The organism is uncultured Bradyrhizobium sp. (assembly GCF_936943645.1).
GTDB lineage: Bacteria > Pseudomonadota > Alphaproteobacteria > Rhizobiales > Xanthobacteraceae > Bradyrhizobium.
Genome location: NZ_CAKZJO010000062.1, coordinates 1 through 54,474, shown reverse-complemented (window position 1 = coordinate 54,474; position 54,474 = coordinate 1). Strand labels below are relative to the sequence as shown.

Below are 54,474 nucleotides of genomic sequence, written 5' to 3'. Positions count from 1 at the left end.
CGGCCACGAGAAACAGCGCCGCACGACGCAATGCAATCACTGACGACATTCTACGAGAGCATTCCCTGGAAAACTCAACCCAAACTGAGTCGAGCCAGATTTTTGCCCCTTTATCGCCGGCTTGTCACCCGTGGAACCCGGGAATTTCATGGCTGCAATGCTGACATTTTGTGCTTGACGTGGCGCGGGAGTCACAGCGCCGCGCTGGCCGGCTGCTACACTTCGCCTTCCGAGCGCCTCACTCGGGGCGACGCCAAGAAGACGAAGTGGAAACGCCCGATGCTGCTGCCCCTGTCCGACGTGCCGCGCTGGTACGCTGAACGCAAACCGCGAGGTACCGTCGCCATCCGTCATGGGCAGGACATGCTGACATGGGAGGAGCTCGAGCGCGGCGCCAACCGGCGCGCGCGGGCGTTCATGGCCAAGGGCGTCAAGCCGGGCGACTTCGTTGCGATCGGCTTGCCCAATGGCAACGCGTTCTTCGAGACCTCCTTCGCGGTGTGGAAATGCGGGGCGACGCCGACCTCGCTGTCCTGGCGGCTGCCGCGGGGTGAGGCCGCCGCGGTGCTCGACATCCTCAAGCCCGCGCTGGTGGTCGGCGGCGAGGCCGACTGGAACGCGCCGAACCGTCTGCCCGCCGACTTCGTGCCGCAAGGTTTTTCGGACGAGCCGCTCAACCTGCCGGTCGCGCGCTACTGGAAGGCGATGACCTCAGGCGGCTCGACCGGGCGGCCAAAGGTGATCCTCGATCATCAGCCGGCGGTGACCGATACCGTCGCGGCGCCGCCGCTCAGCATTCCCTTCGGCGTCTCGCTGCTCAATCCCGGCCCGCTCTATCACAATGCGCCGTTCATCGTGTCGCATTACGCGCTGTTCACCGGGGGCCAGCTCACCGGCCTCGTCAAGTTCGACGCCGAGGAGACGCTGCGCCAGATCGAGCGCGAGCGGGTGCAATGGGTCAATTTCGTGCCGACCATGATGCACCGGATCTGGGCGCTGCCGGAGCATGTGCGCAAAGCCTATGATTTGTCGAGCCTGCAGACCGTGTTTCATATGGCCGCGCCGATGCCGCCCTGGCTGAAGGAGAACTGGATCGCCTGGCTCGGGCCGGAGCGAATCTGGGAGCTTTATGGCGGCACCGAACGGCAGGGCTCCTGCATCATCTCGGGCACGGAATGGCTGACGCACAAGGGCTCGGTCGGCAAGATCGGCGAGATGGCGCGCTTACGCATCATCGGCGAGGACGGCAAGGACGTCGCGCCGGGCGAGACCGGCGAAATCTATTTCCTGAACAATGACGGCAAGGACGCCACCTATCATTATCTTGGCGCCGAGCCGAAGCGCCGCGGCGACGGCTGGGAATCGCTCGGCGATATCGGCAGGCTGGATGCGGAGGGCTATCTCTATCTCGGCGACCGGCTGGCCGACATGGTGCTGCGCGGCGGCGCCAACATCTATCCGGCCGAGGTCGAGGCGGCCGTCTCCGAGGCGCCCGGCGTGCGCTCCTGTGTCGTGGTTGGATTGCCCGATCCGGAATTGGGCCAGCGCGTGCACGCCATCATCGAGCCGGAGGCAGATATGGATGGCCAGGCCATCGCCGACGGCATGGCCGACTTTCTGAAGGATCGGCTCAGCCGCTACAAGCACCCTGAAAGCTTCGAGATCGTCAGCGCCCCGCCGCGCGACGATTCGGGCAAGGTTCGCAGAACGCTGTTGCGCGACGAGCGCGCAGCATGGATGAAGGAAGGGCGCGCCTTCCGGATCATGCCGGCGAAGGCGCGGGCGCACGCCGATTAATCGACGGAAGGATTTTTGGACATGACGATCACCATCGCAGCGAACAGCGTGCCGAAGCCGCCGGCCGGGATCATCGAGGGCTTTCGCGGTGCGCCGACCTCGGTCATATCAGATAACCTCGCCCGGTTGCCGGGCGCGGTGGGGCTGCGGCCTTATCATCGCGGTGCCAAGCTGGTCGGGACGGCTTTCACCGTGCGTACCCGCCCCGGCGACAATCTCGCCATCCACCGCGCGCTGGAGCTGGTCGGGCCCGGCGACGTCATCGTGGTCGACGGCGGCGGCGACGAGACCCGCGCGCTGGTCGGCGAGATCATGAAGAATATCGCGCAATGGCGCAAAGCCGAAGGCTACGTCATCGACGGCGCGATCCGCGATGTCGCATCTTTCGCCGCCGACGATTTTCCCTGCTACGCCCGCGCGGTGATCCATCGCGGCCCCTACAAGAACGGTCCCGGCGAGATCAACGTGCCTGTCTCCATCGGCGGCAGCGTGATCTCCCCCGGCGACATCGTCGTCGGCGACGAGGATGGCGTGGTGTCGTTTCCTGCCGCGGGCGCCGCCGCGCTGCTGGAAGCCGTGCGCGCCCAGGTCGCGCGCGAGGAGGAGACCATGAAGGCGATCCGCGAGGGCCGCTACCAGGGCTCCTACGGCAAGTCCTGATCAAGGAAGAATGCAGGGGAGGACGGCATGAGCCAGAAGGACGAGTTTCACAACATCGATAATCCCGCCGACGGCCTGTTCCGCGAGCTCGCGGCCGGCGTGACCACGCGAATCTTCTCCGGCGAGCAGGCGATGCTGTCGGTGGTGACGCTGGCCCCGCATGCGCAAGGCACGCTGCATCATCACCCCGAGGAGCAATGGGGCGTCCTGCTCGACGGCTCCGCCATCCGCGTCCAGGGCGACGAGGAGATCGCCGTGAAGAAGGGTGACTTCTGGCGCACGCCCGGCAATGTGCCGCACACCATGCGCGCCGGTCCCGACGGCGCCCGGGTGCTGGACATCTTCAGTCCGCCTCGGCCAGAATACAAGAAAGCGGGGTCCGGTTTCGGGACGACGTAACAAGCGCCAAAGAGCAAAAAGCCGGGCGCGGACAAAAAGGGAGGGGACCATGACAATCACACGACGCACGCTGCTGGCCGCGCCGGCCGTTCTCGCGCTGACGCCGGCGATGGCGCAAGCGAGCAAGATCACGCTGGTCGTGCCGTTTCCGCCGGGCGGATCGACCGATGCGATGGCGCGGCTGCTGCAGGCCAGCCTGCAGACGAAACTCAACCGCATCGTCGTGGTCGAGAACAAGTCCGGCGCGGCCGGCGCGCTCGGGGCGGCACAGGTTGCCAAGAGCCCCGCGGACGGCACCTCGTTCCTGGTCACCTTCGATTCCCACGCCGTGATTCCGTCGATCCTCGACAAACCGCCGGTGGACGTCGAGCGCGAGCTGATGCCGGTGCTGCTGGTCGGCACCGCGCCTTACGTGATCGCGGCCGGCGCCGGCCGTCCCTACAAGAGTTTTGCCGATGTGGTCGCGGCCTGCAAGGCAACGCCGGGTGCGGTGAAATATGCCTCGGTCGGCATCGGCACGCTCGGCCATCTCGCCATGACCGTGCTCGGCAGCAAGGCCGGCGTCGAGATCATGCACGTGCCCTATCGCGGCGGCGGGCCGGCCATGAACGACGTGCTCGGCGGCCATGTCGATCTGATCGCGGGATCGGCGGCGCTGGTCGCCGCCCAGCTCGGCACCAACATGCTGCATCCGGTCCTGCAGCTCGGCCGCGAGCGGCTGCCGGCCTTGCCTGACACGCAGACCGCAATCGAGGCGGGCTTTCCCGATTTCGAGACGCTGGCCTGGTGGGGCATCTTCGCGCCCACCGGGACGCCGCCCGACGTCGTCGCGGCCTTCGCGGCGGCGTCCAAGGAGATCCTGAGCGAGCCAGCGACTGCGACCCAGCTGAAGGAGACGCAGCACATGACGCTGCTGCTCCAGGACGGCGCCGCCTTCAAGACCTTCTTCGACAAGCAGGTCGCCACTTGGGGCAAGGTGGTGAAGGACAACAATATCAGGGCGTAGGATCGGCTGTGGTCCTTGCGCATTGGGCGAGACGAGGGCTTCCTGTCCCGCCGCCGCTTTGATATGTACACCCAGGTAACCCACCAGACCGGCGGGTTCCGCGGTCCCGTAGCTCAGCCGGATAGAGCGACGGTTTCCTAAACCGTAGGTCGGAAGTTCGAGTCTTCCCGGGATCGCCAGCCTCGCATGAGCCATCGGCTCTGCTCCACGCGGTTTCCGGTGTACGAACTGCCCGCGTGACCGGCACCAAGCCGTGTCCGATCATCGGTCCTACGCTCTCCACACTTCGGATGCGGGGCCGAGCGCCTTTGCCCCGCCCGCATCCGTGCAGTCGATCAGAAGCGCGCGTCGATATCGACGACGTCGATCAGCTTGTGGTTGACGAACTCCTTGAGCCCGAGCCCGAGCAGCTCGCGGCCATAGCCTGATCGCTTGATGCCGCCGAAGGGCAGGTCCGCTTCCACCTTGGTCGGGTGGTTGACGAACACCATGCCGGTCGAGATTTTTCGCGCGACTTCCGCGCCGTGCTTGAGGTCCGACGTGAACACCGAGCCGCCGAGGCCGAAGGGAGAGTCGTTTGCGATGCGCACCGCGTCGGCCTCGTCCTTGGCACGGAACAGCATGGAGACCGGGCCGAAGAATTCCCAATAGCGGGCCGGATTGTCCTCGTTCACCTCGGTCAGAATGGTCGGCTGCACGAATGCGCCCTGGTTCGGCACCGACGGGCCGACCTCCTCGGCCTTCGCGCCCTGCTTGACGGCCTGCTGGATCCTCTCCCTGATCTCGTCGGCGGCGTGTTGCGACGACAGCGGCGCCAGCGTCGTCTCGGAATCGAAGGGGTCGCCGGCCTTCAGCGCGGCGACACCCTTGCGATAGCGCGCCAGGAATTCGTCGTACACGGCGTCCACGATGATCATGCGCTTGGAGGAGACGCAGACCTGGCCGCCGTTCCAGTGCCGGCCGAACACGGCCCATTTGACGGTCTTTTCCAGATCGGCATCGGCGAGGACGACGAACGCGTCGGCACCGCCGAGCTCCATCGTCGATTTCTTCAGCGCCTTGCCGGCCTGGGCGGCGACGATCGCGCCGGCGTCCTCGGAGCCGGTGAGCGCGACACCATGGACCCTGGGATCGTTGATGATCATCTCGACCTGGGAGCGGGTGGCGTAGAGCTTGGTGAAGCACCCTTCGGGCAGGCCGGCCTCGCGCATGATGCGTTCGAAGGCTGCCGCGCTTTGCGGCACGTTCGAGGCGTGCTTCAGCAGCACGGTGTTTCCGGCGGATAGCTGGGGCGCGATGATGCGCGCAATCTGGTAATAGGGAAAGTTCCAGGGCTCGATGGCGAGGATCACGCCAAGCGGATCGTGGACGATCATCGCCTCACCCTCCGCCGGGTCTGCAACAGGCAGCTTCTCCGGCCGCAGCAGCTGCTCGGCGTTCTTGACGTAGTATTCGAAGATGCGCGCGCAGAGCTCGACCTCTGCCTTGGCCTCGGCCAACAGCTTGCCCATTTCCAGAGTCAGAAGCTTCGCATAGGTATCGCAGTCTCGCCGCAGGATGTCTGCCGCCTTTTGAAGGATCGCAGTGCGAGCCGAGATCGGTACTTCGCGCCAAGCGCGAAAGGCTGCGTCTGCGCGATCGATGGCGGCACTCACCTCTTGATCGGTCGCGCTGGGAAATGTCTTCAGAGTTTCGCCGGTATACGGATTGATTGTGGCGTAGCTCATGTCCGTGATCCTTTCAGGCGGGGAAATTGTTGGAAAGCCAGATCGCTGTCGGCTTGCCGGTCGATCGGATCATAGGATCGAGCCCGGCCCGGACATTGACATGAGTCATACGGTGTTTATCGATGCGCAGTGGGATACCTCCCTGTCTTGCCGGCTGACCCTGCCTGCGTTCGGCCGCCACATCCGGAGACGATGATGCCTTTCGACCTGATCCTGCGCGGCGGCCGCGTCATCGACCCCTCGCAGAAGCTCGATGCCGTGACCGATGTCGCCTTTGCCAGCGGCAAGGTCGCGGCGATCGGCACCGGGCTCAAGGCCGATCCGGGCACTGAGGTGCGCGATGTCTCGCAGTTCATCGTCACGCCGGGGCTGATCGACCTGCACACCCACGTCTATTGGGGCGGCACCTCGCTCGGCATCGACGCCGAGGAATTCTGCCGTCTCTCCGGCGTCACCACGGCGGTCGACACCGGGAGCGCCGGCCCCGGCAATTTCGCCGGCTTCCGCAAGCACGTGATCGAGCCGAGCCAGGTCCGCATCCTCGCTTATCTGCACGTCTCGCATGCCGGCATCTTCGGCTTCTCGCACCGGATCATGGTCGGCGAGAGCGAGGAGCTGCGATTGATGAATCCGATCGAGGCGGCCAAGGTCGCCGATGCCAACCGCGATCTCATCGTCGGCATCAAGGTGCGCGTCGGCCTGCATTCCTCGGGCACGTCGGGGGCCGTGCCGCTCGACATCGCGCTTCAGGTTGCCGACGAGGTCGGCATGCCCCTGATGGCGCATATCGACCATCCGCCGCCGAGCTATGAGGAGGTGCTGGCGCGCCTGCGTCCCGGCGACGTGCTCACCCACGCCTTCCGTCCCTTCCCCAACACGCCGGCAACGGCGCAAGGCACGGTGAAGAAGGCGGTGCTGGATGCGCGCGAGCGCGGCGTGTTGTTCGACATCGGCCACGGCAAGGGCTCGTTCGCGTTCAAGACCGCGCGCGCGATGCTCGCCAACGGCTTTTATCCCGACACCATCTCCTCCGACATCCATCAGCTCTGCATCGACGGCCCGGCCTTCGACCAGGTCACGACCATGTCGAAGTTTTTGTGCATGGGCATGGAGCTGTCCGACGTGATCGCGGCCTCGACGGTGAATGCCGCGATGGCGCTGCGCCGCCCCGAACTCGGCAGCCTCAAGCCCGGCAGCGTCGGCGACGCCACGCTGATTACGGTGAAGCAGGGCCAGTTCGACTATGAGGACGTGGTCGGCGAGCACCTGATCGGTAACAGCAAGATCGTGTCGGAAGGCGTCGTCATCGGCGGCCGCTGGTGGCATCCGAACTGACGATCACGAGCCCTGCTCGCGGTAGAATTGCAGCAATCGCGCGCCGTCCGGCGACAGCCAGTCGGGCGCCCCGGTGATGTAGCCCTCGACGCGTCCGCTCGTTCCGACGAGATAGGTGATGGGCATGCCGACGATCGAGAACATCTCGGTGGAGGCCTGCGCCGCCGCACCATAGGCGTCGACATAGCAGGCGAGGTGTTGCACCGGGAGGCCGCCGAGAAAAGTGCGGACTTTGCGCAGATCTTTCGTGTCGGTGCAGATCGCGACGATGTCGAGCCGGTCGGGCCGCGAGCCAGCAAGGCTTGCGAGCATCGGCAGATCGAGCTTGCAGGCCGCGCACCAGGTCGCCCAGAAGTTCACCAGCGTGATGCGGCCCGGCTTCGCCGTCACGACGGTGTCACGACCGCTCACGTCCTGAAGCCTGAGCTGCGGCATCGGCGCGTGCGGCCGTACCAGTGTGAACTGGCTGCGGCCGGCCTCGAACACCGGTGGCCAGCTATCCTGGGCGCGGGCCGCGCGCAGGACAGTGAGATAAGCCGGCGCGGCGATCAGGAGCGATCGCCGCGACAACGTGCGAGGCTTCTCACGCATGAATATAGGCCCAGCCTTTCAGTTGCAGATCGACGACGCGTCCGATGCCGAACGGAACGAGGATCGCGCCTGATATCAGCGGAATTGAGACCTGCTCCTTGGCTTCCGCGATCGCCTTGGATGAAGCGCACATGCTGTAGCTGAGGTTGGGCAGCGACTGCCGCAGCGTCGCGAGCGGTTCGACCAGCGGCGTCTTGTCCGCGCGGAAGACGTCGATGCCCTTGCCGTTGGCGACGACCTCGATCAGCAGTTTCGCGCCCTTGTCGGCAAAGTGTCTGGCAAGATTGGCCGAATAGCTGACCGCGTGGCCCATGACATAGGGCTCGTTGCTGTCGACCAGGATCACGACGCCGTCGACGAGGCGATCCTCCTTGGCAGCGGCGGTGCCGCCGGCCGTGAGGATCGCGGTGCCGGCGAGCAGTCCCCTGCGGGACCATCCATTGGCAGAGATCACAGCCGCTGCCGGTCAGAGCTGACGCGGCGCGATCGGCGCCTTGTTGTTGCGTCCCCATAGCACGAACAGGCTGAGCGCCAGCAGGACGATGTTGAGCGGCGTCACCGCGGCTTCGCCGCGCGAGAGGTGGAAGACGAGTGCGATCACCTGCAGCACCGCGCAGCCGAGCGCGGCGAGCACGGTGAGCCGCGGCAGGATCCGCGTCAGGGCGGGCAGGAGGATGCCGAGCCCACCGGCGAGGTCGACCAACGCGATGGAGCGCACGAAGGTCTCGGAATACTGGCCGGCCCAGGGCATCATCGCGGCTAGCTGGGGAATCGGGGTGGTCAGCTTCACGAACCCTGCCGAGATGAACACGAAGGCGAGGGCGATTTGGGCGGCCCAGAGGCCGATACGAAGGGCGCGGCCGGGGGTGGCGGTCTCGAAGGTGGTGCTGGACATGGTGGGGTCTCCGGAATGTGAGGGTTGCCACCATTTGATAGTTTCTCCATTTTTGATCATTATCCTGTTCAGGATTAGTTTATTTCCTGGATGTTGATGATCGCATGGATTCCCTGGTTAGCATGAGGGTGTTTTGCCTGGTCGCCGAGCTGAAAAGCTTTGCGACGGCGGCGCAGCGCCTGCGCATCTCGCCGGCCATGGCGAGCAAGCATGTGATGCAGCTCGAGAAGCGGCTCGGCACGCGGCTGCTCAACCGGACCAGCCGGCGCGTCAGCCTGAGCGAAAGCGGCGCGCTCTATTTCGAGCAGGCGCGGCAGATGCTGGATTCGCTCGACGAGGTCGAGGCCGCCGTCAGCAATGCGACCGTCGTTCCGCACGGAACGCTGCGCCTGACCGCGCCGGTTTGGATGGCGAACACGATTTTCGCGGGCGTGCTCGCGGACTACCAAGCCCGCTATCCCGAGGTGCGCCTCGACATCGATCTCAGCGGCCGCCTCGTCAACCTGGTCGAGGAGGGTTTTGATCTCGCCCTGCGCGCGACCGGCACGCCCGACGAGGCGCTGATCGCGCGTCCCATCACCAGCGTTCCGTTCTACATGGTGGCCGCTCCGGCCTTCCTCAAACGCGCGGGACGTCCGGCGACCTTCGCCGATCTCGCCGGCCAGCCGCTGCTGCACTACGCGCTCTATCCGGGCGAGAGCTTCTCCTTCGCGGGCGAGCACGGCCCCGAGACCGTCAAGCTCAACCCGGTGCTGCGCAGCGGCAACGAAACGCTGCTGCACATGGCCGCGCTGGAAGGCATGGGCCTCGCCTTCCTGCCGAAATGGCTGGTCACCGAAGACATCGCGGCCGGACGGCTCGAGCACGTCATGCCCGAGCACATCGTCTTTGCCGGAAAGCTGTTCGCGGTCTACCCGAGCCGCAAATATCTCTCCGCGAAGGTCAGGACCTTCATCGACTTCATCGCCGCCGACAAGCGTATGAAGTAGGTTGCGCGAACGGGCTTGTGGCACCGCCGTTGCCGCGGTCTCCGCTGTCGTCCCTGCGAACGCAGGAATGGGTCCCGGATCGGCGCTCCGCTTGTCCGGGACGACGAGTTGGGATTGCCGCGAAAGCGTGCGTACCTCTCTCCTACAGCGACCGCGAGATCAACAGCTTCATGATCTCGTTGGTGCCGCCATAGATCTTCTGGATGCGGGAATCGATGAAGATGCGCGAGATCGGGTATTCCTGCATGTAGCCATAGCCGCCGAACAGCTGGAGGCATTCGTCCGCGGTCTCGACCTGCTTCTCCGAGCACCAGTATTTCGCCATCGACGCGGTGACCGTGTCGAGGTCTTTCGCGACCAGCCGCTCGATGCACCAGTCGACGAAGACGCGCGCGATCATCGCCTCGGTCTTGCGCTCGGCGAGGGTGAAGGCCGTGTTCTGGAAATCCATCAGCGGTTTGCCGAACGCCTTGCGCTCCTTGGTGTAATCGACCGTGAGCTTGACCGCCCGCTCCATCGCGGCGACGGCGCCGACCGCGAGCGCAAGCCGCTCCTGCGGCAATTGCTGCATTAGCTGGACAAAACCTTGGCCTTCTTCCTTGCCGAGCAAATTCTCCGGCGGCACGGTCACGTTGTCGAAGAACAGCTCCGACGTGTCGGAGGCGTGCAGGCCGATCTTGTCGAGGTTGCGCCCGCGCTTGTAGCCGTCGGCACCTTCGGTCTCGACCACGATCAGCGAAATGCCCTTGGCGCCGGCTTCGCCGGTGCGCGCGACCACGATGACGAGATCGGCGGCCTGGCCGTTGGTGATGAAGGTCTTCTGGCCGTTGATGACGTAGGAATTGCCCTGCTTCTTCGCGGTGGTCTTGACGGCCTGAAGATCCGAGCCGGTCCCGGGCTCGGTCATGGCGATGGCGCCGACCATCTCGCCGGAAGCCATCTTCGGCAGCCAGCGCTTCTTCTGCTCCTCCGAGCCGTAGTTGAGGATGTAGTGCGCGACGATGGCGCTGTGCACGGAGACGCCGGTGGTCAGCTCCGGCACGGTGCTTTCGAGATCGTCGAGCACGGCGGCGTCATAGGCGAAGGTGGCACCCAGGCCGCCATATTCTTCCGGCACGCTCGCCAGCAGCGCGCCCATCTCGCCGAGGCCGCGCCAGGCAAAGCGGTCGACCATCTTCTGCTCGCGCCATTTCTCGGCGTGCGGCGCCAGGTCCTTGGCGAGATATTTCCGGAACTGGTCGCGGAAGACGTCGAGCTCTTCGGTCATCCAGGAGGAGCGGTAGGACATGGTCACCTCGGTTGGTACGGCCTAGGCTTGGTAGGCCAGCGGGCCGCGGCAATTATTGTGTTTTCAGGCTGCGCCGGTGACGCTACCAAGGCGGCCGGAAACGCGTCTGTTTGGGATGGCTGATCTTGGCTGTGAAAACCAAAGAGCTCAAGCTCGACATCGAGCGCATCGGCACGGTCTCGGCGATCCTGACGCAGCCTGACAAGGTACGCGCCTGCTACGTTCTGGCGCATGGTGCCGGCGCCGACATGCGGCATGCGTTCATGCAGAAGGTCGCCGACGGTCTTGCGGCGCGCGGCATTGCCACGTTCCGCTTCAATTTCCCCTACATGGAAGAGAAGAAGGGACGTCCCGACCAGCCGGCCGTTGCGCACGCCGCCATCCGTGCAGCTGTCGCGGAAGCGGCGCGGCTCTGTCCCGGGGTGACATTGATCGCGGGCGGCAAATCCTTCGGCGGACGCATGACCTCGCAGGCGCAAGCGAAGGCACCGCTGCATGGCGTCAAGGGGCTCGCCTTCCTCGGCTTCCCCCTTCATGCCGCCAAGAAGCCGTCGTCCGAGCGCGCCGAACACCTCGCCGGCATTGGGATCCCCATGCTGTTCCTGCAGGGCACGCGCGACGAGCTTGCCGATCTCGGCCATCTCGAGCCCGTCATCGCATCGCTCGGGACCAAGGCGAAGCTGCATGAGGTCGCAGGCGGTGATCACTCCTTTGCGGTCTTGAAAAAATCCGGCCGGACCAATGACGAGGCGCTCGCCGAAGTGCTCGACGCGCTCGCGGCCTGGATCGACAGTCTCGCCTGAAGCTCACGCCGCGTAGAGCCCCTTGTCGCGCGCCTTCTGGATCGCCAGCGCGGCGATCAGGTCGAGCGTCGGTGTCGACAGTCCGGCGGTGCGCGCGAAAGCGGCGGGGGCCTTCACCAGCACGTCGATCTCCATGGCGCGGCCGAGCTCGTAATCCTGCAGCAGCGACGGCTTGTGGTTGGGGGCAGGGCCGCTGCGCGTGACGCGCTTGACCTCGGGAATGAAGTGCTGGGCGATGTCGTTGGCCTCGTTCAGCATGCGCGGGATCACGTCGGCAAAGGCCGGGTCGTCGCGCACGCCGCGCGCGGTCTGGCCGGTGAGCAGGCACAGCACCGACAGCGACATGTTGGTCAGCAGCTTTGACCAGATCGCCTCGCGAATCTCGGCCACGGGCGGCGATTCCAGCCGGGCGTCGTTGAACACGTTGCGCAGCTTGGTGATGCGCTCGCAATTGCGGTCGTCGCATTCGCCGATCAGGAGACGGTTGCGGTCCGGGGTGAGGTTCTGCACCACGCCGGGCGCGGTGACCTCGTTGGAGGAGAAGATGACACCGCCGATGATGCGTTCCTTCGGGATGCAGGCGCGCAGGCGGCCGCCGGGGTCGAGGAAGGATATGTCCGGCGGCGTCGGATGCCGCGGCGGCAGACCGATGCCGTACCACCAGGGAATGCCGTTCTGCGCGAATACGATGACGGTGTCGTCCTGCAGCAGCGGCTTGATGCTGGACACCAGCCCGGTCAGCGCGGTCGCCTTCAGCGTCGAGATCACCACGTCCTGCGGGCCGAGCTGGGCCGGATCGCCCGAGGCGTTCACCTTGGCGGACACCTCGGAATCGCCGACGCGCAGCTTGAGGCCGCCCGCGCGCGCCGCCTCCAGATGCGCACCCCGCATCACGCAGGACACGTCATGGCCGGCCCGCGCCAGCCGTACCGCGATGTGGCTGCCGACGGCGCCCGCGCCGAAAATGCAGATGCGCATGATGATTCCGTCCTGTCCCTGGGTGCCATCGGGGCGGCAGCATGACACAAGCCGCCATGCGATGGGCGCGGCCGCCCCACGCTGGAAAGATATGGATCAGGATGCATCGCCTCGGCCATAGTGCGTGCCAAGCAATTGACCGGAGGATCGCCGATGACTGCCAGCCCTGTCCTGTGGACCCTCGATGAGCGCGGGGTTGCGACCGTCACGTTGAACCGGCCGGAGGTCAACAATGCCTATGATGGCGCGTTGATATCAGGCGTGCTCGCGGCCATGGACGATCTGGGCAAGAAGCCGAACCTGCGTGTCGTCGTGCTCAGGGGCAACGGCAAGCACTTCCAGGCCGGCGCCGACCTCAAATGGATCAACAGCGTCCGGCCGCAATCGGCGGAGGCCAACGAAGCTGCCTCGCGCGCGACCTTCGAGGCGGTGCAGCGGCTCAACACGCTGCCGATCCCGACCGTGGCGTTGGTGCAGGGCGGTTGCTTCGGCGGCGGCACCGGCGTCATCGCGGCCTGCGATGTCGTGATCGCCGCGGACAACGCGCTGTTCTCCATCACCGAGGTGCGCTGGGGCCTGACGGCGGCCATCATCATCCCGCAGCTCTGCGACGCCATCGGTATCAGGCAGGTCCGCCGCTATGCCCTCACCGGCGAACGCTTTGGCGCCGAGGACGCCCGCCGCATCGGCCTCGTCCACGACGTGGTGCCGCTGGCTGAGCTCGAAGCCGCCGGCGCCAAGGTGGTCGAGCAACTGCTCGCCAACGGGCCGGGGGCGATGGCCGAAACCAAGAAGCTCGCGCTGGAAAGCTCGTTCGGCGGCATGGCCGTGGACGATGCGGCGTACACCCGCCTCGTTCAGTTGCACTCGCTCAAGCGCCAGAGCGCGGAAGCGGCGGAGGGATTGGCGTCGTTTGCGGAGAAGCGGGCCGCGAGGTGGGGTGCGAAAAATTAAGGCTCAGCAGCCGCGGCAGATGTTGTTGATGCTGCGGTAGACGGCGTCGTCGTCCTGCCGCATCTGGCGGAGCGTCTCGAGCGTATTGCTCTCGCTGGTCGGCACGGCAGGCTTGCGCTTGGCCGCGAGTTCTTCCTCCTGCCGCTTGTAGCAGGCCTCGCGATCGGGCTTGGCCTGGATGAAGCGGCAGTTCTGCTCGACGGCTGCGGCGGGAGTGGCCGAGATTGCGAGAGCGATCAGGGCAGGCAGGGCGAGTTTCGCGACGGTCGAATTCATGGCGGCCCTTCTGTCAGGTCCGCTGTTCAAGCGCAACTGCAACTTCCAACAAGGGTGCGTAGCCCGGATGCGCGACATGGCTCACAGCGACGGCGCCAGTGACGTTTTCAGCAGTGTCAACAGCGCCTGCACCGCCGCCGCATTGCGCCGCCGCTCGGGAATCGCGGCCTTCACCCACAATTCCGGAATCGGAAAGTCGCGCAGCACCGGCTTCAGCGTGCCTTCCTTCAATGCGTCTGCCACGAGATAATGCGAGAGCAGCGCGATGCCGTTGCCGGCGATGGCGCTGCGCGCCAGCACATGTCCCTCGTTGGAGGAGAGCAGCGGGCTGACCTGGATGCTGATGCGCCCGCGCGGTCCGTCGAACACCCATTCCGGTCCGGTCGGCAGGAAGCTGAGGCAGCGATGCTCGACGAGGTCGCGCGGATGTTTTGGCGTGCCGTGCTTCTTCAAATAGGCCGGCGAGGCGCAGAGCAGCCGCTTCAGCGCGCACAAGGGCTCGTCGACCACGCCGCCGAAGGAATGCGGGAAGGCGCCGATGGCGATGTCGAACCCTTCGGTGACGGGATCGACGGGACGGTCGATCAGCACGATGTCGAGCTTGAGCTTCGGGTTCTGGGTCTGGAACGCGCTGAAGGCATCCGCAAGCCGCGCCACGGTGAGCGAGGTCGGCGCCTTGATGCGCAGGTGATCGACGAGGTCGTGGCCCTTCTCGCCCATCCGCGAGAGCAGGTCGGTGGCGTCGGTCACGACGCCGCGCGCGCGATGCACGTAGCGTTGGCCGGCTTCGGTGAGACGCAATTGCCGGGTCGAGCGGTGAAACAGCGGCGTGCCGATCCGCGCCTCCAGCTGCGTGACGCGTTTTGCGACCACCGAGGTCGAGACGTTGAGTTTTCGCGCAGCGGCAGAGAAGCCGGCGGCATCCGCCGTGGCGAGAAAGGCCTGCAGGTTCACGAGGATGTCCATTTTCGCCTTTCTCGATTCGCGAAAGCTGATCGTGTATTTTGGTGGATTGTACCCCCTCTCGCGTTAATTCATAGTCGAGCCCAAGCAAGAAATTTGGGAAGGAACGCGCCATGCGGGCCATGACGATCGACGAACCGGCACGACAAGTGCCGCTCTATGGCGAGTATGAAGTCGTCGTGCTCGGCGGCGGCCCCGCCGGCATCGTGGCTGCGGCCTCGAGTGCGCGAGCGGGGCGGAAGACGCTGCTGATCGAGCGCTACGGCTTCCTTGGCGGCATGGGCACCGCCGCCGGCGTCACCAATTTCTGCGGTCTGCATGGCAACGTCCATGGCGAGCACCGGCGGCTGGTGCAGGGCATGGCGTCCGAGCTGCTGGCGCGGATCGATCATCTGAACGGCCTCAACACGCCGCATCTGATCCTCGGCAAGGTGTTCGCCCAGGCTTATGACACCGCGGCCTACAAGATCGCGGCCGATCAGCTGCTCGCCAGCCACAACGTGCACATCCTCTTCCACGCCCTCGGCGCCGGCGTGGTGATGGGCGACGACAGTCGCATCGACGCGCTGCTGGTCGAGACCAAGGCGGGCCGGCAGGCGGTGCGGTCGGAGATCTTCATCGACTGCTCCGGCGACGGCGATCTCGCCGTCTGGGCCGGCGCGCCGTTCGAGATCGGCGACGAACACGGCCATCCGCTCTATCCTTCCATGATGCTCCGCCTCAACGGCATCGATCCCGACAAGGCCGGCGATGCCTGGCGGACCATTCCGCAACTGATGGAGAAAGCCGCGGCCGCCGGCACGCACAGCTTCCCGCGCAAGAGCGCGATCGTGCGGCCGCAGAAGTCCGGCATCGAATGGCGGGTGAACTTTACGCAAGTCGCGCGCGAGGACGGCCATGCCATCAACGGCGTCGAGCCTGACGATCTCACCCGCGGCGAGATCGAGGGCCGCAAGCAGGCGCTCGCGGCGTACGAGTTCTTGCGCAGCACTGTGCCCGGGTTCGAGAAGTCCTACATCGTCGATCTGCCTCCGCAGCTCGGCATCCGCGAGACCCGCCGCATCACGGGCAGCTATCAGCTGAGCGGCGAGGACGTGCTCGGCTGCGCCTCTTTCGAGGACTCCATCGGCGTCAATGGCTGGCCGATCGAGGCCCATGTTCCCGGCGACGTCGTCTTCACCTTCCCGCCGATCCCGGAATCCCGCGGCTACAACGAGCTGCCTTACCGGATGCTGGTGCCCGAAGGCGTCGACAATCTCCTGGTCGCCGGCCGCTGTGCCTCGATGACCCATGAGGGCCAGTCGGCGGCACGGGTTTCCGGTGCCTGTTTCGTGATGGGCGAGGCCGCCGGTTCCGCCGCGGCTCTGGCGTTATCGGGTAACCGCATTCCACGCGAAATCCCGGTTGAAAAATTGCAGGAAACGTTGAAACAACAGGGCGCCTTCATCGGCCGGGACCAGATGGTGCCCGAAGGCCTGTAACGCACTGCAAGACAACGACGGCGGAGGAAACGGGATGATCGGGATAATGCGGCTCGCGCTTGCGGGCCTGGTGGCGATCACGGCGATGGGCACGGCGCGGGCCGAGGACGCGCTGAAGGCCAGGATCGGCGTGCTGCGGCTATCCTCCTCCGCGCCGGTCTTCATCGCGCAGGACAAGGGCTATTTCCGCGAGGCCGGCCTCGATGTCGAGCTGAAGTTCTTCGACGCCGCGCAGCCGATCGCGGTCGCCACCACCTCGGGCGACGTCGATTTCGGCATCACCGCCTTCACTGCCGGTCTCTATAATCTCGCCGGCAAGGGCACGTTGAAGGTGATCGGCGGCATGAGCCGCGAGAAGGCCGGCTATCCCCTGATCGGCTATTTCGCCAGCAACAACGCCTATGCGGCCGGATTGAAAACGCCGAAGGATCTTGCCGGCAAGCGCGTGGCGATGACGCAGGTCGGATCGAGCTTTCACTATTCGCTCGGCCTGCTCGCCGACAAATACGGCTTCAAGCTCGCGGACGTGAAGATCGTGCCGCTGCAATCGCTGTCGAACGCGGCCGCCGCGCTGAAGGGCGAGACCGTCGATGCGGCGCTGCTTCCCATCTCCACCGCGCGAAAGCTGATGGATGAGGGCGGCGCGAAGTTCCTGGGCTGGGTCGGCGACGAGACGCCGTGGCAGTTGGGCGCAGTGTTCGCTTCGCCGAAGACACTGACCAACAAGGCCCTGGTAACCAAGCTGCTCGGCGCGCTTGCCAAGGCCGATCGCGAATATCACGACGTCATTCTCGCCGCGATGAAAGACGGCAAGGCCCCAATCAACGACAAGACCAGGCCGCTCCTGGAGATCATCGCTAAATACACCAACCTTCCGGTCGAGCAGGTGGTCGGCAACTGCGCCTATATCGATCCCGACGGCAAGCTCGACGTGAAGAACGTCGACAACCAGATCAAATGGCTGCAGGAGCAGGGCTTTGCCGACAAGGGCTTTGACGCGGAAGCGATCATCGCCAAGGATTACGTGAAGGCGGATTGATGTTGACGATGCAGACTCTGGCGATGGGCGATCTGCCACCCTCCCCTGGAGGGGGAGGGTCGATCGCACCGACGATGCGCAGCATCGTCCGGAGCGAGCGGGGTGGGGTGAGCCACGGCGGCAGTCCCTCCATCGTTTGCAACCACTCGCGGAAACTTCGAGAGCGGACATCATCAGTGCTGTTGCGGATGGACCGTCACCCCACCCCGGTTCGCATTTCGCTTCGCTACATGCGAACCGACCCTCCCCCTCCAGGGGAGGGTGAAGAGAGTGGGCTCGCTCCATGGACCTGATCGCCAACCACATCTCCCATCGCTTCGGCGATCTCGCCGTGCTCGACGACGTCTCCTTCACCGTCGGTGCCGGCGAGGTGGTGGCGATTGTCGGTCCTTCCGGCTGCGGCAAGAGCACGCTGCTCTCCATCCTCGGCGGGCTGCTGCAGCCGACCTCCGGCGCGCCCGAGCTGCGCGGCGCGCCGCCGGCGGACAGTCTCAATCCGCTCACCTTCGTGTTCCAGGATTTTGCCCTGCTGCCCTGGGCGACGGTGGAGGAGAATGTCGAATTCCCGCTGCTGCACACCCCGCTCTCGGCCGCTCAGCGCCGCGCGCTGGCTGAGGATGCCCTGAGCCGCACCGGCCTGACCGATTTTCGCGCGACCTACCCCAAGCAGCTCTCCGGCGGCATGCGCCAGCGCGTCGGCATTTCGCGCGCGCTTGCCGTGAAGCCCGCCATTCTCCTGATGGACGAGCCGCTCTCGGCGCTGGATTCGCAGACGCGCGAATTGCTCATGGAAGATTTCGTTCGGCTGCTCGCCGATGGCGGCATGGGCGCGGTCTATGTCACGCACAATCTCGAAGAGGCCGCGCGGCTCGCCGACCGCATCGTCGTGCTGTCGCGGCGGCCGGGGCGCATCCGCGAGGTCGTGACCGTGCCGATGACGCGCGCGGCACGCGGCGAGGCTGCGGCGCGCGAAAAGCTGCTCGCGCTGCAGAACCAGATCTGGTCCCTGATCCGCAATGAAGCCATCGATGCCGAGCGCGAGGTCCAGCATGCTTGATCGTGCGGCAACGGAGGCGGCGGCGAAGAGCGAGGCGACGCGGCGCGTCCGCTTCCGCGGCGCCGGCTTCGTACCGGCATCGAGCCGTTACGGCGGCTGGATCGCGCTCGCTCTGGTGATCGCGGTATGGCAGGCGGCGGGCAGCGCTGGTCTCGTCAATGCGCTGTTTCTGCCGACGCCCGCTGCCATCGTTCGCGCGATCTATCAGCTCGCGGTCTCCGGCGCGCTCTGGCAGCATCTCTCGGCCTCGCTGCTGCGCATCGGCGTCGGCTGGCTGCTCGGGACTGGGGCCGGCGTCGTCGTCGGCTTCGCCATCGGCCTGTCGCGGCTGGCCCGCAGCGTCGGCATCACCTTCATCTCGGCGCTGTTCCCGATCCCGAAGATCGCGCTGCTGCCGCTCTTGATCCTCTGGCTCGGCATCGGCGAAGAGCCGAAGATCGCGACCATTGCACTCGGCGTGTTCTTCTCGACCGCGATCTCGGTCTATAGCGGTGTCGATGCGGTGCCGCGCAATCTCATTCGCATGGCGCAGAGCTTCAACGTTCCCTTCGCCACCATCGTGCGCAAGGTGATCTGGCCCGGCGCGCTGCCCGCGATCCTCGCGGGCTTCCGCATCACGGCCTCGGTGGCGCTGCTGCTCGTCGTCAGCGCCGAGATGATCGGCGCGCAATACGGCATCGGCGCCTTCGTGCTGCAGGCCGGCAATCTCATGCAGACGGATCAACTGCTCGCGGGTGTGGTGATCCTGTCGGTGTTTGGGCTCGTGGTCGGCAAGGTGATCGGCTGGCTGGAGACGCGGTTGCTGCACTGGCGGTAGCGGCAATTTCGACCGTCGTCCCGGGCAAGCGCAAGCGCAGACCCGGGACCCATAACCACAGGCAAGCGTGATTAAGGGCGTCGGAGTTATCTGCTTAGGGTCACAACTATTTCCTGTGGCTATGGGTCCCGGATCTACGCGCGCTCAGGGCGCGCTTGTCCGGGACGACAGCGGAGTAGACGGAGCCGTCCTCACGCGTTGCCGCGATCTTCCCTGAACAGATCGAGCTTCTGCTGCACCGGACGGTCCGAGAAGCTGAACAGCACGGCGTCCTCGTCGGCCTCGTGCGTCACCCATTGCCAGCTCGGCACCACGAACAGATCGCGCGGGCCCCATTCGAACACGGCATCGCCGATGCGGCTGCGGCCACGGCCCTCGATCGGGCAGAACACGGTGGCATCGGTCGACCGATAGCGCGCGGTCTTGAAGCCCTTGGGCAGCAGCTGGATGAATGTGCCGATGGTCGGCATCGCGAAATCGCCGGTCTCGGGATTGCTGAACTTCAGCTTGAGGCCGTGGCAGGCATCCCATTCCTGGCTCGTCCTGGCCTTCTCCAGCGCCTCGCGGGTGTAGGCATAGGGATAGCTGAAGATCGGCGATGTCTTCGAGGCGCGTTTCACGTCGACCGGCAAGAGATTGTGGCCGTAGCGCGCAAAGCTGTCGCCCGCGGGCTTCGTGATTTTCTGCTGGTCCTCTTTCGAGCCTTCAGCGAAAGAGCAGTCGAAGAACTGCACCAGCGGAATATCGAGGCCGTCGAGCCAGAACATCGGCTGATCGGTCTCGTTGGAATGATCGTGCCAGGTCATTGACGGCGTGATGATGAAATCGCCCGGCTCCATCGCGGTGCGCTCGCCGTCCACGGCGGTGTGCGCGCCCTTGCCTTCGAGCACGAAGCGCAGGGCCGACTGGCTGTGCCGGTGCGCGGGCGCGACGTCGCCGGGCACCACCATCTGCACGCCGGCATAGAGCGAGGTGGTGATCTTGGACTGGCCGCGCAGGCCGGGGTTCTCCAGCACCAGCACGCGCCGCTCGGCTTCCTTGGCGGTGATGAGCTTGCCGGCCTCCGTCATGTAGTCGCGGATGACATCGAATTTCCAGAGGTGAGGCCGGCAGGCGCTCTTCGGTTCCGGCGTGATCAGATCGCTCATCACCGTCCACAGCGCGGTGAGGTTCTCGCCGTCGATCTTCTTGTAGAAGGCCTCGCGTTCCGGCGTCTTGGTCACGGCTTCCATGGCGGCGCTCCCGTTCGTTTTGTTGATTGACAGTATACTGACGATCTAGGTAGCGTCAATGCGAGGGATAACGTACAAGACGGTCATTCCAGGGCGCCCCACTTGGCGCGAGCCCGGAATGACAGAAGCATAGGGGAGGTTCCAATGAAGCTGCACGGCTATTTCCGCTCCAGCGCTGCCTACCGCGTGCGGATCGCGCTGAACCTGAAGGGCCTCAAGGCCGCGCATCTGCCGCATCATTTGCGCAAGGGCGAGCAATGCGCGCCCAGCTATCTCGCCATCAACCCGCAGGGCCTCGTGCCGGCGCTGGAGGACGATGCGGGGGCGGTGCTGACCCAATCGGTTGCCATCGTCGAATGGCTCGACGAGACGCACCCCAATCCGCCGCTGCTGCCGAAGGATCCGCTGCGCCGCGCCAAGGTGCGGGCTTTCGCGCTCGCGATCGCCTGCGACACCCATCCGGTGCAGAATTTGAAAGTGCTGGCGCGCTTGCGCGAGCTCGGCCTGCCCGAGGAGAAGGTCCAGGACTGGGCGGCCTGGGTCAACCGCGAGGGGCTGTCGGCCTGCGAGACGCTGATCAAGGGCGAGAAGGGCCCGTTCTGCTTCGGCGACGCGCCGACCTTGGCGGATCTCTGTCTCGTGCCGCAGCTCGCCAACGCGCGCCGCTTCGGCGTCGATGTCTCGGCCTATCCACGCCTGCTCCAGGCGGAAGCGGCGGCAAAGGCGCTGCCGGCCTTCGCAGATGCCGCACCGGAAAAGCAGCCCGATGCCGAGTAAGCCGCCCGCTCCGATCACGATCGACGCGGTCTACGCGGCGCCGGGCTATCTGTTCCGGCGCATGCAGCAGATCGCGGTCTCGATCTTCATGGAGGAGTGCAGGGCGTTCGACCTGACCCCGGTGCAATATGCGGCGCTGATCGCGATCCACACCCATCCCGGCATCGACGCCACGCGGCTGTCGGCGGTGATCGCCTTCGACCGCTCCACGCTCGGCAGCGTGATCGAGCGGCTCCAGGCCAAGGATTATATCGAGCGCAAGCCGGCGCCCGAGGACAAGCGGATCAAGCTGCTCTATCTGACCAAATCGGGCACCGCGATCCTGCGCGAGATCATCCCGGCCGTCGAGCGCGCCCAGGCGCGCATGCTGGAGCCGCTGAAGCCGGCCGATCGCAAGACGCTGATGGGGCTGATGTCGCAGCTCGTCGACCTCAACAACGAAGCCTCGCGCGTGCCGCTGCGGGCAGAGGATGCGCTGGAGCATCTGGGGAAGGCGGGATGAGGGCGAGGAGTGTTGTGTGCGCCACCCTCCGCTGTCGTCCCGGACAAGCGTAAGCGCAGATCCGGGACCCATACGCCGCAGCAGGAGTTTGGCGGGGACTCGGAGTTACCAGTTAACGCCACAACCACTCCCTGTGGCTATGGATCCCCGCGTTCGCGGGGATGACACCGAGATGGTGGCGGCAGTGTGCGTCCCTTACCGCTGTTTGCGTCACATCCTCAGCAGCGCCTGCCGGTCAATCTTCCCAGTCCCCGTCTTCGGCAGCTCGTCGGTGAAGATCACCTCGCGCGGATATTTGTAGGGCAGCAGCTTGCCCTTGACGTAATCCTGCAATCGCCGCGTCGCGTCGCCCTGGTTGACCGCGCGGTTGTTCATCACCACCACGGCCTTCAGCGTCATGCGGCGGTCCGGCAGCTCGGCGGCGAATACCGCGCATTCGCGGATGTCGGGGTGGTCGGCGAGGCACAGCTCGACCTCGAGCGGATAGACCCACTGTCCGGAGATCTTGATGAGATCGTCGGCGCGGCCCCGGAAGAAGTGGAAGCCGTCGGCATCGCGCACGAACCGGTCGCCGGTGTAGATCCAGCCGCCCTCGCGAATGGTCTCGGCGGATTTGTCCGGCCGGTTCCAGTACAGCGGCGTGTTGGAATCGCCGCGCACCCACAAGATGCCTTCTTCGTTGTCGGCGACGTCGCGGCCGTTCTTGTCGCGCAACGCGACCTCGTAGCCGGGCACGCGCATTCCCGCGGCGCCGAGCTTCTTTTGCTCGGGCCGGTTGGAGAGATAGATGTGCAGCACCTCGGTCGAGCCGAGGCCCTCGACGATCTCAAGGCTAGTCAGCGTCTTCCAACCGTTGAAGACTTCGGCCGAAAGCACCTCGGCCGCGGAGAGCGCCATGCGCAAGGACGAGAAATCTGCTTTCTCGGCGCCCTCGGCCTTGGTCAGCGAGGTGTAGAGCGTCGGCAGGCCGAAGAAGACCGTCGGCCTGTACTGCGCGATCGCCGCAAAGATCGCGGCGGGTTTCGGCTGGCCCGGCAGCAGCAGTGTCACTGCCCCCGCCGAGAACGGGAAGGTGACGGAATTGCCGAAGCCGTAGGCGAAAAAGATCTTCGGCACGGAGAAGCAGATGTCGTCAGGCGTCAGCTTCAGGATGTCCTTGGCGAAAGCGAGGTCGCTATAGGCCATGTCGTGCTGGAGATGCACGATGCCCTTGGGCCGGCCGGTCGACCCCGACGAATACATCCAGAACGCCATCTCGTTGCGATTTGTGTCCGCTTCCGCCAGTTGGGCGGGAAACTGCGCAAGCCAGCCTGCTGCCGCGAGCGCCTTCGGTGCGGCGTGATCGCCCGCCGGTCCGTTGGCGATGATCAGCGTATGCAGCTTCGTATCCTTGCAGGCCTGCGCATTGAAGCGCGCGCAGAACTCGGCGTCCGCCACCGCAACGGTGGCGCCGGAATCTGCGAGATAGAACTGCAGGAGATCCGGCGGCGTCAGCGTGTTGATCAGGAGGGGCACGAAGCCGGCGCGCACCGCGCCGAAGAAGGCAGCCGGGTAGGCCGGCGTGTCGTCGAGAAACAGCAGCACGCGGTCGCCGCGCGTCAGGCCGAGCGAAGCAAGACCGTTGCCCCAGCGGCAGGCCTCGCCGCAGAGCTCGGCGTAGGTTCGCGTGCCCGCCGGGCCGATCAGCGCGGGCTTGTCGCCGCTTCCCTTGCCGAGATTGTCAAACAACACCCGGCTGGCGTTGTAGATGTCAGGAACGGCAAAGCCGATCTCGCGCGCCCCCTCGCTGTCGGCGGGCACCTGGTCGCGTATCTCGTTGCTCATGCCTCATCCCCACCGTTCTTGGCGGCCTCGTAACGCGCCATGAAGCCCGGCGACATGTGGCGCAGGCGTGCATCGTCGATACGGCCGGAGCGGGTGATGTAGCTGTAGGCGAAGTCCATCAGGCCTTGCTGCATGTGCTGGGCGAAATGCTCGTACCAGAAGGCACTGGTGCGGGCCGCGTTGACGAGCTTCTGCACCACCGGCTTTCGCGCGGCCTGGTAGCGGTGCAATGCCGTGGTCAGGTGCGCATCCGATTCCAGCGCCTTGACCAGCGCGATGGCGTCCTCGATGGCAAGCCGCGTGCCCGAGCCGATCGAGAAATGCGCCGAATGCAGGGCATCGCCGATCAGTACCATGTTCTTGAATGACCAATGCTCGTTCCAGACCCAGGGGAAATTGCGCCAGACCGATTTGTTGGAGACGAGGCAATGACCGCCGAGCGTGTCCGCGAACACCTCCTCGCAGACGCCCTTGGACTGCTCCAAGTCCTTGTAGGCGAAGCCATAGGCCTGCCAGGTCGCGTGATCGCATTCGACCAGGAAGGTGCTCATCGTCGGCGAGTAGCGGTAGTGATGCGCGTTGAAAGCCCCGCGGTCGGTCTTCACGAAGGTCTGCGACAGCGTGTCGAAGCGCTTCGAGGTGCCGTACCAGACGAACTTGTTGGAGGAGTAGGACAGCGACGTCCCGAAATCGCCCTCATAGGCGCGGCGCACCAGCGAGTTCAGGCCGTCCGCGGCGACGATCAGATCGTGGCCATTGAGCTGGTCGATCGCGTGGATCTGCGTGTCGAAGCGCGGCGTGACGCCGACGTCGAGCGCGCGCTGCTGCAGGAACCTCAACAGCTCGAGCCGCCCGATGGAGGAGAAGCCGACGCCGTCGATGGCGACGCTGTCGCCGCCGAGGTTCAGCGTGATGTTCTCCCAGCTCTCCATATGCGGCGCGATCGCGTCGACCGTCTCGGGGTCGTCGGCGCGCAGGAATTCCAGCGCCTGGTCGGAGAACACGACACCAAAGCCCCAGGTCGCGTCGGCCGGGTTCTGTTCGAACAGGTCGACTTGATCCTCGGGGTGACGCTTCTTCCACAGATAGGCGAAATAGAGCCCACCGGGCCCTCCGCCAATCACGGCGATCCGCAACGCCTGCCTCCCTAATTGACAGTATACTTACTATCTAGGGGTAGACTAATGTGCTCCGACGTCCCGCGCCAGCAGAATTATCGGCTAAGCGAGGACGCGCCGCAGCTCATCTTCGGACGCACGTCTTGCGCGCCCCCGAAGCCGTCAGGCCCGAATCATAGCCAAACCGTGCCGGCTTGGCTATTCGCGTGTCAGACGCAGCGCTTCACATAGACGCCGTTCACCAGCACCCTGGTGCAACGGACGACCGGAACCGGCTTGCGGACCACGACGGCCGCGTTCGGCCCGGCGCAACCGGCGCGATAGACGCCGCGGGCGCACACCACCGCATTGGCATCGGTGGCCTCGAAGGTCATGGTTGCGCCGAAAGCGAGGAGCGCAGAAGCAACGAGCAGCAATGATCGCATGTTGTCCTCCCGGTCTTGTCGTGATCGAAATCGGATCAGCAAAGGATTTGTCGCTGCAAGCGTGCGAAAATTCATGCTCGCGCGCTGCCAAATATCGATGCGCGCGTTGCGCGGCGGAGCTATCGCACCGTGAACGCCGCCAGCACGTCCCGGCACGCCGGCGACAGCGATGCCGCGTTATTCGCAAGGCACTGCATGATGCGGCCGGCGCCAACCTCGACGCCGGCACAGATCGTGCGGATGTCCGCGCCGCAGGCCGATCGTGCCACGAACAGCTCTTCGCGCGGTCGCATCGGACGCAGCACGAGCACGGTGGGCGCTGCGGCAGGGGCGGCTGCCGCGCCTGCAGACGGGGCTGCGGCGGCTGCCGCGCCGCCACCGGTTGCTGCGCTGACGGCGCTTCCGCAGGCCGGCGAGACCTTGGCCTTGTTCTTCTCCAGGCATTCCAGCGCAGGCGCGCCGCCTGGCGGCACGCTGGCGCAAACCTTGGGATAATCGCCCCGGCACGCGCTCTTGATTGCGGCAAGTTGCGCGCTGCTTGGCTGCTTGGGCGCAGCAGCTTTCGGGGCCGCTGCGGCGGCGGCCGGCTTCGCAGCGGGGGCTGACTCAGCCTTGGGCGCGGCCGCTGCCGGCTCAGTCTTGGGAGCTGCTTCCCTGGGCGCCGCTTCGGTCTTCGGCGCGGCGGGAGCGGCTTCGGTCTTCGGCGCCGCTGGAGGCGCGATCGCGCGAACCGCGGTCTGGCATCCCGACGAGAGGCTCGACATGTTCTTCTGCAGGCACTGGAACGCCTCCGTGCCTCCGGGCGTCACGCTGGAGCAGTGCGCCATGAAGTCCGAGCGGCATGCGGACCGGATGGCGCTCTTCTGCGCGTCGGTCGGTGCCTGCGCGAACGCGCCTGTTGCAGTTGCGAACAATGCCGCCGCCAGCAGCGCCTTGCGCGTTGAGACTCGTTTCAACGTGTTGAACATCTGGATGAATTCCTGCCCTGTCGATATCGTTCGACGCTTAATCAAAGTCATGCAATCGCAATCGTCGCGAGTGATGCCTCGCGAGCGATATCATTGGCCGCTTCGGCCGCTACCGCAAGTAGATTATACCGGCGCGGATGTGCCGCGCCGGTATCGTCAGAGCCTGATCATCCGCTTGCCGCGGTTCTCGCCCGCGAGCAATCCGATCAGCGCCTTTGGCGTGTTCGCGAGGCCGTCGATGACGTCTTCCTGCACCTTCAGCTTGCCGGACTTGACCCAGGCCTGGAGATCGGCGAGCGCGCGCGGGCTCTCCTTCATGTAATCCATCACGATGAAGCCCTGCATGACGAGCCGCTTCACCACGATCAGTCCCGGCACGCCGCGCGGGCCGTGCGCGGATGGTGTGCCGTCATATTGCGAGATCGCGCCGCAGCAGGCAATGCGGCCGTAATTGTTCATCTGCGGCAGGCAGGCTTCGAGAATGTCGCCGCCGACATTGTCGAAATAGACGTCGATGCCCTTTGGCGCGGCCGCACGCAACGCCTTGAAGACCGCGCCGTCCTTGTAGTCCACGGCAGCATCGAAGCCGAGCTCGCTCGTCAGCCAGTTGCACTTGTCCGCGCCGCCGGCGATGCCGACCACGCGGCATCCCCTAATCTTGGCGATCTGTCCGACGATCGAGCCGACCGAGCCTGCGGCCGCGGACACCACGACGGTTTCGCCCTCTCTGGGTTTGCCGATCTCGAGCAGACCGAAATAGGCGGTGAGGCCTGCGATGCCGAACACGCTGAGCAGATGCGTCATCGGCTCGAGCTTCGGCATCTTGGTGAGATGCTTTGCGGGCACCGCGGCAAATTCCTGCCAGCCGGTGTCGCCGAACACGATGTCGCCGGGAGCTAGCTCAGGCGCCTTCGAGCTGATGACCTCGGCGATGGCACCGCCGGCCATCACGCTGTTGGCTTCGACGGCGGAGCGATAGGTCGCGCCGTGCATCCAGGCGCGGTTGGCGGCGTCGAGCGAGATGTATCGCACGCGCAGCAGGGCTTCGCCGTCCTTCGGTTCCGGCATTGCGCCGTCCACCATCTTGAAGTGCTCCGGGCCGAGCTTGCCGCTGGGCTTTTCCACCAGCAGGATTTGGCGATTGACGTTGCCGCTCATGGCGTTTCCCTCCTTGATCGTCTTGACGATTATTGATGCAGCCGTCGCAAACGAAACGTGCAGGCCGCATGTGTTGTGCGCTGCGTGAAGGCTAGAGCGCGGCGTTCCATTTCACAACGGGAACATCCTGAAAACGCGATCACACGCAAAGCGTGTTGCGTCGCTATGATATCTGCGACATCATGAAGCGCCGGTGTACGTGGGGGTCAACGATGTCCAACAGGTTTACGCAATACATTCTGGCGGCGATGGTGCTCGGCATCATCATGGGGGCGGCGATCTACAATTTCCTGCCGGATACCCGCGCCGAGTGGGCCTCTGCCATCAACCTGATCGCCATGATGTTCCTGCGCCTGATCAAGATGATCATCGCGCCCCTGGTGTTCGCGACGCTGGTCGGCGGCATCGCCCATATGGGCTCAGGCGCCAAGCTCGGACGCATCTTCGCCAAGACCATGGGCTGGTTCATCAGCGCCTCCTTCGTCTCGCTGCTGCTCGGCCTCGTGATGGTGAACCTGTTGCAGCCCGGCGCGAATTTCCCGGGCACGCTGCCAGCGGCGGGGCAATCGACCGGCCTGCCGGTGTCGGCCTTCTCGATCGAGAAGTTCCTCACCCATCTCATTCCGACCTCGATTGCGGATGCGATGGCGCAGAACGAGATCCTGCAGATCGTGATCTTCGCCGTGTTCTTCTCGGTGGCGATGGGCGCGATGCCCGAGCGCTCCAAGCCGATCCTGGCGATGATCGACGACATCAGCCACATCATGCTCAAGGTCACGAGCTACGTGATGCTGTTCGCGCCGCTCGCGGTGTGGGCGGCCATCACGGCGACGGTCGCCAAGAACGGCCTCGCCGTGCTCTGGAAGCTCGTCGTCTTTATGGGCGGCTTCTATCTCTCGCTGGCGATCCTGTGGACCATCCTGGTCATCGTCGGCTTCATCGTGATCGGACCGCGCTACAGCCATCTGCTGAAGCTGATCCGCGAACCGCTGATGATCGCGTTCTCGACCGCGAGTTCGGAGGCGGCCTATCCGAAGACGCTGGAGGGGCTCAACCGCTTCGGCGCCTCGTCGCGGATCTCGAGCTTCGTGCTGCCGCTCGGCTATTCCTTCAATCTCGACGGCACGATGATGTATTGCACCTTCGCGAGCATCTTCATCGCGCAGAGCTATCACATCGACATGCCGCTCGGCACCCAGCTCGCGATGCTGGCGACACTGATGATCACCTCGAAGGGCGTCGCCGGCGTGCCGCGCGCCTCCCTCGTCGTGATCGCCTCGACCCTGGCGCAGTTCAACATTCCCGAGGCGGGCCTTCTGATGATCATGGGCATCGACACCTTCCTCGACATGGGCCGCAGTGCCACCAACGTGATCGGCAACACGCTGGCGACCTCGGTCGTGGCCAAATGGGAAGGCGAGCTTGGGCCCGAGCACGCGCTCGGACCCGGCGATGTCGTGCCCGAGGATATGGTGCCGGGCGAAGTGCCCGCGATGGCCGGCCATGGATAGGAGCGAACCATGGGCCAGATATCGGCGAGGTCGCTGACCGCGGGCCGCCTGTGGCTTGCAGCCGCGTTGCTCGCGAGCTCCTTCCTGGCGGTGCCTGCGCGCGCGCAGACCGCCAGCGAAGGGCTCAGCCCGACGCTGTCGGCGATCAAGAAGGCGCATGCCGTGCGGCTTGGCTATCGCGAGAGCTCGCCGCCGTTCTCCTTCCTCGACCAGTCGGGCCGCCCGATCGGTTACAGCCTCGAGCTCTGCGAGGCCATCGTCGAGGAGATCGGCGTCGAAGTCGACGATCCCAATCTGAAGATCGACTACGTCAAGGTCACCTCGGACGACCGCATCGACGCCGTGCTCCGGAACAAGATCGACCTGGAATGCGGTTCGACCACGGCCAATGCCGAGCGCGGCAAGCGCGTCGCGTTCTCGCCGCTGATGTTCGTCGCCGGCACCAAGTTGATGGTGCCGAAGGCATCCAGCGTCCAGTCGCTGGGCGACCTGAAGGGCAAGACCGTCGTGGTGACCAAGGGCACCACCAACGAGCAGGCGATTCGGGCGGCCGACAAGAAGTCCTCGCTGGGACTGACCATCGCGGTCGGCGCCGATCATGAGCAATCGTACCAGATGCTCGCCGACGGCAAGGCCGATGCGTTCGCCACCGACGACATCCTGCTGTTCGGCCTGATCGCGCGCCACAAGGCGCAGGACAAATACCGCGTCACCGGGGACTATTTGTCCTACGATCCCTACGGCATCATGTTCAGGAAGGGCGAGCCGCAACTTGCCGCATTGGTCGAGCGTGCCTTCCGCAAGCTCGGCTCCAACCGCGATCTCGTCCCGCTCTACAACAAATGGTTCACCGCGCGGCTTCCGACCGGCGAACGCCTGAACGTGCCGATCTCGCTGCAGCTCGAGGAAGCCTTCAAGGCGATGGACGATTCGGCGAGCGCGAATAATTGAGGACAGTCTTTCTTACCCTCCCCTGGAGGGGGCCGGGACGAGCGTAGCTCGCCCGTGGTCGATCGCGCGCAGCGCGAGCGGGGTGGGGTGACGGACTCTCCGCGTTGGACAGTGCTCGTGGGGAGAGATCACCCCACCCCGCTACGCATTCCGCTTCGCTACATGCGCAGCAACCCTCCCCCTCCAGGGTAGGGTGACGAAAGTGCCCTCACACCTTCTTCGCTTCGACCGCCATCCGCACCGCGAGCCCTGCCAGCACCGTGCCCATCAGCCAGCGCTGAACCAGCATCCAGCTCGGCCGGCGTCCCAGGAACAGCGCGATCGATCCGGCGGCGAGCGCGATCATCGCATTCACGCTGACGCTGATCGCAATCTGGATCGCTCCCAGCAGCATCGATTGCGTCAGCACGCTGCCGGCGGCGGGATCGATGAACTGCGGCAGCAGCGCCAGATACAGCATCGCGATCTTCGGGTTGAGCAGGTTGGTGACGAAGCCCATCGCGAACAATTTGCGCGGGCTGTCGATCGCGAGCTGCTTCACCTGGAACGGCGAGCGTCCGCCCGGCTTCACGGCCTGCCAGGCGAGCCAGAGCAGATAGCCGGCGCCGGCAAAGCGCAGCGCATCATAGGCAAAGGGAATGGCGAGCAGCAGCGCCGTGATGCCGAACGCCGCACACAGCATGTAGAACACGAAGCCGAGCGCGACGCCGCCCAGCGAGACGATGCCGGCCGCGGGGCCTTGCGTGATCGAGCGCGAGATCAGGTAAATCATGTTCGGTCCCGGCGTGAGCACGAGACCGAGGCAGACGAGGGCGAAGCCGAGCAGGGCGGAGGTGTGGGGCATGGATAAACCGGGGTGGGAGATCGCCCGGTTCTAATATGCGCGGATCGGTGGGGCCATCGCGCAATTGCTCGGAGTACAATTGAGCCCCGCATCTCACCCCACCGTCGTCCCCGCGAACGCGGGGACCCATACCCCCAGGGAGACGTTTGACACGAGATGGTCATGGGCAATCTTCGCCAAACCCGACCCTGCGGTTATGGGTCCCTGCGCCCGTGCGCAATTGCGCACTAGGCACCGAGTGTGTGGCGACGGCTGGCGTAAGCGGGGGAGCTGAAGAAGCAGTCCCTAATGCGCCTCGTCCCAGTTGTTCGCCGCGCGTGCATCGACATGCAGCGGCACCGAGAGCAGCACGGCGGGGAACGGCGCGTCCTGCATCACGTGCTGCACGACCGGCAGCGTCGCCTCGACTTCGGCGTCGGGCACCTCGAAGATCAGCTCGTCGTGCACCTGCAGCAGCATCTGCGCCGACAGCTTCTTCGCGGCGAGCGCGTCCTCGACCCGGGTCATGGCGCGGCGGATGATGTCGGCGGCGGTGCCCTGCAGTCGCGCGTTGATCGCCGCGCGCTCGTTGAAGGCGCGCACCGAGGCGTTGGAGGCCTTGATATCGGGGTAGTGGCATTTGCGGCCGAACAGCGTGGTGACGTAGCCATGCTGTCGGCAGAAATCCCGCGTCTCGTCCATGTAGGCGCGGATGCCGGGGAAGCGCTCGAAATATTTCTTGATGTAGGCGGAGGCTTCCTCGCGCGCGATGCCGAGCTGGTTGGCGAGGCCGAACGCGGAGATGCCGTAGATGATGCCGAAATTGATCGCCTTGGCGCGGCGGCGGATCTCGCTCGGCATGCCCTTGATCGGAACGCCGAACATTTCCGACGCCGTCATGGCGTGAATGTCGAGGCCGTCGCGGAACGCCTGCTTCAGCACGGGAATGTCGGCGATCTCCGCCAGCAGGCGCAGCTCGATCTGCGAATAGTCGGCGGAAACGAGCTTGTGGCCCTTCGTTGCGATGAAGGCGCGGCGGATCTTGCGGCCGTCCTCGGTACGAACAGGGATGTTCTGCAGGTTCGGCTCGTTCGAGGACAGCCGGCCCGTCGTGGTCGCAGCCAGCGCGTAGGTCGTGTGGACGCGATGGGTCTGCGGATTGACGTAAGTCGGCAGCGCATCGGTGTAGGTCGATTTCAGTTTCGAGACCTGGCGCCACTCCAGAATCTTCTTCGGGAGATCGTGGCCCTGCTCGGCGAGATCGTCGAGCACCTGGGCGGTGGTGGACCACGCGCCGGTCTTGGTCTTGGTGCCGCCCGACAAGCCCATCTTGCCGAACAGGATGTCTCCGATCTGCTTGGGGCTGCCGACATTGACCGGCTCCCCCGCGATCTCCTGAATCTCGGCCTCGACGCGCGCGGCGGTCTGGGCAAAGTCGCCGGAGAGGCGTGACAGCACCTGGCGGTCGATCGAGATGCCGCGCCGCTCCATCCGCGCCAGCACCGAGACCAGCGGTCGCTCCAGCGTCTCATAGACGGTCGTCATGTGCTCGGCGACGAGGCGCGGCTTTAGCACGCGCCAGAGCCGCAGGGCGATGTCGGCGCCTTCGGCCGACAGCGTGGCGGCTTTGTCGATCGGCACCTGGTCGAAGGTGATCTTGCCCTTGCCGCTGCCGAGCAGCTCGCTCTCCTTCAGCATGGCATGGCCGAACCAGCGCTCGGACAGCGACTCGAGTTCCTGCGAGCCGCGCCCGGCGTCGAGCACGTAGGAGATCAGCTTGGCATCGTCGGCGTTGCGCAAGGTGATGCCGTGCTGCGCCAGCATCAAAGCGGCAAATTTGACGTCGAAGCCGACCTTGAGAATGCCCGGTGATTCCAGCACCGGCCGCAGCGATTCGATCGCATCCTCATGCTTGACTTGGTCCGGCGCGAGGCCGGCGTCGAACAGGCCGGCGCCACCGCCGGACTGCTTGTGCGCCAGCGGCACATAGCAGGCCTCGTTCGGCGCCAGCGCCAGTGCAATGCCGCAGAAATCGGCTTGCATCGGATCGATGGAGTTGGCCTTGAGCTCGATCGCGACATGACCGGTGTCATGGATGCGTCCGATGAAGGCGTTGAGCTCCTTGAGCGTCTTGATCGCCTGATATTTGGTTCGATCGACCGGAAGCTTGCGAAGGGCCTCCTCGCGCGCGGCAGACAGCGAGATCGGCGCACCCTTGAGGCTCGCCGATTTGTCACCCTTGTCGCCGCCCGTTGCCGCGGCCGCCGGCGTGGCGAAGAGATCACCGGAAGCCTGGGACGATGTTGCTGGGGCCGCTCCGCCGGCCCTGGCGCCGCTGCTGTTCGATGCATCGGCGTCGACATTGGCAGGGTCGATCTGCGAATAGTCGGCGACGCGGCGCGTCAGCGTCGTGAACTCCATCGCCTTGAGGAAGGCGATCAGCCTGCGGGCATCAGGCTCGTGGACGGCGAGATCGTCGAGCGGCACGTCCAGCTTCACCTTGTCGTCGAGCAGCACCAGTTGTCGCGAGATCCGCGCCTTCTCCGCGTTCTCGATCAGCGCCTCGCGCCGCTTCGGCTGCTTGATCTCGGTGGCGCGGAACAGCAATTGCTCGAGGTCGCCATATTCGACGATGAGCTGCGCCGCCGTCTTGATGCCGATGCCGGGCACGCCGGGCACGTTGTCCGTGGAATCGCCGGCGAGGGCCTGCACTTCGACGACCTTCTCCGGCGGCACGCCGAACTTCTCGATCACTTCAGGAATGCCGATGCGGCGGTCCTTCATGGTGTCGTACATCGTGATCTTGTCGTTCACGAGCTGCATCAGGTCCTTGTCGGAGGACACGATGGTCGTGGTGGCGCCGCGCTCGCTGGCCTGGCGCGCATAGGTCGCGATGAGATCGTCGGCCTCGAAGCCGCCCTGTTCCAGGCAGGGCAGGTCGAACGCACGCACCGCTTCGCGGATCAGCGCGAATTGCGGAATGAGATCCTCGGGCGCCGGCGGCCGGTGGGCCTTGTATTCGGAATAGATCTTGTTGCGGAACGTGACTTCCGACTTGTCGAACACGATCGCCAGATGCGTCGGCCGGTTGTCGGCGGGCATGTCGCGGAGCAGCTTCCACAGCATGTTGCAGAAGCCGAGCACGGCGTTGACCTGCAGGCCGTCGGACTTGCGGTTCAGCGGCGGCAGCGCGTGATAGGCGCGGAAGATGTAGCCGGAACCGTCGACCAGGAAGATGTGGTCGCCCTTGCCGGCCGCCTTTGCCGAAACCGGTTTGGCAGCAGCTGGCGCGGCCGGCTTGGTCTCGGCGGCGGCCTTGGATGTGGCCTTGGATGCGGCCTTGGTGTCAGCTTTGGCGGAGGTCTTTGGGGAGGTTTTGGGCATGGCCGCAATGTATGGACTTTTGCGGGCTTTGACAGCCTTGGACGGGGGATTTTTGGCCGGATTCCCACATCTCTCGTCGTCCCCGCATTCGCGGGGACGACAGCGAGAATGGTGCTACTCCGCCGCCTGCAACCGCACGCCCGCCTTCTTCGGCGCAATCCAGAACGCGTCCGGCCGCTCGAACAGGAAGTGCGCATTCAGTCGCAACGCGATCTGCCAGATCGCGAGCGCGCCGAGCACGCCGGCGACGGTGACGATCAGCGACACCGTGCCGATGTCGGGGATGATGCCGGTGCGCAGCAGCAGCGTCCGCGTCGTCGCCATCGGCAGGAAGAAGGCGAGATAGATCACGATCGAATGCTCGCCGCAGAAGCGCAAGAAGTTCATCCACTGCGCGCGTGCGAGCAGTGTGCCCATCGTGATGATGGCGCAGGCGCCGGCAAAGCCGAGCACGAGCGAGACGATCTTCCATTCGCTGGCGCCCAGCACGACGAGACCGGCATTGACCAGCGCCCAGGTCGCGAGCGCTGCGAGCGCAAGCGCCGGGTGTTTTCGCGCGCGGTCCGACAATGCGAACACGTAAGGCGCGAACAGATAGCCCGAATAGAAATAGACGAAGCGCGCGCAGAACTCGTCGATGGCGGTCCAGCCGGTCGAGATGCGGGCCGTCTCCAGCGCGGCGGCGACGAGCCAGATCGCGAGCGGCGGAACCTTGCGTGTCAGTTTTGTGACGACGAAGAAGACCGGCAGCAGATAGATGAACCAGAGCGTGCCGAACGGCTCGACGAAGGATTCGAGATACAACAGGCCGACATGGTGCCAGCTCGTCTCCGCCGCGAAGGAAGGCGCCTTGAAGCCGAACTGGATCGTCACCCAGACGACATAAAAATAGGCGAAATGCACGACCTTGCGGTCGAGATAGGTCCGCCAGCCGCGGTCGATCACCAGCGGCAGGAACAGGCCCGAGATCAGGAAGAAATCCGGCATTCGGAACGGCTTTGCGAAGGCCACCGCAACATGCATGAAACCAGTCTGACCGGCGGCGAGTTCGACCCCCAGCACCGAATGCATCATCACGACCATGATAATGCAGATGCCCTTGGCGTAGTCGACCCAGTCGACACGGCCGGCCGCCGTGGCGTTAGCGCGTCCGCTGCCTCCGATTGTGCCTGATGGTGCCATGGTGTCTCTTTTCGAGGCGTGTTCCACCCGTCCTGTCCGGGTGTGGGTCAGTGTGGGGCCGCTACGGTTTCTCACTTCTTTACCGATTCACTTCTCGTGCCGCTTTTTTCGATGCGGACTGTTCCTTCCGCTCGGGAAAATGCTAAACCGCCCGACGTCGGGATTTCGTTTTCGTTAACCAATTCAAGACAGGGACTTTTTCATGCGTATCGCGATGATCGGCACGGGCTATGTGGGACTGGTGTCCGGCGCCTGCTTTGCCGATTTCGGTCACGACGTCACCTGCGTCGACAAGGACGAGAAGAAGATCGCAGCGCTCCACCGCGGTGAGATCCCGATCTACGAGCCCGGGCTCGAGGAGCTGGTTGCCACCAACGTCAAGGCCAAGCGGCTCGACTTCACCACCGACCTGTCGAAGCCGGTCGCCGATGCCGATGCGGTGTTCATCGCGGTCGGCACGCCGTCGCGCCGCGGCGACGGTCATGCCGATCTCTCCTATGTCTACGCCGCCGCGAAGGAGATCGCGCAGTCGCTGTCCGGCTTCACCGTCGTGGTGACGAAGTCGACCGTGCCTGTCGGCACCGGCGACGAGGTCGAGCGGATCATCCGCGAGACCAATCCCAACGCCGACGTCGTCGTCGCCTCCAATCCGGAATTCCTCCGCGAGGGCGCCGCGATCCGCGACTTCAAGTTTCCCGATCGCGTCGTGGTCGGCACGTCCGACGAGCGCGGCCGCAAGGTGATGGGCGACATCTACCGCCCGCTGTCGCTGAACCAGGCGCCGCTGATGTTCACCGCGCGCCGCACCGCCGAGATGATCAAATACGCCGCGAACGCGTTCCTGGCGACCAAGATCACCTTCATCAACGAGATCGCGGACCTGTCCGAAAAGGCCGGCGCCAACGTCCAGGAGGTCGCGCGCGGCATTGGCCTCGACAACCGCATCGGCACCAAGTTCCTGCATGCCGGTCCCGGCTTCGGCGGCTCGTGCTTCCCGAAGGACACCAAGGCGCTGATCAAGATCGCGCAGGACTATGATGTCTCCCTGCGCATCGTCGAATCCGTGCTGGCGGTGAACGAGAACCGTAAGCGCGCGATGGCGCGCAAGGTGAGCCAGGCGCTCGGCGGCAATCTGCGCGGCAAGACCATCGCGGTGCTCGGCCTCACCTTCAAGCCCGACACCGACGACATGCGCGATGCGCCGTCGATCCCGCTGGTGACGGGCCTGATCGACATGGGCGCCAAGGTCAAGGCATATGATCCCGTCGGCATGGAGCAGGCCAAGGGCGAGCTGCCCAGCATCACCTATTGCGAGGATGCCTATACCTGCGCGCAAGGCGCCGATGCACTCGTCATCGTCACCGAATGGGTCCAGTTCCGTGCGCTCGATCTCGACCGGCTGAAGAGCGTCATGGCGCAGCCCGTCGTCGTCGACTTGCGCAACATCTACCGCCCCGAGGAGATGGAAGCCGCCGGCTTCACTTATGACAGCATCGGTCGCCCGCCGGTGCAGGGCTGATCGTTAGACACTATTGTGCAGCCAAAAGCGTCATGGCCGGGCTTGTCCCGGCCATCCACGTCCTGTTCACTCACGGATGAAGAACGTGGATGCCCGGCACAAGGCCGGGCATGACGACGGATAGATACTTGCCTCGCAGCTTCGACACGCCCTTACCCATCGATGCCGTGCTCGGCGAGCTCTCGCGCACGCTGGAGGCCAATAACGCGGCCGTGCTGGTGGCGCCCCCGGGCGCCGGCAAGACCACGCGCGTCCCGCTGGCGCTGCTCGACGCGCCCTGGGCCAAAGGCAAGAAGATCATCGTGCTGGAGCCGCGCCGTATCGCGGCGCGGGCGAGTGCCGGCCGCATGGCCAAGTCGCTGGGCGAGCGCGCCGGTGAGACCGTCGGTTATCGCGTCCGGTTCGGGTCGAAAATCTCGCGTACCACGCGCATCGAGGTGGTGACCGAGGGCATCTTCACCCGCCAGATCCTCGACGATCCCGAGCTGTCGGGCGTTGCCGCCATCCTGTTCGACGAATTTCATGAGCGCTCGCTCGATGCCGATATGGGCCTCGCGCTGGCCCGCGATGCGCAGACCGGCCTGCGCGAAGACCTGCGCATCCTCGTGATGTCGGCGACGCTCGATGGCGCGCGCGTCGGAAAACTGCTCGGCGATGCGCCCGTCGTCGAGAGCGAGGGACGCGCCTTTCCGGTCGAGACGCGCTATCTCGGCCGCAAGGCGGATGCGCCGATCGAGCGGCAGATGGCGGATGCGATCGCGTCCGCGCTGCGGGCCGACAGCGGCTCCGTGCTGGCGTTCCTGCCAGGCGCCGCCGAAATCCGCCGCACCCAGAACTTTCTCGCCGAGCGCGTGCAGGACGCCTCCATCGAGATCGTGCCGCTGTTCGGCGCGCTCGATGCCGCCGTGCAGGACCGTGCCATTTCGCCGGCGCCCAAGGGCATGCGCAAGGTCGTGCTGGCGACCTCGATCGCGGAGACCTCGCTGACGATCGAAGGCGTGCGCATCGTGGTTGATTCCGGGCTCGCCCGCGTGCCGCGCTACGAGCCCGACATCGGCCTGACGCGGCTCGAGACCGTGCGCGCCTCGCGCGCGGCGGTGGACCAGCGCCGCGGCCGCGCCGGCCGCACCGAGCCCGGTGTCTGCTACCGGCTCTGGGACGAGCCGCAGACGGCTTCGCTCACGCCCTACACCCAGCCGGAAATCCTGAGCGCCGACTTGTCTGCGCTGGTGCTCGATCTCGCGCAATGGGGCGTCAGCGATCCCGCCGCGCTGTCGTTCCTCGATCCGCCGCCGGGGCCCGCGTGGAAAGAGGCCAAGAGCCTGCTCGAAGAGCTCAACGCACTCGATGGCGACGGCCGCATCACCGCCGAAGGAAAAAGCCTGCGTGCGTTGGCGCTGCCGCCACGGCTTGCGCGCATGATCGTGGATTCGCACCGTGCCGGCGAGGGTGAGGCCGCGGCCGAGATCGCCGCCATCATCACCGAGCGCGGGCTTGGCGGCGACAGCGTCGATCTCGAGCACCGGCGCGACCAGTTCCGCCGCGACCGCTCGCCGCGCGCCGCGAGCGCGCGTGACCTTGCGCGGCGCTGGGCCTCGCAGGTCGCGGCCTCCGAGAAGGAGGGGCCGCAGGAGGATCTCTCTACGGGGCTGATGCTTGCCTATGCCTTCCCGGACCGGGTCGCGCGCAATCGTGGCAATGGCAGCTTCGTGCTCGCCAACGGCCGCGGTGCCGCCGTCGAGCAGACCTCCTCGCTCGCCCGCGCGCCCTATATCGCGATCGGCGAGATGACGGGCACGGCCGCGAGCGGCCGCATCCTTCTCGCCGCGGCCATTTCGCAGGACGCGATCGAGCAGCATTTTGCCGAGCATATCGAGAGCGCCGACGAGATCACCTTCGACCGCGGCGCGATGGCGCTGCGCGCGCGGCGCAAGCGTGTGCTGCATGCGATCACGCTGTCCGAAGCGACCATGGCCGTGTCGCCCTCCGAGAACACCGCGCGCATTTTCGCCGACGGGTTGATCGCCGCCGGCCTCGACCGGCTGCCCTGGTCGAAGGCCGCCAAGCAATGGCGCGACCGCGTGATGTTCCTGCGCAAGGCCGAGGGCGACAGCTGGCCGGACCTGACGGATGACGGATTGATCGCGCGGCGCGACGACTGGCTGGTGCCGGCGCTCTACGACAAGATCGCACTGAAGGACATTTCGCCGGGCGATCTCTCCGATGCGCTGATGGCGCTGCTGCCGTGGGACATGCGCGCGAGGCTCGACCGCGAGGCGCCGACGCATTTCGAGGCGCCGACGGGAAGCGTGCTCGCGATCGACTACGAGGCCGAGCAGGGGCCGACCATCGCGGTGCGGCTGCAGGAATTGTTCGGCCTCAACACCCATCCCTCGGTCGCTGCCGGCAAGGTGCCGTTGGTGCTGGAGCTGCTGTCGCCGGCACAGCGCCCGGTCCAGGTGACGCGCGACCTTCCCGGCTTCTGGCGCGGCAGTTATGCGGCGGTCCGCTCCGACCTGCGCGGCCGCTATCCGCGCCATCCCTGGCCCGACGATCCCGCGAGCGCCGTGCCCACCCGCCGGGCCAAGCCGCGCGGGACGTGAGGTGCCGTCTCCCTCGCCCCGCAGGCGGGGAGAGGTTCAAGCCGTCGCATTAACCGTCCGCTCATCCTTTTCGTCAAAATGACACGGGCGCCGGCGTGGCCCCGCTCGCCGCCAGGCGTGTCGCGTGGTGAAATCGAGCTTTCCGGCTCGGAAGTGGTGTGATGCGTAACATAATGATCATCGCGGCCGTCCTGATCGGCCTCGGCACTTTCATGGCGCAGATGGCGGACAAGATGAGCTCGGCGTCCGCAACCTCGGTACCGCGCACGACGGTCGCCGTCGCCGCGACCGCGCCGGCCGGGGGCCGCAGTCTCGCCATCTCCCGCGACGGCCGCGGCCATTTCCAGACCGAGGGCCGGGTCGACGGCCAGCGCATCGGCTTCATGGTCGACACCGGTGCCTCCGTGGTTGCGCTGAATGAGACCTCGGCGGCCCGCTTTGGGCTGCGTCCGTCACGCAGCGAATACAACGCCACCGTCTCCACCGCCAACGGCACCATCAAGGCCGCGCGCACCCGCATCGCCATGCTCGACGTCGGCGGTCTCATCGTGCGCGACGTCGATGCCATGGTGCTGCCTGACGAGGCCCTGTCGGAGAACCTGCTCGGCCTCTCCTTCCTGTCCCGCCTGAAACGCTTCGAATATTCCAACGGCCAGATGGTGTTGGAGCAGTAGGTAGCCGATAGGGCCTCCCTCAAGGCCGGCTTGGGTGCTATATTCGGTCCATGGACAGCCCCGACGCGATTGCCATCCTGCGACAGTCCGAGCCCGCCCTTCGCGAGCGGGGCGTTTTGCATGCAGCGTTGTTCGGCTCTGTCGCGAGGGGTGAAAATCACTCCGGCAGCGATATCGACATCATGGTCGAGATCGATCCGGACGCACGGATTACCGTCTTCGACTACGTCGAGCTCAAGGAATACATTTCCAATCTCTTCGATCGTCCGGTTGACGTCGTCAATCGCGATGCACTGAAGTCATACGTCGCCCCTGCCGCGACGGCCGATGCCGTTTATGCCTTCTGACCGCGTCGACGGGACCCTGCAGGACATCCTGCATCACATCAATTTGGCGATCGAGTTCGCCGGAGCCTTGGAGCGCGAAGCATTCGCGGCGGACTTGCGGGCGGTCTATGCTGTGACGCGCTGTCTGGAGATCATTTCAGAAGCCTCTCGTCGCCTGCCAGAGGAGCTGAAAGCGAGACATCCGGCGATCGCATGGCGGCAGATGGCGGCGGCGGGCAATGTCTATCGCCACAACTATGAAGATGTTGCGGCTCGTCTTGTGTGGGAAACTGTTCGCCAGGCTCTGCCAGCTCTCAAGGCGGTCGTCGAAGAGGAGATTGCACGGCTACAGAGTTAGTTCATTCCGGTCATACATTTGGTACCGCCCCCGCGGTAACGTTTCTTCGTTACCAAACTGCCGCAATTATCGGCCATAAGCCTGCATTCCCGCCTTCCGCCGCGGCCCGGCATTCGCTAAGGCTGCCTCAATTCCTGCCCTTTTCACGAGATCGTCTCAATGTTCCCGAAGCCGAAATCCGTCCTTCTGCCCAACACCTACGCCTTCGAATCCGAGCCGATGGTGAAACCGACGGGCTTTCGCGAATATGACGCGCGCTGGTTGTTCCAGAAGGAAATCAACCTGATGGGCGTGCAGGCGCTCGGCATGGGTCTGGGCGCGCTGATCGCCGAGCTTGGTGTCAAACAGGAGATCGTCACCGGCCACGATTTCCGCGGCTATTCGGCCTCGATCAAATACGCGCTGATCTCCGGCCTGATGGCCGCGGGCTGCAAGGTCCACGACATCGGGCTTGCGGTGACGCCGATGGCCTATTTCGCGCAGTTCGATCTCGACGTGCCCGCCGTTGCGATGGTCACGGCCTCGCACAACGACAACGGCTGGACCGGCGTGAAGATGGGCGCCAACCGTCCGCTGACCTTCGGCCCCGACGAGATGACGCGGCTGAAGGAAATCGTGCTCAATGCCGATTTCAAGAACAAGGCGGGCGGCTCCTACCAGTTCCACGAGAACTATCCGGCGCGCTACATCGCCGATCTCACCAATCGTCCGAAGCTGAAGCGCAAGCTCAAGGTGGTCGCGGCCTGCGGCAACGGCACCGCCGGCGCATTCGCGCCGCAGGTGCTGGAGGCGATCGGCTGCGAGGTGATCCCGCTCGACACCGAGCTCGACCACACCTTCCCGAAATACAATCCGAATCCGGAAGACATGGAGATGCTGCACGCGATCCGCGATGCGGTGCTGCACCACAAAGCCGATGTCGGCCTCGGCTTCGACGGTGACGGTGACCGCTGCGGCGTCGTCGACAACACCGGCGAGGAGATCTTCGCCGACAAGGTCGGCGTGATGCTGGCGCGCGACATGTCGGCGATCCACAAGGACGCGCAGTTCATCGTCGACGTGAAGTCGACCGGCCTGTTCATCACCGATCCCGTGTTGCAGAAGCAGGGCGCGAAGACTGCCTATTGGAAGACGGGCCATTCCTACATGAAGCGCCGCACCAACGAGACCGGCGCGCTCGCGGGCTTCGAGAAGTCCGGCCACTTCTTCTTCAACAAGCCCTATGGACGCGGCTATGATGACGGCCTGGTCTCGGCGCTCGCGATCTGCGACATGCTCGACCGCGCGCCGGGCAAGTCGATGGCGGATCTGAAGGACGCGCTGCCGAAGACCTGGTCATCGCCGACCATGTCGCCGCATTGCGCCGACGAGGTGAAGTACGGCGTCATCGACAAGGTGGTGAAGCACTTCGAGGGCCTGCAGGCCAAGGGCGCCAAGATCGGCGGCCAGTCGATCCGCGATCTCGTCACCGTCAACGGCGTGCGCGTCACGGTCGAGGACGGCAGCTGGGGCCTGGTGCGCGCCTCCTCCAACAAGCCCGAGCTCGTCGTCGTGGTCGAAAGCCCGGTCTCCGAGCAGCGCATGCACGACATGTTCGAGATGGTGAACAGCGTGCTCGGCACGCATCCCGAAGTCGGCGAGTACAATCAGAAGATCTGAGCTGGCTTCAACGTCTGGCCGCCGCACCCACCGCTGTCATGCCTCGCGAAGGCGGGGCATGATAGTACGCCGCGGCCTCTCCGCATCCTATCGCTGCCTCTAGAATATCGGATCGCCCGGTCAAGCCGGGCGATGACAGCGTCTATGCGGCGATCACGCCGTCCGCAGCGAGCCCAGGAAGCCGTCCACTTCCGCCTTGAGGCGCTCGGACTGCGATGACAGTCCGGCGGCGGCCTGGTGCATCTTCGAGGCGGCCACGCCCGCCTGCTCGGAAGCCTTGCTGACACCGACGATGTTGTTGTTCACCTCGCGCGTGCCGGTGGCGGCCTGCTGCAGGCTGCCCGCGATCTCGCGCGTCGCAAGGCCCTGCTGATCGACCGCGGAGGAGATCTGACCGGAGATCTGATCAATCTCCGCGATGGTCGCGCCGATCGCCTGGATCGCGTTGACGGCGTCGCTGGTTGCGCTCTGGATGCTCTGGACCTGCGCCGAGATCTCCTCGGTGGCTTTCGCGGTCTGGTTCGCCAGCGCCTTCACCTCGCTCGCGACGACGGCAAAACCCTTGCCGTGCTCGCCGGCACGAGCCGCCTCGATCGTGGCATTCAGCGCCAGCAGATTGGTCTGGCTCGCGATGCTCTGGATCAGCGTCACGACTTCGCCGATCTTCTGCGTGCCGCTGGCAAGGCCTTCGACCACCTCATTGGTGCGGCGGGCTTCGCTCGCGGCTTTGGCCGCGATCTCAGCCGAGCGGGAGACCTGCTGGGTGATGCTGCTGACCGAGGCGGTGAGCTCTTCGGTCGCAGCCGCAACCGTCTCGACATTGCTGGAGGCCTGGTTCGATGCCGAGGCTGCTGCGGCGGTCTGGCGCGCGGTATCGGCGCTGTTGTTGCTCATCGCCGAGGACAATTGCTGCACTTCGCCGGCGGCGACCGCCACGGCCTGCACGATGCCGCCGATGCTGCGCTCGAAATTGCTGGCGAGCCGCTGCTTGGCGGCCTCACGTTCGTCCTTGGCGCGCTGCTCGACGTCGTGGCGCTCGTTGTTGGCCCGCGCTTCCGCGGCCATCGCCGTCCGAGCCTCTGCCGTCTTGACGGCCGTGGTCTCGAACAGCTCCTGGAGCTTGAGCGCGAGCGCGATCAGCACGCCGGCTTCGATCAGCAGGATCACGGCGTGCAGCACGACGCGGCCGAAATCGGAGCCGCCGGGATAGATCGCCGCGGGCAGCAGAAAGTTCAACGCGATATGATGCAGCGCGACCGCGACCGTCGCTGCGACGATCGGCCGGTAGTCGCAATAGGCGACGATGCAAGCCAGCGCCGCGAAGAAGTACATGTGCATGTCGATCTGCCAGGGATGTCCTTCCAGCTGGTAGGTGAACATCGACACGCCGCTCATCAGCGCGACAGCGAATACGAGGCGCGTGGAGAGGCCGTTGCCCGACATCCGCCAGGACAGGGTCGCTGCGAGCGCGAAGATCGCCATGAAGATTGCGGGAACGAGCCAAGCCTTGCCCAGCATGAGCCCGATGACCACGCTGATCGGCACGTGCAGCCAGAGCACTGCGGCAAGTACCTTGCTGGTGGTCTGACGCAACGATTCCAGTCCGTCGTTCTCGACAATCATTTCGTCATCCCCGGAGCTATCTGCCAAAACATGCTGAAACCGCTTGCGCGTCCATCACGAACCAGGCGCCCGCGTCTTGCAGGCGGGTCAGTCCGTCATGGTCATCCGGGCGGACGACGAGAAGGGTGGGGAGGGCGGTGGCCCTGACGACCGCCGCTTGCGCCGATGCCGCAGCCTCAAACACCTGCTGCGTGCTCCACCAGGGCGGAAATGCAACTGCGACGACTGTCGCGCCCGGACGAACCTGTAAGGTGAGGATTGCGAGCGCGATCCAGCCTGCGACCAGTAGCGCAGTCGCATTCGCCCAGGCTGGCCATCGCCGGGACGGAATCGCCGTTCTCCCCTCCATGCCGGAAATCTAGGCGCGCCGGGCTAACTCTCGGTAAACAACCGGTTAGGGCCGGCACGTAAAATTACCGTGCCGACGTCCGCCCCGGCGGCTTGGAGGCAATCGGTTACCGGGCCCCCGGCGGGCCGAACAGGGCGCGAAGCTTCGCGCCCGCGCCCCGCGCCCTCCATGCGTCGCCCAGCATCGCGATCCATTCGCCGAGCGCGATGCGGATCGGATTGAAGGACGGCGTGCCGCCGACCAGGCCGAAGCGGAGCGGCTGGTCGGAGGGCTGTTCGGCAAAGGTGCCGAACAGGCGGTCGAACACGATCAGGATGCCGCCGTAGTTCTTGTCCAGGCACGGCTCGTTGCAGGCATGATGCACGCGATGATGGCTCGGTGTGTTGAGCACCCATTCGAGAACGCCAAGCCGTGGAGCGAGGCCGCTATGGATGAAGAACTGGTAGAGCAGGTTGATTCCGAGTATCGCAACGATGGCAAGGGGATGGAAGCCGATCAGGGCCAGCGGCAGGAAGAAGAGAAAATTGCCGGAAATGTTTCCGGTCCAGCCGAGCCGTATCGCCGCGGTCAGGTTCAGCCGCGTCGTCGAGTGATGCACCGCATGCGTCGCCCACATCCAGCGAATCCGATGCGAGGCGCGATGCTGCCAGTAGTAGAGAAATTCGCTGCCCAGGAATAATGCCACGAGTGCGAGCGGCCGGGTCTGTTCGAAGTCGAACAGCCGGTGTTCGTACAGGAAGGCGAACGGCACGGCGAGAATTCCCGCCTCGATCGCACGCAGCACGTTCTGCCCGAAGGCGACGCCGAACGACGCGACGCTCTCGCGCCAGTCGTGGGTGTCGTGACGTGCGAGCCGGCCGATGCCGTATTCGAGCAGCATCAGGCCGATCGCGGTTGCCAGAATGATGCGTCGGAGCGTTGGATCGAGCAGCAGTGAAGCATAGGCCACGGCGTCCTCCTATTTCGGTGCGACGCCGGCGCTGACGGCGCCGTCCCTGAGCGCCTGCGCCCGAGGCAGCGCCTGCGCGCAGGTTGAGGTGAGCTGGCCGGCATGGGATTGCAGGCAGGCGATGATGCGTCCGCCACCCGGCGCGACGTTGCTGCAGAGGCTCTCATAATCGGTGCGGCACGCCTGCATGACCGCTCGCGCTTCGCTGCGCATCTGTGGCGTGATCTGGGTTTGCAGCTGGCTCTGGGCGAATGCGGAGGTCGAGGCGACGAGGGCGATGACGGCCGCGGCTCGCGGCAGGACGCGGAAAATCGATGGCACGGTTCTGTTCCTTTCTGATCCGAAGCGATGGACCGTCGCCGCCCGGGGCAGGCGCGGCGACGGTCCGGCCCGCTCAGCGCGTGACCGTGCCGCTGCGGGTGTAGGTGTTGCCGGCCGGGCCGGTGCGGGTGACGTTGCGCGAGCAGCTTCCGTTGGCGCAGCCGCCGGTCGCGGTGACGCTGGAGGTGCCGCGCGGGCCGCTCGCTGTCGCCGACCGCGTCCAGGCATTGGCGTCGGCCGCCGCGGCAACCGACAGGGTGCCGATGACGAGGGAGGTGAGGAAGAACTTGGTCATGGTCGTCGTCTCCTTCTGGGGGCTGCCGTGAGCGGGAGCCATGCGGAGGAGACTGGGGCTGCGGCGTCCGCGCCGCATTGCCGGGACGAAACGATTGTTATGGCTTTGTCGGCCCCGTGTAACACTATGTAACAAGGGCGCTCGCGCTCTTGCTTGACGCGAGCCGTTGCCCACAATGCGGGCATGAACGCGCAAGCAGCCACGATTCTCATGGTGGAGGACGATCCCGAGATCAGCCGCCTCGTCGCCGACTTCATGCGGCGCGAGGGGTTCGAGGTCGCTTGCGTCGCCGACGGCAAGGCGATGGATCAGATGCTTCAGCGCCTGCGGCCCGACCTCGTCATCCTCGATTTGATGTTGCCGGGCGAGGACGGGCTTTCGATCTGCCGTCGCCTGCGCGCCGACGACTCTCTCCCGATCCTGATGCTCACCGCCAAGAGCGACGAGATCGATCGGGTGGTCGGTCTCGAAATGGGCGCCGACGATTATCTGACGAAGCCGTTCGGGCCGCGCGAGCTGCTGGCGCGCGTCCGCGCCATTCTGCGCCGCGCCAGCGGGGCGCCGGCCAAGCCGCTGGTCCGGCGCTTCGCGTTCGACCGCTTCGTCATCGATCTCGATTCGCGCAGCGTCGAGGCCGTCGAGGGCGAGATCGCGGCCCTGCAATTGACCAGCGCCGAGTTCGATCTGCTCGGCTGCTTCGTGCAGCGCCCGCGCCGGGTGCTGACGCGCGATCAGATCCTCGACTGGACCCGCGGCCGCTCGGCCGAGCCGTTCGACCGCACCGTCGACATGCTGATCTCGCGGCTGCGCAAGAAGCTCGACGGCGCAAGCCCCGGCTCCAACCTGATCACGACGGTGCGCAATGGTGGCTATCTGTTCACCGCGACCGTGAAGCAGGTGTCGTGATGTTGCGCGTGACGCTCGCCGCACGGCTGGCGCTGATCGGGCTGGTCGGATTCTCCGTGGTCGTCACCGTCATCCTGGCAATCTTCTACCGGACGACGGTGCATGAGAACGAGCTGACGCGGCCGTCGCCGGCGCGGCTCGACGCGCTTGCAACGCTGCTCGAGCGCACGTCGGGCGATGCCCGGCAAGCGGTTCTCGATGCGGTGTCGTCGCCGCAATTCATGGCGCGGATCGTGCCCGCGGGCATACCGGTCGCCGGTGAGACGCCGCCGCAGCAGGCGCAGTTGCGCGAGACCTATGCGGCTGGTCTTGCGGGCCGCGCCGTCGAGATCGTGTCCCCGCCCGATCATCGCGCCAGTCGCCTGTTTCCCCGCATCGCGCGGCTGATGGCCAACGCGATCGAATTCCGCATCGGCCTGCGCAGCGGCGATCTGCTGGTCATCGACGCCTATACCCGCCTGCCGGTCACCCCGTTCGGCTTGCCCGTCGGCTTCGGCGCAGGTCTGTTCGGCTCGATCGTCGCGCTGCTGGCCCTGCTGGTCATGCAGCGCGAGACGCGGCCGCTGGCGCAGCTCGCCGCGGCGGTCGATCGCGTCGATCTGTCGACTGATCCGCCGACGCTGCCGGACGCCCGCCGCAGTGCGCCGGAGATCCGCGCCGTCATCGCCGCGTTCAACCGCCTGCAGGGCCGGCTTGCCGAGATGCTGCGCGCGCGCATGACGCTGGTCGGCGGCATCGCCCATGACGTCAGGACCTTCGCAACAAGGCTGCGGCTGCGGGTCGAGCACATCCCCGATAATGCCGAACGGCAGCGGGCGGTGGCCGATATCGACGACATGATCCGGCTGCTCGACGACGCGCTGTTGTCGACGCGGGCAGGTGCCGGCGGCCTGTCGCAGGAAATGGTCGAGCTTGCACCGTTGATCGCAGTCGAGGTGCATGACCGGCGCGTTCAGGGTAAACCGGTCGAACTGGTGACGGACGAGCGTGCCCGGAATGCCGTCGTGCTCGGTGACCGGCTGGCGCTGCGGCGCGTGTTCGCCAACATCATCGACAATGCGCTCGCCTACGGCCATGCCGCCCATGTGCGCACGGCCCTGAAGGACGGTGCCGTGGTCGTGTCGATCGACGACGAAGGGCCGGGTATTCCCGCCGATCAGCGCCAGACCGTGCTGGAGCCGTTCCATCGGCTGGAGAAGTCACGCAATCGCGCCACCGGCGGCGCCGGCCTCGGGCTCGCCGTGGTCCGCAACCTGGTCGAGGCCCATGGCGGCACGATCGAGATCGGCGCGGCCCCGGGCGGAGGGACACGCGTCAGCGTCACGCTGCCGGTCTTCCAACCGGCTTGAGCTTCAAGCGGCCACCACCGCCGGGATCGGCAGTGCGGTGACCGACTTGATCTTCTCCATCGCAAAGCGCGAGGTGACGTTCTTCAGCGGCACGGCGCTGATCAGCTTCTTGTAGAACACGTCATAGGCCTGCATGTCCGCGACCACAACGCGCAGCATGTAATCGACGTCGCCGGCCATGCGGTAGAACTCCATCACCTCCGGCATCGCGCTGACGGCCTCCGCGAATTTCTTCAGCCAGGCGTCGGAATGATCGGAGCTTTCGACCGACACGAACACGGAGATGCCGAGCCCGATCTTGTTCTGGTCGACGAGGGCGACTCGCTTGATGATCACGCCGTCGGCCTCCAGGCGCTGGATGCGCTTCCAGCAGGGGGTCGAGGACAGGCCGACACGGTCGCCGATCTCGGCGACCGATAGCGAGGCATCCTCCTGCAGCACCATCAGTATCTTGCGGTCGATGGCATCGAGGCGGCGGCTGGTCTCGGGGGGCTGGACAGCGAGGTCAGTCATTTGAAGAACTTTGTTCCATTTCAGGGTGCCATTTCCCTGATATAGAGAAAATATTTCTATAGCAAGTCCATTATCTCGGCGACCTCCCGGCCCCCGACAGCTGCACGTCGCGCAAAACCTCTTCGACTTCAAGGCGTTGTGGGGCGGCTTGGCCGCCGCCATGGCGGGTGCATTTCAGCGCTGCGGCGGCCGCGGCGAATCGCAGCGCCTCCCTGATCCTCTCGCCCTCGGCCAGGCGAAGTGTGAAGGCGCCATGGAAGACGTCGCCGGCGCCGAGCGTATCGACCGCCTGGACCGGGAAGGCCGCGGTCTCCTCCAGCTCGCCCGCCTCGTTCAGCCAGATCGTGCCGTCCGGACCGCGGGTGGCTGCGAGGAAGGCCGGCGTCAGCCTGGCCAGTAGCCTCAACGCCTCGCCGTCCTCGGTGACGCCGGCCGTCTCCTGCACCTGCTCGCTGGAGAACAGCAGATGCGAGGCCGCCGCGAGCAAGCCGTCCTGTAGCAACATCGCGCGATCGACGCCGACGATGACGGGAATGCCGCGCCGGCGCGCCTCGGTGCAGAGGGAGATCGCGAACGCCGCGCAGCGGCTTTCGACGAGGACGGCCTGACAATCGTCGAGCAGCTTGTCGGCATCGGGCAGCTTGACCGTCCAGAGAGCCGGATCGCGATAAATGGTCAGCGTCCGCTCGCCCGTCGCGTCGATGATGATCGCGGAGACGGGCGTGCTCGCATCAGGCATACGCACGATATGGCTGGTGTCGATGCCTTCCTGCGCCATCTGCGCGAGAATGAAGCCGCTCGACGTCTCCCGCGCATCGCCCATGGGTCCTGCGAACGCGACGCGGCCGCCGAGCCGTGCGATCGCGATGGCGGCATTGAGCGCGTTGCCGCCGCAGATCTCGGCGAGATGGCTGGCATTGGCCTTGCTGCCACGCGCGGGCACGGCCTCGACACGAAAGGTGAGGTCGCGAACGGGAATGCCGATGCAGAGGATGCGCGGCGCGGTCCCGGAGAGCACCATCGATGCTCGCTTATGCGCCGCTCTTGTCGTGCACCCAGCGGCCGAGCAGGTGGTGGGCGATGGCGAAGGGATGCGGGCCGGCGAGCCCGTCCGGATGCGTCCGGGTCAGCATCAAGGCGGCCTCCTCGCGCGTGAACCAGCGCGCATCCTCCAGCTCCATGCGGTCGACCGTGATGTCCTCGCTCACGGCGCGCGCGCTGCAGCCGATCATCAGCGACGACGGATAGGGCCAGGGCTGGGTCATGTAATACTGCACGTCGGTGCAATGGATGCCCGATTCCTCCAGGATCTCGCGGCGCACCGCGTCCTCGATGGTCTCGGCGGCCTCGACGAAGCCGGCGAGGCACGAATACATGCCGGGCGGAAACTGCTTCTGGCGGCCGAGCAGGCACTTGTCGCCGGACGCCACCAGCATGATCACGACCGGATCGGTGCGCGGAAAATGCTCGGCCTTGCAGGAAGGACAGTCGCGCTTCCAGCCGCCTTCCTTCATCGCGCTGCGCGTGCCGCAATTGGCGCAATAGCCGTGGCGCTGGTGCCAGCTCACCATCGACTTCGCCATCGCGATCGCCGAGAGCTCGTCGGGAGGAATTGCGCCCTGCATCGCCATGCCGCGCAATTCGGTGACCGTGTAGTCCTCGCGTCCCACCAGCTTCTCGGCGGCCGCCTGCGACAGGCCCATGCCGAACATCGCGGCGCCGTCGCGAAGCCCGAGGAAGATCGTGCCGGGATTGGCGCCGCACTTCAGCGCCTCGTCGATCGAGAGCAGGGCGCGCGTCTTGTCGCCCTCGCGCTTGATCAGCAGCGAGTCGCGATAGACGACATAGGCGCGCGACGTCGGCTTCTGCTCCATCGCGAACAGCTTCTCGTCGTCGCGGCGCAGATGCGCGGCGCGATCGAGCACGTTGGTGACGAAGGCCGGCTGTCCCAGCGGAAAGGCGTCGAATGCTGACATTATGTTCTTTCAACCCAACCAGATCTTGCGGCGAAGCGCGCTGATGAAATTCTGAACCTCCGCGGCGTCGTGCGCCAAGGGCGGCATCACGCCCCAGACCGGCCGCGGCCAGGCCGCGTCACTGGTGCGGCGTGCGATGATATGAACGTGAAGCTGCGGCACGAGATTGCCGAGCGCCGCGACATTGAGCTTGTCGCATTTGGTGATGTCCTTCAGCGCACGCGAGACGCGGGAGATCTCCGTCATCAGCTGCGCCTGCTGCACCTCGTCGAGATCGATGATCTCGACCGCATCGGGCCGCCGCGGCACCAGCAGCAGCCAGGGATAATGCGCGTCCTTGATGACCAGCACCTTCGACAGCGGCAGATCGCCGATGTCGATGGTGTCTTCTTTCAGGCGGGAATGCAGCGACCAAGCGGGTTCGGACATATGGGTTTCCGGATGGCCCGATGGGGTCGGGCATGGTGGGTCCGACCATACGATAGGGAGTCTGATTGGGGAAGCACGCGGACCGCATACGCGGTCGTCGTCCCAGACAAGCGCGCCTCAAGCGCGCGCCGATCCGGGACCCATAACCACAGGGAGTGGTTTTGCGAAGACTCGGGGTTGCCAGCTCGCGCCACAACCACGCCCTGTGGTTATGGGTCCCGGGTCTGCGCTGTCGCTTGCCCGGGACGACAGCTGAGCTTGTGGCTGCGCTGGCGCTTCACGCTTCCGCGAGCACCCTTGCATTGGCGCGAACCGAGGCTTCGCTGACGCGGATGCCGAGGCCGGGACCATCGGGTACCACGACGTGACCCGCGCGATTGGCGACGCGCTCCTCCAGCACGTCCTCGGTCAGCACGTGATGCGGCATGTAGAATTCGCAGCCGAGCGAGATGCCCGGCGTGGCCGCGATCAGCTGCGTGCCGGCGGCGAGCCCAATGCCGCCTTCCCACAGCGTGCCGCCATAACCGGGCAGGCCGGCGATGTCGGCGATCGCCATGATCGCCTGCGCCTCGAACAGGCCGCCGGCTTTCATCAATTTGATCGAGACGGCGTCGGCAGCTTCGCGCCGCACGACTTCCATCATGTCGCGGCGGTCGAAGCAACTTTCGTCGGCGAGCACGGGGGTCTCCAGCGCCGCGGTGAGCTGCGCCATCACGTCGAGATATTTGCGCGGCACCGGCTGCTCGATGAAGGTTGGCGCGAACGCCTCGACATCGCGCAGGATCTTGATGGCGCCGAACGGCGCCAGCGCCTGGTTGTAGTCGACGCGCAGATCGACCTTGTCGCCAAACTCTTTCCGGATCGCTTCGAGATGGTCGAGGTCCTCACGATGCGGCTTCACGCCGGTCTTGACCTTGTAGATGACGTTCCCCTCCGGAACCATCTTTCGCATCCGCTCGAGATCGGCGGAAAAGTCCGGATCGGCGATCGAGAAGGAAAGGGGGATCGTGTCGCGCACGCGCCCGCCGAGCAGATCGGCGACCGACAGTCCCGACGATTTGCCGACGATGTCGAGCAGCGCCATCTCGATGCCGACCTTGGCCTCGGCATGGCCGACCAGCGCGCGGTCGAGTTCCGCCATGAGCGCACGGATGCGGCGCACCGGTTTGCCGAGCAGGATGGGGCGCAGATAGATATCGAGGGCAGAGAACGCGGCCTCCGGCGTTCCCGTGAACACCTCCCACGGCGCCGCCTCGCCCCAGCCGACCACGCCATCGCTCGCGGTGAGCTCGATCAGCACGCGCTTCACGGTGCCCTTGACGTTGCCGACGCCCTGCAGGCGCGCCATCTTGATCGGGCTTTCGATCAGGAACAGCCTGATGCGTTCGACGGTTGCTTCGGTCATGTCAGGCCTCCATTGACGTGCCAGACCTGGCCGGTGACGTAGGACGCCTTCGGTGATGCCAGGAAGGCAATGATTTCCGCGACTTCCTCCGGCCGCCCGCGGCGGCGCATCGGGATCAGCGCTTCGGTCGCGGCGATCTGCTCGGGCGACAGCCGGCTCTCGCTCGGTCTGTCCTTGATGATGAGCCCCGGCGACACCGCGTTGACGGTGATGCCGTCTTTCGCAAGCTCGATTGCGGTGAGGCGCACCAGCGCTTCGAGCGCGGAGCGGCTCGCGGCGGTCGCGGCGAACGGCGCGAATTCAGGGCGGATCGCGTGCGCGACGAAGGACGACACTGCGACGATCCGTGAGTCAGTCCCGGCGCGCAGCAGCGGGAGTGCGGCGTCAACGAGACGCGTGAACGCGAGCGCCGATTCATCCATTGCCTTGCGGAATTCATCCGCGGGCGTGCCGATCGCACTGCCGCGGCGGGCGTGGCCGCCGACGAGAACGAGACCATCAAGACGGCCGAAGGCAGCTTGCGTGGCAGCGATGGCTTCGCTGGCCGCAGCCTCATCAGCGAGATCGCCAAGACATTTGGCGACGACTGCGCCTTTCGCTTCGACCTCCACTGCCGTGGCGTCGAGGCCTTCGGCGTTCGAGCGCGTGTGGATCAGCAGTGCCACGCCCGGCGCGGCGAGCAGTCTTGCGGTGGCACGACCGATGCCGCTGGCGGCACCGGTGACGAGATAGACGCGGTTGATATCAGGCATCAGCTTGTCGCGTTGGCCGGCGGCAGCGCGCCGGTGCGGTGGAAATGGCTGAGGAAGGCGCGCGTCGCGGCCTCCTGGGGGTGGTCGATCACCTGCCGCGCCGGGCCTTCCTCGACCACGACGCCGTCGCGCATGAAGATCAGGCGGTCGGCGACCTCGCGGGCAAAGGCGATCTCGTGGGTCACGATCACCATGGTCATGCCCTCGGCGGCCAGTTGCTGGATCACGTTCAGCACCTCGCCGACCAGTTCTGGGTCGAGCGCGGAGGTGGCCTCGTCGAACAGCATGACGTCGGGCTCCATCGCCAGCGCGCGCGCGATCGCGACGCGCTGCTTCTGGCCGCCGGACAGCGTTGCCGGATATTGGTCGGCCTTCTCGGCAAGACCGACCTTGGCGAGCTGGGCACGGGCGAGCTTCTCGGCGTCCGCCTTGGCCATGCGCCGCACCGCGACCGGTCCCTCCATCACGTTCTGCAGCGTCGTCATGTGCGGGAACAGGTTGAAGTGCTGGAACACCATGCCGGTGGTGGCGCGGAATTTTGCCAGCGTCTTCACGTCGGGCAGTTTTGCACCTTCACCGAATGAAAAACGGGTGTCGCCGACGCGGACGCTGCCGCCGTCGGGCACCACCAGCAGATTGATGCAGCGGAGCAGGGTGGACTTGCCGGAGCCGGATGGTCCGATCAGCGCCACCACGCCGCCCTTGGCGACGTCGAGATTGATGTTTTTCAAGACCTCGTTGCTGCCAAAGCTCTTGCGCAGCCCACGGATCTCGATCTTCTGGCTCTCGCTCATTCGCTCACCGCCAATCGCTTCTCGCCGCGGCGGACGAGGATGGTGAGCGGGATCAGGATCGCCGCATAGGCGACCGCAACGGCCGTGTAGGTTTCCAGCGGCCGGTAGCTGTCATGCGCCGCGACCTGGCTCTGATAGACCAGGTCGGGCACCGCCAGCACCGAGACCAGCGAGGTGTTCTTGAACTGGATGATCGACTGGTTCATCAGCGCCGGAATCATGCGCTTGATCGCCTGGGGCAGCACGATGCGCCGCATGCTCTGCCCGGGCGTCATGCCGAGCGCGGCGCCGGCTTCGGACTGGCCCTTGTCGATCGAGATGATGCCGCCGCGGATGATCTCCGAATAGAACGAGCCGCCATAGAGCGAGAGCGCCAGCGCGGACGCCGTGATCGGCGTCATCTCGACGCCGGCGAGGATCGGCAGTGCGTAATAGAACCAGATCAGCTGCACCAGGATCGGCGTGCAGCGGAACGCCTCGATGAAGGCGAGGGCGAGCAGGCGCAACGCCCTGAACCGCGACAGGCTGCCGAAGGCGCCGAGCAGGCCGAAGACGAGCCCGAGCACGACGATGACCACAGTGAAGCCGACAGTGACGCCTAGCCCGTTGAGAAAGAGCCAGCGATAGCTCCAGAGGATGCCGAAGTCCCACTGATACATGCGTGTGTTACTCAGTCGGCGAAAAGTTTGGAACGGCGCCGCGTCGTTCTCGGTGCACCTCTCCCGCTTGCGGGGGAGGTCGACGCGCGGAGCGCGGCGGGTGGG

54 protein-coding genes and 1 tRNA gene (1 of these 55 only partly in view) are annotated in these 54,474 nt (G+C 65.6%); 25 read left to right on the top strand and 30 right to left on the bottom strand.

The window, feature by feature from the left end:
- On the bottom strand, positions 1 to 49 hold the 5' end (the start) of the coding sequence (locus tag Q0743_RS18145) for a hypothetical protein (protein WP_298242877.1). Its footprint begins 572 nt before the window's first position; only the first 49 of its 621 coding nucleotides appear in the window; the start codon lies at positions 47 to 49; the stop codon falls past the left edge of the window.
- 230 nt (positions 50 to 279) lie between these two features.
- Between Q0743_RS18145 and Q0743_RS18140 the strand changes: the two genes are divergently transcribed.
- The 5 genes from Q0743_RS18140 (at position 280) to Q0743_RS18120 (ending at position 4,041) form a co-directional block, all read left to right on the top strand.
- A complete protein-coding gene (locus Q0743_RS18140) occupies positions 280 to 1,797 on the top strand; it encodes an AMP-binding protein (RefSeq protein WP_298242876.1) in 1,518 nt (505 codons plus the stop codon).
- Between the two features lie 21 nt (positions 1,798 to 1,818).
- Positions 1,819 to 2,457, top strand: coding sequence for an RraA family protein (locus Q0743_RS18135; protein WP_298242875.1), 639 nt, complete (start codon positions 1,819 to 1,821; stop codon positions 2,455 to 2,457).
- 27 nt (positions 2,458 to 2,484) lie between these two features.
- Positions 2,485 to 2,856, top strand: a complete 372-nt coding sequence (locus Q0743_RS18130; protein WP_298242874.1) for a cupin domain-containing protein — start codon at positions 2,485 to 2,487, stop codon at positions 2,854 to 2,856.
- A 49-nt stretch (positions 2,857 to 2,905) separates the two neighbouring features.
- Positions 2,906 to 3,862, top strand: coding sequence for a tripartite tricarboxylate transporter substrate-binding protein (locus Q0743_RS18125; RefSeq protein ID WP_298242873.1), 957 nt, complete (start codon positions 2,906 to 2,908; stop codon positions 3,860 to 3,862).
- Positions 3,863 to 3,964: 102 nt separating this feature from the next.
- Positions 3,965 to 4,041, top strand: a tRNA-Arg gene (locus Q0743_RS18120).
- A 156-nt stretch (positions 4,042 to 4,197) separates the two neighbouring features.
- Here the strand turns inward: Q0743_RS18120 and Q0743_RS18115 are convergent.
- Positions 4,198 to 5,589: an NAD-dependent succinate-semialdehyde dehydrogenase gene (locus Q0743_RS18115; RefSeq protein ID WP_298242872.1), complete on the bottom strand. Its 1,392-nt coding sequence runs from the start codon at positions 5,587 to 5,589 to the stop codon at positions 4,198 to 4,200.
- A gap of 195 nt (positions 5,590 to 5,784) precedes the next feature.
- Between Q0743_RS18115 and Q0743_RS18110 the strand changes: the two genes are divergently transcribed.
- Entirely contained in the window at positions 5,785 to 6,924 is a 1,140-nt protein-coding gene (locus tag Q0743_RS18110) for an amidohydrolase/deacetylase family metallohydrolase (RefSeq protein WP_298242871.1), read from the top strand.
- Between the two features lie 3 nt (positions 6,925 to 6,927).
- Here the strand turns inward: Q0743_RS18110 and Q0743_RS18105 are convergent, their stop codons facing one another.
- The 3 genes from Q0743_RS18105 to Q0743_RS18095 are packed head-to-tail and all read right to left on the bottom strand — an operon-like array spanning position 6,928 to position 8,410.
- The gene (locus Q0743_RS18105; RefSeq protein ID WP_298242870.1) at positions 6,928 to 7,515 is read right to left on the bottom strand and encodes a TlpA disulfide reductase family protein; all 588 of its coding nucleotides are present in this window, start codon (positions 7,513 to 7,515) and stop codon (positions 6,928 to 6,930) included.
- A complete protein-coding gene (locus tag Q0743_RS18100; RefSeq protein ID WP_298242869.1) occupies positions 7,508 to 7,969 on the bottom strand; it encodes a DsrE family protein in 462 nt (153 codons plus the stop codon). The genes Q0743_RS18105 and Q0743_RS18100 overlap by 8 nt, the downstream gene beginning before the upstream one ends.
- Positions 7,970 to 7,981: 12 nt before the next feature.
- Positions 7,982 to 8,410, bottom strand: a complete 429-nt coding sequence (locus tag Q0743_RS18095) for a DoxX family protein (protein WP_298242868.1) — start codon at positions 8,408 to 8,410, stop codon at positions 7,982 to 7,984.
- Positions 8,411 to 8,514: 104 nt separating this feature from the next.
- Here Q0743_RS18095 and Q0743_RS18090 point away from each other — a divergent pair, with 104 nt between their 5' ends.
- Entirely contained in the window at positions 8,515 to 9,399 is an 885-nt protein-coding gene (locus Q0743_RS18090) for a LysR family transcriptional regulator (protein WP_298242867.1), read from the top strand.
- 142 nt (positions 9,400 to 9,541) lie between these two features.
- Here Q0743_RS18090 and Q0743_RS18085 read toward each other — a convergent pair whose 3' ends face one another.
- Positions 9,542 to 10,687: an acyl-CoA dehydrogenase family protein gene (locus tag Q0743_RS18085; RefSeq protein WP_298242866.1), complete on the bottom strand. Its 1,146-nt coding sequence runs from the start codon at positions 10,685 to 10,687 to the stop codon at positions 9,542 to 9,544.
- Positions 10,688 to 10,812: 125 nt separating this feature from the next.
- Between Q0743_RS18085 and Q0743_RS18080 the strand changes: the two genes are divergently transcribed.
- Complete coding sequence (locus Q0743_RS18080) at positions 10,813 to 11,490, top strand: alpha/beta family hydrolase (protein WP_298242865.1); 678 nt, start codon at positions 10,813 to 10,815, stop codon at positions 11,488 to 11,490.
- Between the two features lie 3 nt (positions 11,491 to 11,493).
- On the opposite strand, the gene Q0743_RS18075 is transcribed toward Q0743_RS18080, so the two are convergent.
- Positions 11,494 to 12,468, bottom strand: coding sequence for a ketopantoate reductase family protein (locus tag Q0743_RS18075; RefSeq protein ID WP_298242864.1), 975 nt, complete (start codon positions 12,466 to 12,468; stop codon positions 11,494 to 11,496).
- A gap of 153 nt (positions 12,469 to 12,621) precedes the next feature.
- On the opposite strand from Q0743_RS18075, the gene Q0743_RS18070 reads away from it, so the two are divergent.
- Complete coding sequence (locus Q0743_RS18070; protein WP_298242863.1) at positions 12,622 to 13,422, top strand: enoyl-CoA hydratase-related protein; 801 nt, start codon at positions 12,622 to 12,624, stop codon at positions 13,420 to 13,422.
- A gap of 3 nt (positions 13,423 to 13,425) precedes the next feature.
- Here Q0743_RS18070 and Q0743_RS18065 read toward each other — a convergent pair whose 3' ends face one another.
- Complete coding sequence (locus tag Q0743_RS18065; RefSeq protein WP_298242862.1) at positions 13,426 to 13,698, bottom strand: hypothetical protein; 273 nt, start codon at positions 13,696 to 13,698, stop codon at positions 13,426 to 13,428.
- An 81-nt stretch (positions 13,699 to 13,779) separates the two neighbouring features.
- On the bottom strand, positions 13,780 to 14,664 hold the full coding sequence (locus Q0743_RS18060) for a LysR family transcriptional regulator (RefSeq protein ID WP_298242861.1): 885 nt from the start codon (positions 14,662 to 14,664) through the stop codon (positions 13,780 to 13,782).
- A gap of 110 nt (positions 14,665 to 14,774) precedes the next feature.
- Here Q0743_RS18060 and Q0743_RS18055 point away from each other — a divergent pair, with 110 nt between their 5' ends.
- From Q0743_RS18055 to Q0743_RS18040, 4 genes are all read left to right on the top strand, one after another.
- Positions 14,775 to 16,142 (top strand): FAD-dependent oxidoreductase, encoded by a 1,368-nt coding sequence (locus Q0743_RS18055; RefSeq protein WP_298242860.1) that lies wholly within the window; start codon positions 14,775 to 14,777, stop codon positions 16,140 to 16,142.
- 34 nt (positions 16,143 to 16,176) lie between these two features.
- Positions 16,177 to 17,181 carry an ABC transporter substrate-binding protein gene (locus tag Q0743_RS18050; RefSeq protein WP_298242859.1) on the top strand — a complete coding sequence of 335 codons (1,005 nt, stop codon included), beginning with the start codon at positions 16,177 to 16,179 and terminating at the stop codon, positions 17,179 to 17,181.
- 283 nt (positions 17,182 to 17,464) lie between these two features.
- Positions 17,465 to 18,238 carry an ABC transporter ATP-binding protein gene (locus Q0743_RS18045; RefSeq protein ID WP_298242858.1) on the top strand — a complete coding sequence of 258 codons (774 nt, stop codon included), beginning with the start codon at positions 17,465 to 17,467 and terminating at the stop codon, positions 18,236 to 18,238.
- Positions 18,231 to 19,055: an ABC transporter permease gene (locus Q0743_RS18040; RefSeq protein ID WP_298242857.1), complete on the top strand. Its 825-nt coding sequence runs from the start codon at positions 18,231 to 18,233 to the stop codon at positions 19,053 to 19,055. Before Q0743_RS18045 ends, Q0743_RS18040 begins: the two co-directional genes overlap by 8 nt.
- Positions 19,056 to 19,246: 191 nt before the next feature.
- On the opposite strand, the gene gtdA is transcribed toward Q0743_RS18040, so the two are convergent.
- Entirely contained in the window at positions 19,247 to 20,287 is a 1,041-nt protein-coding gene (gtdA, locus tag Q0743_RS18035) for a gentisate 1,2-dioxygenase (protein ID WP_298242856.1), read from the bottom strand.
- A gap of 144 nt (positions 20,288 to 20,431) precedes the next feature.
- On the opposite strand from gtdA, the gene maiA reads away from it, so the two are divergent.
- Both maiA and Q0743_RS18025 read left to right on the top strand, forming a co-directional pair.
- Positions 20,432 to 21,064 carry a maleylacetoacetate isomerase gene (gene maiA, locus Q0743_RS18030; protein WP_298242855.1) on the top strand — a complete coding sequence of 211 codons (633 nt, stop codon included), beginning with the start codon at positions 20,432 to 20,434 and terminating at the stop codon, positions 21,062 to 21,064.
- Positions 21,054 to 21,566 (top strand): MarR family winged helix-turn-helix transcriptional regulator, encoded by a 513-nt coding sequence (locus Q0743_RS18025; protein WP_298242854.1) that lies wholly within the window; start codon positions 21,054 to 21,056, stop codon positions 21,564 to 21,566. The genes maiA and Q0743_RS18025 overlap by 11 nt, the downstream gene beginning before the upstream one ends.
- Before the next feature lie 210 nt (positions 21,567 to 21,776).
- On the opposite strand, the gene Q0743_RS18020 is transcribed toward Q0743_RS18025, so the two are convergent.
- The 5 genes from Q0743_RS18020 to Q0743_RS18000 form a co-directional block, all read right to left on the bottom strand.
- Entirely contained in the window at positions 21,777 to 23,390 is a 1,614-nt protein-coding gene (locus Q0743_RS18020; protein ID WP_298242853.1) for a benzoate-CoA ligase family protein, read from the bottom strand.
- Positions 23,387 to 24,526: an FAD-dependent monooxygenase gene (locus Q0743_RS18015; RefSeq protein ID WP_298242852.1), complete on the bottom strand. Its 1,140-nt coding sequence runs from the start codon at positions 24,524 to 24,526 to the stop codon at positions 23,387 to 23,389. Before Q0743_RS18015 ends, Q0743_RS18020 begins: the two co-directional genes overlap by 4 nt.
- Before the next feature lie 191 nt (positions 24,527 to 24,717).
- Positions 24,718 to 24,933, bottom strand: coding sequence for a hypothetical protein (locus Q0743_RS18010; RefSeq protein WP_028175115.1), 216 nt, complete (start codon positions 24,931 to 24,933; stop codon positions 24,718 to 24,720).
- A 119-nt stretch (positions 24,934 to 25,052) separates the two neighbouring features.
- On the bottom strand, positions 25,053 to 25,901 hold the full coding sequence (locus Q0743_RS18005) for a cysteine rich repeat-containing protein (protein ID WP_298242851.1): 849 nt from the start codon (positions 25,899 to 25,901) through the stop codon (positions 25,053 to 25,055).
- 156 nt (positions 25,902 to 26,057) lie between these two features.
- A complete protein-coding gene (locus Q0743_RS18000) occupies positions 26,058 to 27,059 on the bottom strand; it encodes an NADP-dependent oxidoreductase (protein ID WP_298242850.1) in 1,002 nt (333 codons plus the stop codon).
- A 212-nt stretch (positions 27,060 to 27,271) separates the two neighbouring features.
- On the opposite strand from Q0743_RS18000, the gene Q0743_RS17995 reads away from it, so the two are divergent.
- The gene (locus Q0743_RS17995; RefSeq protein WP_298242849.1) at positions 27,272 to 28,570 is read left to right on the top strand and encodes a dicarboxylate/amino acid:cation symporter; all 1,299 of its coding nucleotides are present in this window, start codon (positions 27,272 to 27,274) and stop codon (positions 28,568 to 28,570) included.
- A gap of 9 nt (positions 28,571 to 28,579) precedes the next feature.
- Complete coding sequence (locus Q0743_RS17990; RefSeq protein ID WP_298242848.1) at positions 28,580 to 29,521, top strand: amino acid ABC transporter substrate-binding protein; 942 nt, start codon at positions 28,580 to 28,582, stop codon at positions 29,519 to 29,521.
- Between the two features lie 208 nt (positions 29,522 to 29,729).
- On the opposite strand, the gene Q0743_RS17985 is transcribed toward Q0743_RS17990, so the two are convergent.
- The 3 genes from Q0743_RS17985 to Q0743_RS17975 all read right to left on the bottom strand — a co-directional run bounded on the left by Q0743_RS17985 (position 29,730) and on the right by Q0743_RS17975 (position 34,910).
- Positions 29,730 to 30,365, bottom strand: coding sequence for a LysE family translocator (locus Q0743_RS17985; RefSeq protein ID WP_298242847.1), 636 nt, complete (start codon positions 30,363 to 30,365; stop codon positions 29,730 to 29,732).
- Positions 30,366 to 30,650: 285 nt separating this feature from the next.
- Positions 30,651 to 33,728, bottom strand: coding sequence for a DNA polymerase I (polA, locus tag Q0743_RS17980; RefSeq protein WP_298242846.1), 3,078 nt, complete (start codon positions 33,726 to 33,728; stop codon positions 30,651 to 30,653).
- Positions 33,729 to 33,842: 114 nt separating this feature from the next.
- The gene (locus Q0743_RS17975) at positions 33,843 to 34,910 is read right to left on the bottom strand and encodes an acyltransferase family protein (protein ID WP_298242845.1); all 1,068 of its coding nucleotides are present in this window, start codon (positions 34,908 to 34,910) and stop codon (positions 33,843 to 33,845) included.
- 202 nt (positions 34,911 to 35,112) lie between these two features.
- Between Q0743_RS17975 and Q0743_RS17970 the strand changes: the two genes are divergently transcribed.
- The 6 genes from Q0743_RS17970 to Q0743_RS17945 all read left to right on the top strand — a co-directional run bounded on the left by Q0743_RS17970 (position 35,113) and on the right by Q0743_RS17945 (position 42,049).
- Positions 35,113 to 36,429 carry a UDP-glucose/GDP-mannose dehydrogenase family protein gene (locus Q0743_RS17970; RefSeq protein ID WP_298242844.1) on the top strand — a complete coding sequence of 439 codons (1,317 nt, stop codon included), beginning with the start codon at positions 35,113 to 35,115 and terminating at the stop codon, positions 36,427 to 36,429.
- A gap of 128 nt (positions 36,430 to 36,557) precedes the next feature.
- Positions 36,558 to 39,032 (top strand): ATP-dependent helicase HrpB, encoded by a 2,475-nt coding sequence (gene hrpB / locus Q0743_RS17965; RefSeq protein WP_298242881.1) that lies wholly within the window; start codon positions 36,558 to 36,560, stop codon positions 39,030 to 39,032.
- Positions 39,033 to 39,193: 161 nt separating this feature from the next.
- On the top strand, positions 39,194 to 39,706 hold the full coding sequence (locus tag Q0743_RS17960) for a TIGR02281 family clan AA aspartic protease (RefSeq protein WP_298242843.1): 513 nt from the start codon (positions 39,194 to 39,196) through the stop codon (positions 39,704 to 39,706).
- Between the two features lie 50 nt (positions 39,707 to 39,756).
- Positions 39,757 to 40,053: a nucleotidyltransferase family protein gene (locus Q0743_RS17955; protein ID WP_298242842.1), complete on the top strand. Its 297-nt coding sequence runs from the start codon at positions 39,757 to 39,759 to the stop codon at positions 40,051 to 40,053.
- Positions 40,043 to 40,390: a HepT-like ribonuclease domain-containing protein gene (locus Q0743_RS17950; RefSeq protein ID WP_298242841.1), complete on the top strand. Its 348-nt coding sequence runs from the start codon at positions 40,043 to 40,045 to the stop codon at positions 40,388 to 40,390. Before Q0743_RS17955 ends, Q0743_RS17950 begins: the two co-directional genes overlap by 11 nt.
- A 159-nt stretch (positions 40,391 to 40,549) precedes the next feature.
- Positions 40,550 to 42,049 (top strand): phosphomannomutase/phosphoglucomutase, encoded by a 1,500-nt coding sequence (locus Q0743_RS17945; RefSeq protein ID WP_298242840.1) that lies wholly within the window; start codon positions 40,550 to 40,552, stop codon positions 42,047 to 42,049.
- 153 nt (positions 42,050 to 42,202) lie between these two features.
- Here Q0743_RS17945 and Q0743_RS17940 read toward each other — a convergent pair whose 3' ends face one another.
- From Q0743_RS17940 to Q0743_RS17920, 4 genes are all read right to left on the bottom strand, one after another.
- Positions 42,203 to 43,672: a methyl-accepting chemotaxis protein gene (locus Q0743_RS17940; protein ID WP_298242839.1), complete on the bottom strand. Its 1,470-nt coding sequence runs from the start codon at positions 43,670 to 43,672 to the stop codon at positions 42,203 to 42,205.
- A 455-nt stretch (positions 43,673 to 44,127) separates the two neighbouring features.
- A complete protein-coding gene (locus Q0743_RS17930) occupies positions 44,128 to 44,970 on the bottom strand; it encodes a sterol desaturase family protein (RefSeq protein ID WP_298242837.1) in 843 nt (280 codons plus the stop codon).
- 9 nt (positions 44,971 to 44,979) lie between these two features.
- The gene (locus Q0743_RS17925) at positions 44,980 to 45,291 is read right to left on the bottom strand and encodes a cysteine rich repeat-containing protein (RefSeq protein WP_298242836.1); all 312 of its coding nucleotides are present in this window, start codon (positions 45,289 to 45,291) and stop codon (positions 44,980 to 44,982) included.
- 73 nt (positions 45,292 to 45,364) lie between these two features.
- The gene (locus tag Q0743_RS17920; protein ID WP_298242835.1) at positions 45,365 to 45,586 is read right to left on the bottom strand and encodes a hypothetical protein; all 222 of its coding nucleotides are present in this window, start codon (positions 45,584 to 45,586) and stop codon (positions 45,365 to 45,367) included.
- A gap of 183 nt (positions 45,587 to 45,769) precedes the next feature.
- Here Q0743_RS17920 and Q0743_RS17915 point away from each other — a divergent pair, with 183 nt between their 5' ends.
- The gene (locus tag Q0743_RS17915) at positions 45,770 to 46,492 is read left to right on the top strand and encodes a response regulator transcription factor (protein ID WP_298242834.1); all 723 of its coding nucleotides are present in this window, start codon (positions 45,770 to 45,772) and stop codon (positions 46,490 to 46,492) included.
- The gene (locus tag Q0743_RS17910; RefSeq protein ID WP_298242833.1) at positions 46,492 to 47,841 is read left to right on the top strand and encodes an ATP-binding protein; all 1,350 of its coding nucleotides are present in this window, start codon (positions 46,492 to 46,494) and stop codon (positions 47,839 to 47,841) included. The genes Q0743_RS17915 and Q0743_RS17910 overlap by 1 nt, the downstream gene beginning before the upstream one ends.
- Before the next feature lie 3 nt (positions 47,842 to 47,844).
- On the opposite strand, the gene Q0743_RS17905 is transcribed toward Q0743_RS17910, so the two are convergent.
- From Q0743_RS17905 to Q0743_RS17870, 8 genes are all read right to left on the bottom strand, one after another.
- The gene (locus tag Q0743_RS17905) at positions 47,845 to 48,354 is read right to left on the bottom strand and encodes an Lrp/AsnC family transcriptional regulator (RefSeq protein ID WP_097661776.1); all 510 of its coding nucleotides are present in this window, start codon (positions 48,352 to 48,354) and stop codon (positions 47,845 to 47,847) included.
- A gap of 70 nt (positions 48,355 to 48,424) precedes the next feature.
- The gene (locus Q0743_RS17900; protein ID WP_298242832.1) at positions 48,425 to 49,375 is read right to left on the bottom strand and encodes a sugar kinase; all 951 of its coding nucleotides are present in this window, start codon (positions 49,373 to 49,375) and stop codon (positions 48,425 to 48,427) included.
- Between the two features lie 10 nt (positions 49,376 to 49,385).
- Positions 49,386 to 50,330 carry an NAD(+) diphosphatase gene (gene nudC / locus Q0743_RS17895; RefSeq protein WP_298242831.1) on the bottom strand — a complete coding sequence of 315 codons (945 nt, stop codon included), beginning with the start codon at positions 50,328 to 50,330 and terminating at the stop codon, positions 49,386 to 49,388.
- A 9-nt stretch (positions 50,331 to 50,339) separates the two neighbouring features.
- Complete coding sequence (locus tag Q0743_RS17890) at positions 50,340 to 50,759, bottom strand: HIT domain-containing protein (RefSeq protein ID WP_298242830.1); 420 nt, start codon at positions 50,757 to 50,759, stop codon at positions 50,340 to 50,342.
- Between the two features lie 277 nt (positions 50,760 to 51,036).
- The gene (locus tag Q0743_RS17885) at positions 51,037 to 52,164 is read right to left on the bottom strand and encodes a muconate cycloisomerase family protein (protein WP_298242829.1); all 1,128 of its coding nucleotides are present in this window, start codon (positions 52,162 to 52,164) and stop codon (positions 51,037 to 51,039) included.
- Positions 52,161 to 52,916 carry an SDR family oxidoreductase gene (locus tag Q0743_RS17880; protein WP_298242828.1) on the bottom strand — a complete coding sequence of 252 codons (756 nt, stop codon included), beginning with the start codon at positions 52,914 to 52,916 and terminating at the stop codon, positions 52,161 to 52,163. The genes Q0743_RS17885 and Q0743_RS17880 overlap by 4 nt, the downstream gene beginning before the upstream one ends.
- The gene (locus tag Q0743_RS17875; RefSeq protein ID WP_298242827.1) at positions 52,916 to 53,710 is read right to left on the bottom strand and encodes an amino acid ABC transporter ATP-binding protein; all 795 of its coding nucleotides are present in this window, start codon (positions 53,708 to 53,710) and stop codon (positions 52,916 to 52,918) included. Before Q0743_RS17875 ends, Q0743_RS17880 begins: the two co-directional genes overlap by 1 nt.
- Complete coding sequence (locus Q0743_RS17870; protein WP_298242826.1) at positions 53,707 to 54,369, bottom strand: amino acid ABC transporter permease; 663 nt, start codon at positions 54,367 to 54,369, stop codon at positions 53,707 to 53,709. The genes Q0743_RS17875 and Q0743_RS17870 overlap by 4 nt, the downstream gene beginning before the upstream one ends.
- Positions 54,370 to 54,474: the final 105 nt, after the last annotated feature.

Excerpts from the sequence above, each read along its gene's own strand:
- Q0743_RS18005 (WP_298242851.1), bottom strand. The coding sequence starts at position 25,901 with ATGTTCAACACGTTGAAACGAGTCTCAACGCGCAAGGCGCTGCTGGCG.
- Q0743_RS18050 (WP_298242859.1), top strand. The coding sequence starts at position 16,177 with ATGATCGGGATAATGCGGCTCGCGCTTGCGGGCCTGGTGGCGATCACG.
- Q0743_RS18055 (WP_298242860.1), top strand. The coding sequence starts at position 14,775 with ATGCGGGCCATGACGATCGACGAACCGGCACGACAAGTGCCGCTCTAT.
- Q0743_RS18085 (WP_298242866.1), bottom strand. The coding sequence starts at position 10,687 with ATGTCCTACCGCTCCTCCTGGATGACCGAAGAGCTCGACGTCTTCCGC.
- Q0743_RS18115 (WP_298242872.1), bottom strand. The coding sequence starts at position 5,589 with ATGAGCTACGCCACAATCAATCCGTATACCGGCGAAACTCTGAAGACA.
- Q0743_RS17940 (WP_298242839.1), bottom strand. The coding sequence starts at position 43,672 with ATGATTGTCGAGAACGACGGACTGGAATCGTTGCGTCAGACCACCAGC.
- Q0743_RS18010 (WP_028175115.1), bottom strand. The coding sequence starts at position 24,933 with ATGCGATCATTGCTGCTCGTTGCTTCTGCGCTCCTCGCTTTCGGCGCA.
- Q0743_RS18075 (WP_298242864.1), bottom strand. The coding sequence starts at position 12,468 with ATGCGCATCTGCATTTTCGGCGCGGGCGCCGTCGGCAGCCACATCGCG.
- Q0743_RS17910 (WP_298242833.1), top strand. The coding sequence starts at position 46,492 with ATGTTGCGCGTGACGCTCGCCGCACGGCTGGCGCTGATCGGGCTGGTC.
- Q0743_RS18105 (WP_298242870.1), bottom strand. The coding sequence starts at position 7,515 with ATGCGTGAGAAGCCTCGCACGTTGTCGCGGCGATCGCTCCTGATCGCC.
- Q0743_RS17870 (WP_298242826.1), bottom strand. The coding sequence starts at position 54,369 with ATGTATCAGTGGGACTTCGGCATCCTCTGGAGCTATCGCTGGCTCTTT.
- Q0743_RS18140 (WP_298242876.1), top strand. The coding sequence starts at position 280 with ATGCTGCTGCCCCTGTCCGACGTGCCGCGCTGGTACGCTGAACGCAAA.
- Q0743_RS17990 (WP_298242848.1), top strand. The coding sequence starts at position 28,580 with ATGGGCCAGATATCGGCGAGGTCGCTGACCGCGGGCCGCCTGTGGCTT.
- Q0743_RS18040 (WP_298242857.1), top strand. The coding sequence starts at position 18,231 with ATGCTTGATCGTGCGGCAACGGAGGCGGCGGCGAAGAGCGAGGCGACG.
- Q0743_RS17950 (WP_298242841.1), top strand. The coding sequence starts at position 40,043 with ATGCCTTCTGACCGCGTCGACGGGACCCTGCAGGACATCCTGCATCAC.
- Q0743_RS17955 (WP_298242842.1), top strand. The coding sequence starts at position 39,757 with ATGGACAGCCCCGACGCGATTGCCATCCTGCGACAGTCCGAGCCCGCC.
- Q0743_RS18000 (WP_298242850.1), bottom strand. The coding sequence starts at position 27,059 with ATGAGCGGCAACGTCAATCGCCAAATCCTGCTGGTGGAAAAGCCCAGC.
- Q0743_RS17875 (WP_298242827.1), bottom strand. The coding sequence starts at position 53,710 with ATGAGCGAGAGCCAGAAGATCGAGATCCGTGGGCTGCGCAAGAGCTTT.
- Q0743_RS18110 (WP_298242871.1), top strand. The coding sequence starts at position 5,785 with ATGCCTTTCGACCTGATCCTGCGCGGCGGCCGCGTCATCGACCCCTCG.
- Q0743_RS17900 (WP_298242832.1), bottom strand. The coding sequence starts at position 49,375 with ATGGTGCTCTCCGGGACCGCGCCGCGCATCCTCTGCATCGGCATTCCC.
- Q0743_RS17905 (WP_097661776.1), bottom strand. The coding sequence starts at position 48,354 with ATGACTGACCTCGCTGTCCAGCCCCCCGAGACCAGCCGCCGCCTCGAT.
- Q0743_RS17960 (WP_298242843.1), top strand. The coding sequence starts at position 39,194 with ATGCGTAACATAATGATCATCGCGGCCGTCCTGATCGGCCTCGGCACT.
- Q0743_RS18095 (WP_298242868.1), bottom strand. The coding sequence starts at position 8,410 with ATGTCCAGCACCACCTTCGAGACCGCCACCCCCGGCCGCGCCCTTCGT.
- Q0743_RS18045 (WP_298242858.1), top strand. The coding sequence starts at position 17,465 with ATGGACCTGATCGCCAACCACATCTCCCATCGCTTCGGCGATCTCGCC.
- maiA (WP_298242855.1), top strand. The coding sequence starts at position 20,432 with ATGAAGCTGCACGGCTATTTCCGCTCCAGCGCTGCCTACCGCGTGCGG.
- nudC (WP_298242831.1), bottom strand. The coding sequence starts at position 50,330 with ATGTCAGCATTCGACGCCTTTCCGCTGGGACAGCCGGCCTTCGTCACC.
- gtdA (WP_298242856.1), bottom strand. The coding sequence starts at position 20,287 with ATGGAAGCCGTGACCAAGACGCCGGAACGCGAGGCCTTCTACAAGAAG.
- Q0743_RS17890 (WP_298242830.1), bottom strand. The coding sequence starts at position 50,759 with ATGTCCGAACCCGCTTGGTCGCTGCATTCCCGCCTGAAAGAAGACACC.
- Q0743_RS18130 (WP_298242874.1), top strand. The coding sequence starts at position 2,485 with ATGAGCCAGAAGGACGAGTTTCACAACATCGATAATCCCGCCGACGGC.
- Q0743_RS18025 (WP_298242854.1), top strand. The coding sequence starts at position 21,054 with ATGCCGAGTAAGCCGCCCGCTCCGATCACGATCGACGCGGTCTACGCG.
- Q0743_RS18020 (WP_298242853.1), bottom strand. The coding sequence starts at position 23,390 with ATGAGCAACGAGATACGCGACCAGGTGCCCGCCGACAGCGAGGGGGCG.
- Q0743_RS17995 (WP_298242849.1), top strand. The coding sequence starts at position 27,272 with ATGTCCAACAGGTTTACGCAATACATTCTGGCGGCGATGGTGCTCGGC.
- polA (WP_298242846.1), bottom strand. The coding sequence starts at position 33,728 with ATGCCCAAAACCTCCCCAAAGACCTCCGCCAAAGCTGACACCAAGGCC.
- Q0743_RS17945 (WP_298242840.1), top strand. The coding sequence starts at position 40,550 with ATGTTCCCGAAGCCGAAATCCGTCCTTCTGCCCAACACCTACGCCTTC.
- Q0743_RS18125 (WP_298242873.1), top strand. The coding sequence starts at position 2,906 with ATGACAATCACACGACGCACGCTGCTGGCCGCGCCGGCCGTTCTCGCG.
- Q0743_RS17880 (WP_298242828.1), bottom strand. The coding sequence starts at position 52,916 with ATGCCTGATATCAACCGCGTCTATCTCGTCACCGGTGCCGCCAGCGGC.
- Q0743_RS18060 (WP_298242861.1), bottom strand. The coding sequence starts at position 14,664 with ATGGACATCCTCGTGAACCTGCAGGCCTTTCTCGCCACGGCGGATGCC.
- Q0743_RS17915 (WP_298242834.1), top strand. The coding sequence starts at position 45,770 with ATGAACGCGCAAGCAGCCACGATTCTCATGGTGGAGGACGATCCCGAG.
- Q0743_RS17985 (WP_298242847.1), bottom strand. The coding sequence starts at position 30,365 with ATGCCCCACACCTCCGCCCTGCTCGGCTTCGCCCTCGTCTGCCTCGGT.
- Q0743_RS17975 (WP_298242845.1), bottom strand. The coding sequence starts at position 34,910 with ATGGCACCATCAGGCACAATCGGAGGCAGCGGACGCGCTAACGCCACG.
- Q0743_RS17920 (WP_298242835.1), bottom strand. The coding sequence starts at position 45,586 with ATGACCAAGTTCTTCCTCACCTCCCTCGTCATCGGCACCCTGTCGGTT.
- Q0743_RS17970 (WP_298242844.1), top strand. The coding sequence starts at position 35,113 with ATGCGTATCGCGATGATCGGCACGGGCTATGTGGGACTGGTGTCCGGC.
- Q0743_RS18065 (WP_298242862.1), bottom strand. The coding sequence starts at position 13,698 with ATGAATTCGACCGTCGCGAAACTCGCCCTGCCTGCCCTGATCGCTCTC.
- Q0743_RS18090 (WP_298242867.1), top strand. The coding sequence starts at position 8,515 with ATGGATTCCCTGGTTAGCATGAGGGTGTTTTGCCTGGTCGCCGAGCTG.
- Q0743_RS17885 (WP_298242829.1), bottom strand. The coding sequence starts at position 52,164 with ATGACCGAAGCAACCGTCGAACGCATCAGGCTGTTCCTGATCGAAAGC.
- Q0743_RS18135 (WP_298242875.1), top strand. The coding sequence starts at position 1,819 with ATGACGATCACCATCGCAGCGAACAGCGTGCCGAAGCCGCCGGCCGGG.
- Q0743_RS18070 (WP_298242863.1), top strand. The coding sequence starts at position 12,622 with ATGACTGCCAGCCCTGTCCTGTGGACCCTCGATGAGCGCGGGGTTGCG.